We start from the raw sequence: 57671 nt of genomic DNA, 5'->3' as shown, positions 1-57671 counted from the left end.
CTGTATTTCTTCGAGCATGGTGACGGCAAGCACACGCTTGTCCTGGCCGATGCGATGAGCAAGCTGAAGCCCGCGCCGGGCTGCGAGAAAGTGCTCTATAACTTTGAAGGTCAGGGTTCGCGGCGCGATGTCGAATACATCACTGAATGGATACCGGGCAGTTCGGTGCGCCCAGGCGCCTATGCCCACACTGACTATGATTTCACGAAGCCGGGCGCCGATCTCATGGCCAAGTCGGCCCAGCCGTTCAGCCACAAGGAGGCAGCGGGTGAGAACTACCGCCAGCCCGGCGCGCATCTCGAAACGGGCCGGGGAGACAGCCTGGCCGCGATCCGGCGCGAGGAAATCCAGGCCGTCCACCAGCGCATCGCCGCCGTCGGGACCGTGCGCGGCCTCTATTCGGGCTGCACGTTCAAGCTGGATAGCTTTCCGCGTGAGGACCAGAACCAGGAGTATCTGGTGGTCAGCGCCGAATACAGACTGTTTGATCCAGGTTACAGAGCCCATGCTGACGTCAACAGCGAGAATTTCAAGGTGATCCTCGGCTTGGCGCCGACCGCCTTGCCCTATCGTCCGCCACGGATCACGCCCCGGCCGATCATGCGCGGCCCCCAGACGGCGACGGTGGTCGGTCCGTCGGGCGAGGAAATATTCACCGACAAATATGCGCGGGTGAAGGTGCAATTTCATTGGGACCGCTTGGGCAAGAAGGACCAGAACAGCTCCTGCTTTGTGCGGGTGTCGCAGACCTGGGCCGGCAGCGGCTGGGGTTTTATCCAGATCCCGCGCATCGGCCAGGAGGTGATCGTCGACTTCATCGAAGGCGACCCGGACCTGCCGATCATCACCGGCAGGGTCTACAACGCCTCGCAGATGCCGCCCTACGGGCTGCCGGGCAGCGCCACGCAATCGGGCTGGAAGTCCGACTCCTCCAAAGGCGGTGGCGGCTACAACGAGCTGATGTTCGAGGACAAGGCCGGCTCCGAACTGGTCAATTTCCAGGCGCAGAAGGACCATAACCTTCTGGTCAAGCACGACCGCACCAAGCTGGTGCAGCACGACCAGTCCGACCGCATCGACCACGACGCCAAGCACTCCGTCGGCCACAACCTCGACGAGGACGTCGGAAACAACAAGACCGTCAAGGTCGGCGTGGGCCAGACCACCAACATCGGCTCGAACGACACCGAGACAGTGGGCGCCAACCGTTCGCTGACGGTCATGGCCAACGAGACCATCCATGTCGTGTCGAACTCGACGGAGAACATCGACGCCAATCACACGCAGACGGTGGGGATTGTGCAGACGGTGAGCGTTGGCGCTGCGCGTGTCGATACGGTCGGAGCATCGGAGACCCGCAGCGTTGCCGGGGTTCAGAAAAACACGATCGGGGCGACCCGCTCCGTCAGCGTGGCGCTGGGACAGAGCCATGACATCGGAGCTTCCGACAGTTGGACCATAAAATCCAATCAGACGGTGAAAGTTAATGGAAATCAGACATTCAATGTAGACGGCGATCTTACTTCGACGATCGGCAAGGGTCGGGCTGCCAAGATCACGGCGGATGACGGCACTCAAATCGATGGAGCGCATTCGCTCAAGGTCGGCAAGGGCAGCGCCATCGACGTCGCTGAAGACATGTCTATCGCTTCGGGAAAGAATATAATGATCAACGGGAAGGATTCGATTACCTTTGAATGCGGAAATGCATCGATTACTATGAAGAAGGATGGAACGATTTTGATCCAAGGCAAGGATATCGCGATAAAAGGCAGCGGTAAGATTGATGTCAGTGCTTCCAGTAACGTGAGTATTAAGGGCAGCAACGTTCACAATAATTGAGGACTGGCAATGAATGTAGTCAACCGGATTGACGGAGTGGCGATAGGGCTCCTGATCGGCTTTGACGGCGGAATGCCGTTGGTGGTCTTTGTCGGCAATCCCCGCGAGACCGCGATCCCGGCGCGTAGCTTGGCTGAGCTAGATTCCACCGCGATAGGTTCGGAAGTGGCCTTACTGTTTGAAGGCGGCGATCCAACGAGGCCTCTTGTGGTGGGACGCATCGTCGAGCCGCTACGCAAAAACAGGGATCTGCAGATCATCCGCGACGGTGAACGGGTGTCCATAGCCGCAGACCAGCGCATCGAGCTGCGCTGCGGCCAGGCGTCGATCATCCTGGAGAAGGATGGGCGGATCACAATTCGCGGCAGCCAGCTGACGAGCCACGCCAGCGGCACCAACCGCATCCGTGGCGGGGCCATCCATCTCAACTGAGGCGTTCACGATGCAGCGCATCGCGTCCATCGCTGACATCGTGGACCAGCACGCTAGCGACGCGGCCTTCCTTTGGTTCCGTCGCCGCCATGAAATCGATCGCCCCATCCTGGGTGAAACCGATATCGGCCGCATCGACCAGCGCCTGAATGCAAATCTCGACGGGCTGATGGCATCCGGAAAAGCCGGTTGGGAGGCAGCCCAGGCGCATTTCGCCGACTATTCCGAGCCCGGCGAGCTTTTCGTGCTCGGCGTGCTGGCGTTGCGCTGGGGCGATGCCGAAGCCGTTGCCTTGGCGATCGACGCCGCGGCGACGCTAGGCGAGGTTGGCGTGTCGGCTCTGTCCGGCGCGATCGCGCGCACGCCGCGCGAAAACCTGCGTCCGTTCGTGGCCGAATGGCTGGACGCGCGCGATGCGCGGCTGCGTGGCCTCGGCCTCGCGGCACTCTGGCATCACCGCGTCGATCCCGGTGCTCGCCTCGGCGATTTGCTGAGCAATCCGCATCCGGATGTTCGCAGGCGTGCGTTTCGGCTTGCTGGTGGGCTCAAACGGCGAGACCTCCTTCCGGCGGTGCTGGCCGGACTTGACGGACTTGACGGCGACACGCCGAAGGAACGCCTGACGGCCGCCCTTGCGGCTTGCCTTCTTGGCGAAGCGCGCTCGGCTCACCCGGTGCTCGACCGGATCGTGCTAGCAGAGCCGGGCCTCGCGGCCGCGGCGATTGAGATGCGCCTTCTGACGACGCCCCTGAAGACCGGCCGAAGCTGGTTGCAGGATGGTCTGAGGCAGCCTGCCTTGCGCGCCACCGCGACAGCGGCGATCGGCCTCGTCGGCGACCGGTCGGTCATGCCCTGGCTGATCGCGAGGATGCGTGAGCCGGAGCTTGTCTTCGCTGCCGGGCTGGCGCTGCGCGATCTTCTCGATGTGGATTTCAATGATACCGACCTCTTCACGATAGACCCGGTTGTGCTCGGCAAGGAATTTGAACCCGTGACGGCCAGCCCGCTTCCGGTAGCCGACCGCGTGACGGCGTGGTGGGACGAGGGGCGCGGCGGGGGCAATCACGAGCCCTTCCATTCTATGCGCAGGCTTCGGCTGGACGCAATGCGCGCCGCGCTCGCCAAACCGGATGCGCCGCTGACCGATTGGCGCAGGACGCGCCGGTTCCCGGCTTGGATGTAAGTTAAGCTCAAAGCTTAAGGGCGGGTCATGCCGGCCATCACCGCGGCCGCGCGCAGGCCGCCTTCGGAAGCCACCTCGCACATGGCGGTCGGCCCCGGCGCATAGTCGTTCATAAAACTGTCAGCGGCCAGCATCAGGGCCATCGCCCCCCCGGCAGCGCCGATATCGCCGATCGTCATCGCCGGATAGGCGGTGGGCAGGACTTCCCGGCGGGTACGGTAAAAGCGCTGTCGCACCATGAGTTGCTCCCAGCCGCTGTAACGCTCGCCATTGCCGTTGCTGACGACGAAATTGATGTCTGGTTCGGCGGGACCCGATCCGCTGATAGCATCGCGCAGGGCACCGAGCATTGCCCGGCCCTGACTGAACCGCTCCGACAACACGCCATCGCTCTCCTGCGCCGTGCCGACCCCGTGGATCGCCACATGGACAGGACCCACCGTCTTAGGCTCGCGGGTGAGACATACGAAGACGGCGGCTTCGCCTGGTACCAGACCCTGCGCGTTGTCATCCCCAACAAGGCGTCCGGCGCGAGCGAGCCGGGCTAGATCGGTGTCGTTGACAAGGCTGTCGACGCCGCCGAGCAGCACCTGCTCGGCGCCCTCAGTTTCCAGGATATAGATGGCGCGTTCAAGTAGGCCAAGACTGGCCGCCGCGCCGCCGTCCACAGCGCGTGACGCGGGGTGGAAATGCTGCCCGGTCGCCGCGATGATCGCACCAAGGAAGGCTGGCGGGCGGATGTCCCCGTAGGCGGAATGCTCGCGAAAGCTCTCTGGTGGAGTCATAAGAATCGCCGTCGCCTCGGTGCGCACCTGGCCGGTGCGCATCGCTTCGTTGATCGCGCGGGCGGCCATGTTGGCGAGCCACTCGCCTTCGTTTTGGCGTAGCCGGGACCGCGCCGGCACGCGGGCAACTGTGATTGTTTCGCCATCCTTGGTCATCCAAGCATCGACGGCTGATAGACCGGCACGTATGGCGGCGAGCGTCTGCGCAGCGTTAAGGCCAGCAGCTGTGACAGCGCCTGCGCCCGTGATATAAAGCGGTCGCCTCATGGCCGCCACACAGGCTGGTTGAGTAGCGTTCCGTCGCCTCCGATTCCTGTGTATTCCTTGCCCTTGCGGGCGGCGGTAAGGAACATCGGCGTCACGTGGCCGAAGACGATCTCCCGCAGCGCGGGCGCGTTGCGTCGCGTCAATACAGCAAGACGGGCCTTGAGCGTAACGCGCCTGAGATCGGGCTCGATTACTACCGTGTCGGCCCGGAACGCGGCGTCCTCGATGCGATCATCGAAGATCAGCCGCACCGGCGCGGTGACGGATGGGAGGCGGAATTCCCAGCGGCTTTCGGGCGTTAGGCCGATTAGCGTCACATCCTCCCCACCTAGTATCTGCGGCAGATGCTGGTCCGGCGGCGTGCAAAGATAATGCTGGGGATTGAAATCCTTAGGTGGAAGAGGCCACTGGGTGTCAGTCCAGGCTTGATCGTAGGTCCCAGCATAGCGGATTCGAGGCTGCCACCCCCGCCCGATTGCACCGAATCCCGCAGGCTTCGGCCGGTCGGAAGGGCTGAGATAGGGCTCCCCCGGATAGGTTATATTTGGAGCATGAGTCTTCACCGCAGGGTCGGCCGAGCGAGCATGGTGGAAGCCAACACCAACCGGGTTGCGAATTTCGACGCGTCCGTCCTCGGTCGTGCCGCCATATGCGCGCTCATAGACCAGCGACATGGTGCGGAAGGGGTGCGGCGTCGAATAGCTGCCTGCGTCGTAGATACGGTCGCCAGCAACCTGAAGCGTCTTGCGCATTACGCCAATTCTCAAGCCAACTTGCATCTCGCGAACCGGCTTGCTGTTCGGCGCGTATGCGGTGCCATTGACGATGACCTCGGCGACTGGCTTTACTGGCGCGATATCCGCCTCATAGCGTATCGAGGACGCTGCGGGGTCGCCGAACGGCTCGTCGCTCAATGCCACGGGAAGTTGTTCGGCGGCCGGCCAAAATGGGGCGCCCGCGTCGGCCGCCTCGAAACTCGCCGAGAACATGGCCACCATGATCTCCTGACCCTCGGCGTCGACCTGTACCATGGTGGCGACGGCAAACGGCGTTCGGTTCTCTATCCAGACGTTGAAGGCAGCCATGTCAGCACCAACGCCTCTCTTTGGACAGGCCGACAGGCCAGTAAGGTTGGCTGGCCAGCACTTCGACGCAAATGTTCTCGCCAGCTTCGATCACCCATGCGAGTAGGAATTTTGGCGGGTCGACGGATTCGGTTGCACCCAACCCGTGGTTGAGCGCGTCGCAGGCCAGCCAGAACTTGCGCACCACCGCGATGAAATGCATGTCGGCGGCAGGACCAGCCGGATATTCCTGGATCAGGAAGTCCCGCGCGGCCTCGGGGCTGCCGAGCCTGCCAGTCTGATAGGTCATCGCCTCCTGCCAATCAGAGGCGACGCGCTCCACGTGCGGCCGCAGTTCATCGAGATACGTCGTGAACAGTTCGCGATAACGCGGCGCTCCCGGCTGTGGCACGGCCGATCCGGCGAGCGGTGCGCCGGAGAGCATGAGGTCGTCCGGCGCTTCCAGAAGGCGACGAATGTTCTGCTCGCGTCGATGCGGAGTAAGGATCGGGGACATGGCTCGGCTCCTCTCAGACGACGTGGTCGCTGGCGTCGAGACCGACCGGCTGGTAGACCAGCCAGACAACGGCGTCGACGAGGTCCTCGTCTTCGCCATGCAGGGCGTCCACGAGCAGCAGCCAGGGAGCGATTGGAACACCGTCTTCAAATCGCCGATTGTCTTCATCTTCGTCGTCGATACCCCAGTCGTCCTCCGACGGCGGAATCCGTTCAACAGAACCATGTGCGTGGCCGTGGGTCTCGATTTCCTCGTTGATCGCCACCACGCTGAGGTAATATTTGCGGAAGACCGCCAGCACGAATGGATGCGAGGACGGACCGAACGGCCAACGGGTCTCGATCATCCGAGCCGCCTCCTCTTTTGAAGAGGTTTCTCCGGCAATCTTCACCTGAAGCTTTGCCCACCACTCGTTGGCCGCGCCCAAGGCTTCACGCAGGTCAAAAACGTAATTGCCATACAGGCGATCGAAGGCATTCATGCGCGTGTATCCTTATGCCAGATAGGTCTTGATGCGCTGCTGAACCTGGGCAATGGTCGGATTACCACGCGTAAAATGGGCCATACCTTTCTGCACATTGTTAAGACTGTGGTTGGCGCATTGTGGCTGAACCGCAGCGTTGGATACTGCCCATCTCTTAAACGCCGCTCCGTTCCGGCAGCCACCCTTGTACCATGCGATGACGATCGGGGGCTGGTGGTCGGCCGTCTTGCCCGGTTTTCCGCAACGTGCTCCTGTTGGCCCGATCACCCAGCACGGCTTGCCCTGGATATGGGCAGTCTGCGTGGTAGTAGGACCATATCCCTTGCCTGCGCGCTCGTAATGGCGGGAGCACTTCTTCTTTCCTGAGAAAGCCTTTCGTCGCTTGAACCGGACAAGGGCGGACATGTCGCATGCACCCGCGGGCGCGGATGCTGCCGCCTGGCCCATCGGATCGCCGTGGCGGCCAACCCCCTTGCCCTCAACTTTCACCAAGAAGGACCAGAGCATGAAGAAGCCCTTGCCCTTGATCTTGTGCGTAACGACGTTGCCGCCCTGAACGCCGCCTTCGTCGCCGGAACTCATCATGATCTCGGACGCGTTCTCGAGCGCGGTCGGCTCGCCATCGATTTTAACGCTCTTGCTTCCCTTGATAAGGTCACTGGCCTGCAGCATGTTTACATAGGGCACAGGCACAGGCCCGGCCGGCGGCGGAGGAGGGCTGAGACAGACATCGCCCGGCGCAATGCCCTTGCCACCACTGCCCTTGTGAAAAAAGCCCATGCTCTCGGCGAAGACAGTAAGGCCCATCGTCAGATATCCTCGATTGCGGGCTTGGTGGCGCGCAGCTTCGGCAAGGCGTTGTCGGCGAGATCATGGATATCAGCGAAGTTAAACTCGGTGACGTCGAAGTCATCGCACCAGAAGGTTATGGCAGACGCGTCGCCCGTGCTCGTTTCTCTGAGCAAGGACAGCGTCTCTGCCAGCTTGGCGGTTGACCAGTTACCTTCTACAGCGCCATTGAGGCAGGCGGCGATTTCGTCAAACCATCCGGCGGTTGGCTCCGGCGGCGGTCCAAGCCTTACGATGGCAAAGGGGTATCGTCGCCCGACGCGGTCTTCGCTCATCCGCCAGACGCCAGCACATGGCTGGTCGCAGAAAATCGCGGCGGGTACGGTAAAGCGCCAGACACGCGAGTCCAGTTCACCCTCGTCCGGCCTCGCCAGCAGTTCCATCGACATCCAGCGGTCCCAGCGGTCGATGAAAGTCCGCGGCAGGTTCGCGGAGACGAAGTCTCCAGTCGCCGGAATCTTACCGAAGAAGCCGATGATCATATCTGCGGTGGACATGTGAACTTCTTGAACATTTCCAGATTGTAGGGGTTTTCGACGCTGGCGGCCTTGAGTTCGAAATCGGCATACATGCCCTTCGTGCCCAGGCGCAGGCTGTAGACATCGGTCAGCGAAGTGCTGGCGAAGCGGCCACTGCGGAGCATCCTCAGCCACGCCCAGCTGCCGGTTTCGTTGAGCATTATTTCAGGCGATCCGTCGATCGGCTGGAAGGCGAGCGAGATGACGCCCGTGCCGTCCTTGCCGGGCCATGTCATGGGTTGCGGCCGCGTTGCGTTGTTGTAGTAGACGAGGCTCTGGCCATCGAGATTGAGCGTGACGCGCGTGACGTTGGGAGACAGGTCCTTCGGTTCAAGCGTGAAGCTCATCACGGGTCCGCTGCCGCCCGCAAACAGATCGTCGCGGATGTGCCTGGCCTGCTCGAATGCCGCCAGGGCCGAAGCATCAAGGCCGAAATCGGCGCGCCACTTCCACGGCTGGCTGGTCATGTCGACATAGTTGATCAGGTGGTCGTTGATGAAACCGTCGATCAGCCCGGCCGGTCCGAACAGCCTTGCGAAATCCCGCACGTTGACGTCCACCGCGCTCTCGGCGCTGAACGGATAGCGGTCGTTCAGCGCCGCCTGGCAGAAAGGCAGGATATCGGCCCGCCAGATGGCGTTGAGCTCCGAAGTGACCGCCTTCTGAGTCAAATTGCTGGTGTCGCCGGCAATCCCGCCCAGCCAGGCGTTGATAGGGTCGGGCAGGATCTGTGCCTGCCGGGCGACCGCTCCCGTCAGCTCGGCAAGGCCGCCCTGCTTCTTGATGGCATCCTGCGGATTGGGGTTCGCGGTGACCGTCTGCAGCACGTTGGAAAGTGCGGTCAGCGCGACGACCGCAGCATCCAGTGCCGGCGGCTGGCCATCGACCTCGGCAATGGTGCTCTTGAGTGGTTTGAAATGCTCGGCCACAAGATTGCCGGTCAGGTCCACCTCGCTGGCCGAACCCGCCCGTGGCAACAGTTTTGCCCCTGTTTTCACTATCTTGCCAAGCTTGCCCAGTTTGCCGAGCAGTTTCGAGCCGCCTTTGGCTGCCGCCTTGTCATCTCCGGCGGGCGCGTCATCCGAACGGGTGAGCTCCATCTCTTGCACCACTGCCGTCAGCAGGCGCTTCAGCGCGGAATCGGCGCTCGAAAGATCCTTGAGGTTCTCACTGGCGACGATGAGATCGGTCAATGGCGCGAGCCTCATGTCGCGCAGGAAGCTGTCCCATTGCGCGATATAGTCGTCATAGTAGAGCTTCAGAATATCCTCGGACAGCGCCGAAACCGAGGTTTCGGAGTTCTCCGAGCAGCCGCCAGCGAAAACGGCACGATCGAGCGCCGCCTGTGCGGCGACATCGTCGATGCGATCGAGAATGACGTCGTGGAATCCGGCATAGGTGAAGGCGCCGGAAATGCCGACGCGAAGCGTCTTGGCTGAACGGCGCGCAAACACCTTGCCGCCGTTTGGGCCGGCGAAATTCGCCGGGACCCACTCCTTGAGCCCGGCCACTGCCGGATCGGCCAGCAACTGTTTGTAGGCGCGCGCCGGCAACGAAATGGTGCACACCGTTTTCAGCGCTTCGGCAACCAGGGCCTGGTCGGGCGCGACATAGCTCTCGTCGACCGTCATCCGGCGGATGGCGGCAAGCTGATGCTCTTCGGCATCGGCGGTCGGAAATGGTGCCGCGGCCGCGAATTCGGGCAAGCTGTTCGCCCACCAGTCTTGGGCGTAATCGGGATCCATCTGAGACAGGCCCGTCATCATGCGATAGGTTTTCAGCGCTCCGAGCATGAAATCCGGGTCGCGGATCTGCCGCCACATCGTCGCCTCGAGCAAGGCGATCATGCGTGGCTCAAGAATATTGCGCAGAGCATGATCGTACGTGTCGGTCTGCGCCCGCACCATTTCCGCGGAGGCCGATGGTCCCAGCAGATCCTGTGCGGCGCCAGGCGGTGCTGTCCGGGCGGTTGCGACCGCGTCCATCGCACCGAGCGCGCCGTCCATGGCGGGCTGCTCCACCGATGCCGGCGTTGCAGCGATGGAGGTCAGCGGCGTCTGCAGCGCTTCGAACTGGCCTGCCTGGGCCGTTATCGCGTTGCGGTTGTCAAAATAGGACCAGGTGAACAACCCGCCGGCCAACAATGCCGCCGCCGCGCAAGCGGCTGCCGCACCCCGCCAGATCCAGGCGCGGCGCCGTTGCGCCAGCGGATCGAACGTGCCGAGGCCCGCTTCCTTGAAGATGACTTCGGTCAGCAGGTTCTTCAGGAAGAAGCTGCGTTTTTCGACCCTTGGTGCGGGCAGCGCCCGTCGCAGCGGCAGGCCGAAGGACGAAGACAGCGCCGCGGTCAGCCGGTCGATGGGCGCTCCTTCCTGCGTCGCCGATGTCAGATAGAGCCCGCGCAGCCAGGCGACCTCTTCATACCGGCTTTCGCCGAACATTGCCTCGACCAGCACCTGTATCGGTTCGGACAGGCTTGCCAGTTGGGCGGGAAAGCGGAAAATCTCGGCACGGGCGGCGAGTTTGTCCTCATCTTCCAGCCGCGGCACCAGCCTCCGCTCGAGTTCCGTCGCCAGCGCGGAAATTTCCCGTTCAATGGTCTTGGCATCGACACGCGCTTCCAGCGCGAAGGTGGTCCCCCACACCTGCTCGCGCGAAGCCGTGGACAAGCCGCCGAAGAAAGCCTCGAAGCCCTTGATCAGATCGGCCTTGGTCAGCATCAGATAGACCGGAAGGCGGATTTCGAGCCGGTCGTTGAGTTCGGCCAACCGGCGGCGGATCTTGCGGCCGTGCGCCTTGATGGCTTCATCGCCCTCCCAAAGCACGTCGATCGAAAGCGCGACGATTACGCCATTCAGCGCGCGGCGTCCGCGGTGCTTTTTCAACAGGTCGAGGAAGCCCAGCCATTCAACCGCGTCCACATCGGGCTGGCTCTCCTGCTGGACATAACGGCCGGCCGTGTCGATCAGAACCGCATGTTCTGAAAAGAACCAGTCGCAGTTGCGCGTGCCGCCGACCCCCTGCAGGTCGTCGGTGAGGTCGATCGGAAAATTCAGCCCGGACTGCCGCAAGGCCGTGGTCTTGCCGGTGGCCGGCGGCCCGACGATCACATACCATGGCATTTCGCGCAGAAACTTTCGTCCGCCCAGCTTGCGGCGCTTCAGTTCGGCCATCACCTCGGCGAACTTGGCACCGACGGCCGCGACATTCTCTTCGCCGGGTCTGAGCGGCTTTTCCACCACCGGCGCGGCGATCTCGGCGACGAACATGCGGTTGGCGCGGATCGCCCGGCGCTGGGCGACGATCAGCCAGATCAGCCAGAAGATGACCAGCAGCGCAATGATGACGATGCGCACGTTATCAGAGGCGAACGGTTCATAGGGACCGACCCTGACGATCGGACCGAACACCCAGATGACCAGGGAAAGCAGCGTGAGGCCGATCAGCGTCCATAGCCAGCGTGATGTCAGGACAGCCCAAAGGAAGCGCAGGATGAACATCTCACAGCCTCTTTTCGACAAGCACCTCGACGCGGCGGTTCAAGGCCCGCCCCTCGCGCGTGCTGTCGGTGGCGACTGGATCGGTGGCCGCGCGGCCCTCGGAATGGACGCGATCCCGCGGCACTCCGTTCTGGACCAGCATGTCGGCAATCGTCTGGGCGCGAGCCTCCGACAGTCGCTGGTTGGTCGACAGCGGATTGGTCTTTTGCAGGGGAACGCTGTCGGTATGACCGACGACGGTGATGTTTCCGATCAGCTCCTGGTTGGCGAGGATCACCTTGGCGAGCGACCCGATCAGGGGCTCGAAGCCTTCGGTCAGTTGTGGCCGTGACGACTGGAACAGTTCGGGATTGGAGGCCTGGATCGTCAGCTTGGCCAGCGAAACGCTTTCGGTGCCGCTGAGGGCGGATTTGAGGTCGGCGGGCGCCCCGGCCTGAAATTCCGGCAACAGCGCAAAATCCACCTTCTCCGGCGGCGGGGCATCGACTTTGGGCGAGGTGCGGGTGATGTCGCCGCGCGCGGGCGGCGGCAGCGCGCGAACAAGTGCGGAGAGCTCGACCGCCTGGCTGCTCAGTGCCATCGAGAGCCCGACATGGATTGTCATGGCTGCAACCGCCGCACCGAGCGCCATGACCCAGATCGGAACGATGAAGCGCTGCGGCTCGTCAGATGCGATCACGCCTTTCCAGTTTGGCGACAGTGGCGCGCCTTCGGCGTCGGCATCGCGTAGGAAGCGTGCCGCCGCCACGCGAACGGCATTGAGCGAGCGGTCGCCGGATCGGGCCGACACGCGATATTTGCCACGAAAGCCAAGCGCCATGCATTGATACTGCAGTTCCAGCAATTCGCGATCACGGTTGGGATGGCGCTCGAGTTCGTCGAGACGGGTGAAGAACTGCGTGCCGGCATCGACATCGCCGCGCAGCATGACCACAAGCGGCTGCCGCGGCCAGGCGCTGGCACCGCCCCATGGCGTGTTCAGGGCCAGATCGTCGAGCAACGCCGCCACCACCCAGGCCGCCTGGTCGGCGCGCTCCATTGAGGATCCGACCGACATAGCCGTGTCGCGTGCCCGGACCAGTTCTTCGAGCAATCGGGTACGCAATGCTTCCGGATTGTCCGGCGGCAGCGCACTTTCAAGCTCGGGAGCGAATTCGAGCAAGGGCGCAAATGCGTTGACGAGTGCGTTCGGATGGGTGCGGGAGCGCTTTACCGACGCGCTCGGCAAAGGTGGCGCCATCGGCCGCGGCATCGGCGCGCCGGTCAATCGAATGCGGGTGCGTTCGCGATCCTCCGACAGTCCGAACGGATCATCGCGGCTCATGATCTCACCTGTTCACCGAATAGCAGTCCACCTGCGGCTCGCTTGGCAACACGCCCGAAACGCCGATGACGAAGCCGGGAGCGTCGAGCAGCGACGCCCAGTGCTCACTTTTCTGGTCCAGTTCCAGACATAACCGATCGCCATCGTAAGGAATCTCGCGCGGCTGAGAATGAAGCGGTTTCAGCGGAATGCCGGGCAAGCGCGATTTCCACAGGCCCTCGAACTGGTCGGCCGAGCCGACGGTTGCCTGATTGACGAATATCTTGCGCAGCGCGTCTTCCGACAACTCCGAACCGACCCGGATGACGATCCGGCTGGCCACCAGCAGCTTCGGATTGTCGATACGGATCTTCCAGACATTGGTCGAATGCCGCATGACAGGCAGCGCACGCGATTTGGGCTCGATGTAACGCAGGCTGAGGATGAGCGAGCGCAGCGCATCCGCCAGCGCCGAATAGGCGGGGCCAGGCGCCATGTGATCGTAGGCGGGCAACTCGCCCAGCCGCCGCGCGCTCGATCCGTAGGTCGCCATCGAACCGGCGAGACCGGCAAGTTCCAGGTAAAGCTCGGCTGGATGGAACACATCCTGAGCCAGCATGTGGGCCAGCCGCGGACGTGCCGCATTGGCGAGATTGAGCATCAGCAAATCTTCGACGCTGCGCCCAGGTCCGCCCATGACCATCTTGCCATGCGCCTCGGCGATCTGGTCGAGGCCGGTGACAACTTCCAGCAGCAATTGCCGGTACCAGGCCACGGCGCCCGTAACCAAGGTCGGTGGCAGGAAGGTCTCGTCCAGGGAGACGCCGCCATCGGCTCGAATCCCCTTGAGGTCGGCTATCGGCAAGGCCGTGTAGCCACCGACCGACTTGCCGGGTGCGAGCAGCAGCGCCTGCGGCCGGGCAATTTCGATTTCTTCAGGGTCTGAACCGCCCTGGACGGCGTCACGCACCGAAACGATCCGCCCATGATATCGCGCACCCGAGGCGGCAGCGTGTGCCGGATCGAAGCCGACACCGCCCGGAGGCTCCAGCGGCAAGGCGATCAGGACCGGTCCGGCGCCCGTGTCAGGGGTGACCGGCAGCGGTCGCGGCGCGTCCATCATGTCCGGGATGGAAAAAGGTGTCCCATCCGGAAAGATGCCCCGCGCGGACAGGATCGAGATCTGGCCGGCTTCCAGCAACGCCTGGTCCAGTGTCAGCTGTTGGAAACCGAACGTATGCAATTGCCCGGCCTGCAACGCGCCGCGCACCGTCGCCTCGAAAAAGCGATCCTGCTGCTGGAAATGCTGGGTCCGCAGGAAAAGCCCTTCGGACCATAGCACCCTGTTTGCATTGCTCATGCCGCTACTCTCTGCATCGAGCTCCCCTTGCCCTTTGCCGCTAGGCGGAAATGCCGCCGCTGCCAAGCGTGACGTTGATCGTGAATTTCGATCCCGACGACACCGACTTGGTTGTCCGCCAGTTCCGGCCGCCGGGCTCGCGGATCAGAGCAACAAAGCCCAGCGCCGTCGCGTCCGGCTCGACCGTGATGGTTTTGGATGCGGATTTTCCCGGCCCGACGGAAATCTGGTCGGATCCGATGAGATCGCCCGCCAGCGCCGTGCCGGCATCCCCCTGCAGCGCGAAATAGTCGGCGGAATTGAATTTGCCGGTGCTTTTCAGCCGCATCACCAGGATCGTTACCGGCCGGTCCCCGCCGCCTGGTCCCGGGTTCATGCCAGCACCGCCGTTTACGTTGACGGTGATCACCGATGGTTTCGGCGGACCACTCTGGCAAGCCGCAAGCAACCCTGTCGCGCCCAAGGCAACAACAAATTCACGTCGATCAATCATCTCTCACTCCTCCTCATATGCATCTCGAAAATCAGCGCCGATTTCGCCAAGGAAGCTCTTTTCAGCACTCTCGGCGATTTCACGATGGCGCTTCTGGTAAAGTTCCCACAGCTTGGCGCCCCGCCCCCCAGAGAGAAGGGTTCCGATCGCGGAATTCGATTTCAGCTCTTCCTCGATCACTACCGGGTCAAAACGGTCGATCATCCGCCGCATGGCGGTCTGTATGCCTCGCCAGGCGCGTACGTGATGTTGCGCGAGATCGCGCACCGCATCGGTGATTGCCGCTTCACCGCCGAGAAATCCTGGGCTGCGCTCAGCGATAAGCGTTATGATGGCGTCGTCGACGGTCGGCAGGAACTTGAGCGGATTGACTTCGGAGGCCCCGACCATGGTCTGCGCGACGCGCGCGTTTCCCTTTTCCTCGGCCCGCTTGCGCAGAAGCTGCATCAGGCCTTCCATCATCATCCGGTATTCGCGACCGAACTTCTCCATTTCCGCGATGCTGTCGCGTCCGGGGAAATCGGCTTCCTCGACACCCATGCCATGCAGGAATGCGGCGCGAAGCGCCATCTCCTCCGGCCGCGCCGCACCCAGCGCCGGGGCGGCTTTGGGAGCAGCACCCACACGTGGTGAAGCAGGGGTAGCTGCGGGCTGCACCGGCAAATCCCAGGGATTGGCTGATTGGGATCGCTGGGCGATGCGCTCGCGCTGTTCGATCGAACTGGCGCCGTTCGCCGAACTGAGCGTGGCGGCTGGTCCGAAAGCAAAGTCATCATGGGTTCCGGACGGCTTGTCACGGGCGGCTTGGGCTGCGCGGTCGGGGGACGGTACCGCGTCGAGGCTGAACGGGTCCGCTTGGCTCGCCGCGCCGCCCGGTTCGCGATAAGGGGCGGGATTTTTCGACACCGGCGTCGAAACCGGATCGAGGCTGAACGGGTCATCGAAAGCGGCCGAGTGGCGCTGGTCGGAGTTGGCACGTTCGAATGCACCCGCAACCGGCTGCTCGAAAGGGTTCGGCAGATCGGCCGGACGTGGCCGTCGCGGCTCTTCTTCGACCTTGGCGGAAAAGAAGTCATCGCGACCGATGCTCACCGGGGCCCGGGATGCTGGCGGCGCGCGTTCCGAAACCGGCTGGCCGGCCGCTGGTGCTTGAGTGGCTGGCGTTTGCAGGTCGACATGGACGACGTAGTCGCCCAATCTCAGCCGCATGCCACTTTGAAGGCGCGTCGACTTGCCGGCACCGAGCGGGCTGTCGGAGTCGTTTATGAACAATCCGCTGCTCGACGTGTCGGTGACGAAATATCCATCTCGCCCGCCAGAGATCTTGCAATGTGCCCTTGAAACGAACATGTCGGGATCGTTGATCTGCCAACCCGCGTCCGCGCTGCGGCCGATCACCAGCTCACCCTCGTCAAGCCGGGCTTGCCGCACCGCCTGGGTGCGTGGCCCTTGCTCCAGTGTCAGCAGCAGGCTCATGCCGCGACCCCCGTCATTTCCGGCCGCCATCCGACGATTGTCCGCAGCCGCATGTCGTCAGCATCGCCCCTTTCGATGGGTCGCGCAAGCCAGGCGGTCCGCCCGAGCCGAACCGCTCCGATTTGGGGCGGCGGTACGGCTTCACGCGCAAGCACGATGCGCAGATCGACGTCGAGCGACTCCCCGACCATGTCGCGAACGGCCTGCTTGAACAGCTTGAGCCGCTCGCCGCCAGGCAGGAACGCCTTGAACTCCTCATACCCCAGCGGGCCGACACGCAGTTCGATCCTGCTTTGGCGGCTGAAAACGCGTGGGCCGATCGTCGCGCCCTTGCCGAGCCCTGCAAAGGCCTTTGCAAGACGGGTCTGGAGACCGGTTGGTACTGTTATCCAGGCGGAGATGAACTCCTTGATCTGTACCGGCGCCTTGAACGCTTCCGCCAGGAACAGCGTCAGCCGTTCCGGGCCGTCGACCTGATTGGCCAGCGAAGCCGCCTGGCGAAGCTTCACCGTATCGAGATTGGGGTCCTGCGTGCCGGGAAGTCCGATCCCGGCCATGGCTTCAAGCATGGCGCGAACGCGCCCGCCGACCGCGCGTTCGGCCTGCACGGCCGGGTGCGCATCCGCCCACGCCCGATAGTAGAGGGCGATCATACGGTGCTGCAGAATGTTGACGAAGTCGACGAACGTCGTGTCGCTGGTCAGTTGTGCCTCGGCGCCGGCGAACCAGCGTTGCGAGAGCCGGTCGAGCACCCAGCGCGTCAGATGCAGCGGCATTGGACCCTCGGGTCCCAGCAGACCAAAATTTGCCACCGTGACCCGGGCCGGTGCCGCATCGCGGGCTTCGCGGAACACAACCAGGTCCCGTGCGGAAAAGGCGAGGCGTACATGCTGGCCGAGCCGTGCCGGCTCACGGTCGGGACGGCCGGAATGGCCGAACAGACCGTTCCGTTGTTCGAGGCGGCGCAGCAGTTCGAAAAAGTCGAACGTCTCGGACAGACCTTCGGCCCTGTTCGGGCCGGGCGTGTCTAGATCAGGTAGCGATTGCCGGGCGTCATCGGCCATGGCACATCCTCCTGCTTCTGCAGCAGCCGCGTGCGAGTTCGCACGAAGCCGTTTATCCCGGCGTGACGAGCAAACAACCGCGCCAGCAAGGCCGAAAGCAGCAAGGTACTTTGGCCGGCCAGGACCGATTGATCAACATGCAACGTGACTTCGGTACCGCGTCCAAAGCACATCGGTCCATCGATTTGCAGACGTTCGATGACCGGCTGCGAGTCGATACGCACGATCGAATGCACATTTCGGGCAAGGCTTGGATCGCCGCGATCGGCATAAAGGTCGAGTAGCGCATGCAGGGGATCGATGCCGCGGCCTTCTTTGGCAAGACTGAGAAAGTTGAGCGCGAGCTGCGCCACCAGCCGCCAGGCGAGATCATCGGCCCGCGATTCCCCGTCGGCCCCAGCAGGCAGTGCCGCAGGAATAGCTGGCTGCGGCGCACGCAAGGCGCCAAGAAGCCTCACGGTTTCGACCGGGTCGCCGGCCTCTAACGTCAACGTCGGATTGTCATCGAGGATCGGCAGATCACGATTGGTGCAAAGCGCCATCACGTCGAGCCGCTTCAGCGGCCGGGTCGCCGGCCTTACGAGCGGCCGGGACACGGCCAGGAAAACGTCATCCCCGGTATAGGACGTTCGCGTCAGGCCTTCGCGGCGCTCCTCCTCCATCGCGCGGCGAGGGCGCCTTTCGGTCGAATAGACCCAACCACTACCGCCGTTCTGACCCAGGCTGAAGAGCTCGGGGATTTCAGCGTCGTTACCTTCCGTGTCGGCGTCCTCGACGCGGATGACCCGGTAGATTTCGAAGTCACGCGCCCGCGTCCGGTCCGCATGCAACACCTGGCGCGTCTTGCGTTCATCGACTTCGACGACGTTGCACTCGCGTTCGAACAGATTGATGATCGGTGTCGCGAAAAGTTCGAAGTCGGCCGGCGTCAGATCGGCCAGCTCGGGAACCGTGCGTTTGAACAGGAAAATGATCTCGAGTCCGGCCGCGCATTGGCGCACGACAGGCTGCAATCCCAAAACCCGTGCATAGTGAAAACGCTCGGGCATCATGAAGTATTCGCGCAGCAACCGGTATCCTTCGAATGTCGGGCGGGTGCGCGGCATCAAGGCCTCGTCGTCGCTGATGCCGATCATCTCGGGTGCCGGCAACGGCGACAGCGGGTTGGTCTTGCCTTCCGGTCGCGCTGCTGTGGCCGCGCAGGCGCCGAAAATCGCATCGAACAGTAGCGGCGCCTTGGTGCGTCCGGCAAAATAGAGGTCAAGCCGGTCGAGAGCCAGTTCGTCGAGCTTGCCTTTTCCGGTCCTGGCCAGCGTGAGGCGGAGCGCCGACTCGCCGCTGACACCGCCGATCGGTCCTATGCCAGCCATCGCCATCGCACTGCGGTCCTGAAAAAAGCTGACCGAAGTGACCGCGATCGGCCATAGAGTCATTTCCTGGGCGGTTGAGAAAATGCAGCGCGTTGACAGGCCTGGCTGCAGGCTGGAAACCAGCCGTGTGTTGCGCTTGACGACGTGGCCGGCCAGCATGGTCTGGACCTGCTGGCCGGGTTTCAGCACCGCCATCGCCGTTGCCGGCGCCGGCGTGACCAGATCGGGATAGAGAACGTCGAGCACACTGCGGGAAAATCGCGAGCGCTCGGCATCGACCTTTAGCCGGGTGCGCGCGGCCAGGAAGGCTACGCCATCGAGCAGGCGCTCGACATATGGGTCCGGACACGGCACCGTATCGAGGGAAAGGTTGCGCGCCACCGCCGGATGCATGTCTGCGAATTCCGATGCAAGAGCGCGGATATGGCTCAGTTCCTCCTCGTAATATTCGACGAAGACCCGATCCATCTCAGGCCTCCCCAATTTCGGTCCGCGCCAAACCGTTGTCGAGATTGATCGTGGTGCGCAGGCGCATGCGTTCGGGAGTCGGGGTCATGATCAGAACGGCGTCTATCTCGATCTTCAGGCCGACGGTGTTGTCGCCAAGCGTGACCGTTACCTTTGTTGCGCTTTCCTTCAGGCGGGGCTCGAAGGTCGCGAGCACCATGCGGATCTCACGTGCCAACACCTCGCGATCGAAGTCGCGCGACGAGCGGCCCGAGAAGGAGGGCACGCCGTAATTGACCACGCTGCGGCGGACCTCCGGGAAATCGGCAAGCGAAGGGGGATTGTCCGCAACCTGTTCATTTTCCAGGTCGGAAAGAAGCGGCGTCGCCTCGAAGCGCTCTGTGTTGAAGAGCGCCTCGATGTCACGCCGTACCGCTTCCCTGAGCACGCGCGCCGATACCACCACGCCACGGCTTTCGATTTCGACGCGGTGCTGGGTCTGAACGGCCAACCGATGCAGACGGCGTTTCTGATCCGGTGTCAGTACCACATCGGCGTCGATGGCACGCGTGCTGCCGGCAACGAGTGTGTCGAGACGGTCCGCGCCAAGCTCGTCGAGCAGGACATGGCGCAGCCCGTCTATTTCCGAGGTCAGGCCCGGCAGATCATTGACGAGACGATCCCAAAGCGACGGCTGGACGGCTTCGCTTTTCGCCCGCAAGCTGCCAGTGGTCTGCTGCATGCCCGCGCCGGGTCGCCGAACCTCACTTGCCGACATAGACATCCATTTCGGCTTCATCATTGCCGTCATAGACGAATTTGATCTTCTTGTAGGCGAAGCTGACCTCTTCCTGGATCAGGTCTTCCTCATCCTCGGCCTGCGACATGTCGTATTCCATGATCGAGGCGTCGGTGAGGGTAACGACCAGGTAATCCTTGGTCTCGCCATCGATGGTCCGGCGGGCCGAGAACACCACCTCATCAAGGGCCTTGTTTTCGAACAAAGCCTTTTTCAGATAGGGCGATGATTTGTCGTAGTGCTTGGTGAATTTGATCATCCCCATGGAGACGCGGCCACGGCGTGACAGCGAATTGGGATCATAAGGTGCGACCATCTTGTAGTCGACGCCATGGATTTCAATCTCGTCATCGTGGCCGTCGCGGGTGCTGGGGCCTTTGATATCGGGAACCTTCAGGAAGCCATCAATCTTCGTAGTCGGCATTGTGTTTCTCCACCGCTTTCAAAAAACCAGGTTGTCGTTGCTGCGATCAAGTCTTAACGGACGGTAGTTCCGAGACCAGTCGGAGCGACGCATTGATGCCCTCCAGCTGGTAATGCGGGCGCAGATAGAAGCGGGCATTATAATAGCCCGGCCGCCCCTCCACGCTGTCCACCTGGACCTCGGCGGCGGCAAGCGGGCGCTTGGCGCGCGCCTTGTCGTCGGCAAAGGCCGGGTTGGCCAGCACGTATCGATTGATCCACTCGGTCAACCAGATCTGCATGTCGGCGCGCTCCTTGAACGAGCCGACCTTGTCGCGCGCGATCGCCTTGAGGTAGTGCGCAAAGCGCGAGACCGGGAACAGGTAGGGCAGGTTGGCGCTCAGCCGCTCGTTCGACTGTGCATCGGGGTCGACCAGCCGCCCCGCCCGCGTTTCGTCGTCCTGCAGCGAGTGTGCTCCGATGAAGGCCGCGAGATCGGTATTCTTCCGGTGCAGGATGGGCATCAAGCCAAGCTTGGCCAGTTCCGCCTCGCGCCGGTCGTCGATGGCGACTTCCGTGGGACATTTCATCGCGATCGAGCCATCATCGGTCGGGAAGCTATGCACCGGCAGGTTGAGCACCGTGCCACCATTCTCGACGCCGCGGATCTGCGTGCCCCAGCCGAAAAGCTTGTGACTGCGGTTGATGTTGACGCCCATCGGGAAGGCGGCGTTCATCCAGACATATTTGTTGTGATCGCCCTCCACCTCTTCCTCGAAGGTGAAACCCTTCACCGGAACGGTATCGGTGCCGTAGGGCAGCCGCGCCAGGACGCGGGGCATGGTCAGGCCGATGTAGCGAGCGTCCTCACTCTCGCGCAACGACTGCCACGAGGCATAGGCGGGGTTGGAGACGATCTGCTGCAGGTCTTGCGGGTTCGGCAGTTCCTGCCAGCTGTCCATGCGAAATAGGCGCGGCGAAGCGGCCGCGATAAACGGCGTATGCGCGGAAGCGCAGATGCCGGAGATGTTGCGCAGCAGGCCGACGTCACGTGGGTGATTGGAGAACTCGTAGGCGCCGATCACGCAGCCGATTGGTTCGCCGCCAAGCATCGAATACTCGTCTGTGTAGACTTTCTTGAAGATCGGGCTCTGGTCCCACATCTGACCTTCATAGTCTTCAAGCGTATCGGCCAGCTGCTCTTTGGAGATGTTCATCACCCGGATCTTCAGCTTCTGATCCGTCTCGGTGTTGTTGACGAGATACCACAGCCCTCGCCATGTGCCTTCCATCTCACGCACTTCCGGCGCGTGCAGGATTTCGTTGACCTGTGTCGTCAGCATCTTGTCAATGCCGGCGATCAGCGACTTGATCGATTTGATGGCATTGGAAGAGATGGTCGTGGTGTCGGAACGGGACTGCGCCGCGAGCGCGAGATTGCGCACGAGCTGTTGCAGCTTCTCGCTGTCGTCCTTCTTGACCTTGAAATCTTTTTCGAGGAGTCCGCTGAATTCATCGAGGTTTATGGCTTCGGCCTCCGCGGCGACTGAGGCGGTCTTTTGCTGTTCGGCCATGATCATTCCCCAACCTTGTCGTCGTCGGCCAGCGCCTGGCTGGCAATCTTGCCAAGAAGCGGTTCGTTGTTCAGAAGCTGCGCGATGCGCTTTTCAGCATCGACACGGCCATCCATGAAGCCGAGCAATTCCTCGAGTTGTCGACGCATCTTGAGGATCTCGGCCAGTTGCGGAACTTGCTCGGCAATCTTGTCGGGGGCGAAATCACCCATCTTGGAAAATGTAAGATCGAGCGCCAGTTCCTCGTCACGCTCCTGGCCCTCGGCCTGCGGCAGCGTGTTCTTCACCCGCGCTTTGACGCGGGGGCCGAGCGCCTCCATGAATTTTGGGAAGCGGTTCGCGTCGGTCTCGACAAAGGAGCGGTCCAGCACCGACTTTGACGCTTCCTTGGTTTGCGAAGCACCGGCAAGGTCGGCCATCACGCCCATGACAAACGGCAGTTCGATCGTCGTCGGGCTGCCGTAGGTTTCCACATCGTAGGCGATCTGCACCCGCGGCGCGCGATTTCGTTCGATGACCTTGGCTTTGCTTTCGGCTGGCATGTGTTGTTACCTTTCATCCTTCTGAGCCGTCTTCTTGGCATCGGGAACGCCGGCCAGCAGCCTGAACTCCTTCAGCCCCGAAGGGGCGAGATCTTCCATCAGTTCAACGAAATCCATGTGCACCATCCGACGGACCCGCCGAGCCAGGTGCGGAATTGGGCTCGACGGTTCGGTACGGTCATAGAAGGCGACGACCAGGTCGAGGCATTTCACCACGTCGTCGCGCGAGGAGATCCGGTCGGGGAGTCCCGTGCTCGAGTCCGCATAGCTTGCCATACTTGCCATAGCATCGGCTCCATGACCGTTTCGAGCAGGCGTTGCCAGTTCCGTCGGCACCGCCTGCGTGGCTGCGCCATTCGTCACCGCGCCGGCCGCTGAATTCCGTTCAAGTGTCGTCAGCAAACGCTGCAGGAACCGTTTTAAGTCCGGAACGGGAGTGCCGCTGCCCTCGAGACGAGCGTTGAGCGCAGTCTCGAGCGCATCCAGTGCCGTGATCGTCGCCCGGGCGTCGGCGATGAGCTGGACCATCTCCGCATTGGCCTGATCGATCTGTGCCGCACATGCGGCACGCACCCGATTCAAGAGTTGTCCGTGCGCACTGACCAGCTGCGCTTTTTCCGCCGCATTCAGCCCCGAGGCGGCTTCCTGGAGCATGACGCGATCGTCGAGCGCACCCTTCTCCAGGTCCTTGCCCTGAACCGGGCCGATTGCGCGCGGCGCGAAGAACGTCATTTGCCGCAGATTCGCCAACAACCCGTCCTGACCATTCTGCAGGTCGATCAGCGCGTTGATACGGCGCAAGGCGGCATCGCGCGGCGAAGCGTTGGGCCGCATAGCCGGATGCATGGTGTCCCAATGCTGATCGAAGGTCTGCGCGATCAGCGTCAGACCTTGCGCCAATCCGGCCAGCCCGTCTTCATTGGCCAGCGCGCGCGTGACGATGACAAGCAGGCGCAAGTCCCTGCCATGCGCGCGCAATTCCTCCGCCTTTGCGAGCACAGCGGGCCAGTCGACTGGAATCGTGCTTTGCGAGCCGGCCTTATTGTTGCCGTCGTGGACGACCTTGAGTTGGGCTTCGGTCAGGCGCTCCAACTCATGGAAAGCCGGGTCGTTGCGCAAATCTTCCCCGGACGGATTCTCACCGTCTAGCGAAGAAAGCCAGAGTGCGAGATCAATCACACCAACCCCCAGCGAAGGCCCTCAAACCTTATGTGACCTTACGTTATCACACCGGTGCACTTTACCACAATTCAACGAGTGCTCCAAAATTAACAGAAGCTGAACACCGCCATGAGTACCGAACTCCGTGGCGCAATTGTCAATCCGTATGAGAAATGCATCGCGCAGGGCGCGCAATTCCGCTGTTGTTTGCAGCCGGTGGTGCAAGACTTCCACAATACGAGGAAGCTGGCTGAACCAGGCATTGAGGCCTCGTCCACAACGCACTTTGTCAAGTGGCGGCATCTGTGGCAGTTTATCGGCTGGCAGATTGCAGGAGCACGTTCGATGGAACAGCGCCGGTCGTCGCAGAGCTTCAAGCGTAAGGAACTGGTCGGCAAGCTTGATCCTGTCGGGGTGCGCGCCTTCAAGGCCGCGGCCGATAGCGCCAAGCTGCGCGGCAATCCTTACGTCGAACTCGTTCACTTCATCGAGCAGCTGGTGCTTTCCGACCGCTCCGATGTGCAAATGATAATCGCCGATGCGGGACTGGATGCCAGCCGGCTCACGGCAGATATGACCCGTGCCGTCGACAAGTTGCCCTATGGCGCAACCTCGATCGAGGAATTCTCCGATCATATCTTCCATGCAATCCAGGAAGCCTGGAACCTCGCGACGCTGGAGTTCGGCGTCGAGGAAGTCCGCAGCGCCCATATTCTGCTTTCCTGCCTGAAAACCCCGGTTCTGGAAGGCCTGCTGTCGAAGATCAGCGGCGAGTTCGACAAGATCGACGCCGATGTGGTTGTCGCGCGGTTCGCCGATGTCGTGGAAGGTTCGCTCGAAGGCGGCGCAGCCATCGCGGTTCCCGCGGCTGAAACGCCGAAGCGGACCATGGGCGGAGATTCGGCCTTGGCGAAATTCGCCACCGATCTGACCCAACGCGCCCGCGAGGGCAAGATCGATCCGGTCGTCGGCCGCGATCCGGAGATCCGGCAGATAGTCGACATCCTGATGCGGCGTCGGCAAAACAACCCGATCCTGACCGGCGAGGCCGGGGTCGGCAAGACGGCGGTCGTTGAGGGCTTTGCCTTGCGTATCGCTCAGGGCGATGTGCCGCCCACGCTGCAAGGCGTCAGCGTGCGCATGCTCGATGTCGGATTGATGCAGGCGGGCGCCAGCGTGAAGGGCGAATTCGAAAAACGGCTGAAGGCTGTGATCGACGAGGTTCAATCGTCCGAAACGCCGGTCATCCTGTTCATCGACGAGGCCCACACCTTGATTGGCGCCGGCGGTGCTGCCGGAACCGGTGATGCCGCCAATCTCTTGAAGCCGGCGCTGGCACGGGGCGAACTTCGCACCATCGCCGCAACGACCTGGGCCGAATATAAGCAGCACATCGAGAAAGACCCGGCGCTGACCCGCCGTTTCCAGGTGGTCAAGATCGACGAGCCGTCGGAGGCGGTGGCCGTTCTGATGTTGCGCGGGGTGGCAGGGGTTCTGGAGCAACACCACAAGGTGCAGATACTCGACGAGGCGATCGAGGCAGCAGTCGGCCTGTCGCATCGCTACATCCCGGCACGGCAACTGCCTGACAAGGCGGTGAGCCTCCTCGACACCGCCTGCGCCCGTGTCGCCATATCGCAGCATGCTACGCCAGCCGAGGTCGAGGACATCATGCGCCGCCGCCAGGCTCTGGAGGTCGAGCGCGGCATCATCGGGCGCGAGGCCGCGATCGGCATCGAGGTGGCTGAACGGCAGGCGCGCGTCGACACCGGGCTTGCCGAAAGCGAGATCACCCTGGCTGCGGCGCAGCAGCGTTGGGATCGTGAAAAGGTGCTCGTCGCCGAGATACTCGAACTGCGCGCCAGGCTGCGCGGCGAGGGTGTGGCGCTCGATGCGGCCACCGTTGGGGCCGATGCCGAACCGGCAGCGGCGAACGCAGAAAAGACCAAGGTAGCGGAGTCGTCAGAGACTGAGCCGCCCAAGGCCGCCCAGACGGACGCGGAGACACAGGCCGCTGCCGATCCTGCCGCCGATCTCGCCCGATTGCGCGCACTGATGGCCGAATTGGCAGCGGCACAAGGCGAGACACCGCTGATTCTGCCCTCGGTTGACCGCAATGCAGTGGCCGCCGTGGTCCAGGACTGGACCGGGATCCCGACCGGACGGATGCTGTCCAGCCAGACCGAAAAGGCGCTCAAGCTCGCCGCCACGCTTTCGGAACGGGTCGTCGGCCAGGATCACGCCATGGAGATGATCGCCAAACGCGTGCAGACCAGCCGCGCCGGGCTTGGCGCGCCTGAAAAGCCGGTCGGGGTCTTCCTGCTTTGCGGCCCCTCGGGCGTCGGCAAGACCGAAACGGCATTGGCGCTGGCCGAAACGCTTTACGGTGGCGAGCAGAACCTGATCTCCATCAACATGTCCGAGTTCCAGGAGGCGCACACCGTCTCGACACTGAAGGGCGCACCGCCCGGCTATGTCGGCTACGGCAAGGGCGGCATCCTGACCGAAGCGGTGCGCAGAAAACCCTATTCGGTGATCCTGCTCGACGAGGTCGAGAAGGCGCATCCCGACGTCCACGAAATCTTCTTCCAGGTCTTCGACAAGGGCATGATGGACGACAGCGAGGGCCGCCGGATCGATTTCAAGAACACCCTGATCCTGCTCACCTCGAATGTCGGCTCCGAAGTTATCATGGACCGCACAAGGAATGGCACGCTGCGGACCGGGCTCGACGATCTGGATACCGCCTTGCGCAGCCCATTGCTGAAGGTCTTCCCGGCTGCCTTCCTTGGCCGGGTGGTGACCATTCCTTACTATCCGCTCTCTGATTCGATGATCGAAGCGATCACTGGCCACCAGTTCGCCAAGATCGCTCGCCGGTTGCGGGCAACCAACGATGCGGAACTGGTGATCGGCGACGGTGTCATGGATCTGGTCAAGGCCCGCTGCACCGAGATCGAATCCGGCGGGCGGATGATCGATGCCATCCTGACCAACACGCTGCTGCCGGAACTGAGCCGCGGCGTGCTTAACCGGTCGCTCGAGGGCGAAAAGATGACCAAAGTCACCGTCGGCGCCTCCAAGGAAGGTTTCACTTATTCCTTCGAGTAGGTTCTGATCGTGTAGAACCTCGTCGCCCTCGGCTGCCGGCCCGCTATTCGCGATCCCCCGTGGCGCCGCAATTCGAGAGGTGGCGGTCTTGCCCGTGCGCGAGAACGACGTGCGCAGCCGGTAGCGGATCGTCCCCGACAGCACCGGCCCGCCGGTAGCATCGCGCCTGGGCTTGAAAGAAGCTCACTGGCTTATCCGATGTCGCCTAGACGCAAATTCCGCAGGCAATCCCGAAGGAGATCAACAGGGCGGGCGAGATGGGTAAGCGGTGCAGGGATTGGCTGGGCCTCTTTGTTGCAGACCCGCCCAAAACCTCCTGCAACCGGATCGGTTCGACATAAAATATTTACCGTGTTGGCATGGTTTACGAATGGTTTCGCGGGCCATCCACCTCATGGCCGCTTTGGCTTTGGCCGGACCGGTTAAGGTTGAGCCGGATGATTTGACCGGCTGCGAAACTCCTCGCAAATTCCTCGTTGTCGAAAAGCTGTTGGGTGGTCACGCCATCCTCGATGATCTGCACCGCCCATTGGCCGTCTATGTGTTCTACCCGAACACCGTCCTTCTGATCGTCGCCCACGCCCGCACTCCCACACAACGATGTGGGAAAAAAACCATGTGATCGGCAATCCAGCAAGTCACAAAACCGTACGAATCCGGCCGCTGGTTAACTTTGTAAAAGCGTCGAAATTTTCGCAAATGCCCGCACCCGCAGGAAACCAATTTTGGAAGGCCCGTAGCTCACACGGCCGCAGCCCGATCATCATCGATCCAGAGAAGCTGTGGACGGCATGTTGCGAGTACTTCGAATGGGTCGACGCGCACCCGCTCTATGAGGCCAAGCCCTTTGCGTATCAGGGCGAGGTGAAGATAGAGAACGTGGCGAAGATGCGCGCCATGACGATTTCACCAGCCAGGTCGAGGAAATCATCCGCACCCAGAAGTTCGAATCGGAACTCACCGGCAAAGACGGCGAACCGTTGCCGCTGGTTCCCGTGGTCAATGTCACAGTCCGCAGTTCTTGACCTGGAGCTGCATCCCAAGCAGGGGATAGCATTCAACACCGAAGCGACCGAAACGCTGTATGGTGGCGCGGCCGGCGGCGGCGGCTCCTCATCATGGCGCCGATTGCTCGGTCGGCCGCGCTCCTTCGACACCAGCCCGCCGGCGCCGTCCTGGTCATAGGCTTGCAACAGCCGGTGAACCTGACTGCGGCTGAGATGAAGAAGCTCCGCCGCCTGGACGCTCAGCCGCCGGTCGCGGATCTTCTGGATGGCTTCAAGACGATGCAGCTCTTTTTTGCGACAAGGTGATCAAAGGCATGCCGGCTCCGCAATACGCCCGGTCTCACGCCAGGCAGTGTGAAGTCGTCAGCCTTCCTTTCCAGCTTCGAGTTGGCCAGAGCATGAGCTGTGAAAGTCGGGGACTGTCGCATCTCTAAATTGCTCAAGTGTCGCATCTCTATATAACTGCTACATCCAGAAGTCGCATAACATACATTATGGAACATGAAATTATGATTTGAAATCAATGTGTTGGTAAAATTTATCGGCTGTTAGCCACCCGCTCCATCATGCTTTCGCCGCACAAGAAAAGCAAAATGCGTTTCATCGTTGGGCCACCGGGCCCCTTTTGTTGCGAATAGCTGCTTTGTGCCGCGAGGACCTTGGGAAGCTATTTCCTTTCGAAAAAACAGATTTTTCCTTTCGGGTAGAGGTTGGGATATGATTGCGCGACAGGAGTGCGATCTATGCAGAGTTTCACCGTCGAGCTGATACGCGACGGCAAAGCTGTGGAACGTGCCGAGGTTCAGGCCGAAAATGTTGTTGAAGCTGCGAAGACGTGGGGACCAGTAACCATCCCGTACGCCGAAGAGCCTGACATCGGCGAATGGATCAGGGTAACGCACCCTTGCGGCAGCACGACAAGTTGGTTCGAGCCGGATCGTTAAGCGCGGCCAATTTAGAGCTCACTGGCCAGGATGCGTCAGGGCTGTGGGTAAGAGCCGTGACGAACGTCACGGCGTCGGGATCATAGCAGAAGATGGACGGATGACCCGGTGCGAACCAGCGATGACAGCATGTAGTAGGCTAATCCATCTTCCTGATGTCGATCTCGCCCCTCCCCTCTCCCAGGCTGTCCGTCTCGCTTTCCCTACCCTTCTTCCGCCCGAGCAGGACGACCCTGCTGTTCGGCGCAGCAGGACTGGCCGGCACAGGCCCAACGGTACTACGCGCAGCGCCCAAGCGCAGCCTTTCGAAACTTGGTGGCACAGACCAGAAGCTTTTATGCAGATTGGAAGTCCAAATTTAAACAGTTCATCCTACGTTGGCCGATGGGCTTTTTGTCAAGGAAACGCAATTGAGCCGGTCGGGCAGAACGGATTTTGACTTTGATGGTGCAAGAAAGGCGGTTTTTTCGACCGCCAACTTGCCGGCGGCAATTGCGTTGGCCGTGCTTGTGATCTGCGCGGTCCTTGCGGACTTGCAGAACACGAAAGTGTCCGATCAACTCGCGCGCGCCGAAGTCCAGGCCAAGGTCAACATCATAAGGGCCAAGCTCGAAGGCAATGTAAACGGTAATCTCCAGCTTGTTCAGGGCCTCGTCTCGGCCATAGTTACAGAGCCGTACATGGGACAGCAGAGATTTGCGTCCCTGGCAAGCAACCTGTTCCGACAGAGATCGCAACTGCGCAACATCGCCGGTGCGCCCGATCTCGTCATCTCGCTGATGTACCCGATGGAAGGCAACCAGAAGGCGATCGGGCTCGATTACCGCAAGAGCGAGGCGCAACGGACGGCGGCGCTTCGCGCGCGAGACCTCGGCGTTCTTGTGTTGGCAGGCCCCGTCGACCTGGCCCAGGGAGGGCGGGGCTTTGTCGGGCGCATTCCCGTCTTTGTGCCGACGGCGGGCGGCGGCAGCCGATTCTGGGGCATCCTCTCCGCTGTCATCGATGTCGATCAGCTTTACGCGGCGAGCGGCTTGAATGACCCCGGGATTGATATTGATGTCGCCCTGACGGGGACCGACGCGCTTGGCGGTGGCGGCAAAAAATTCTTCGGGGGAGACAATGTCCTCGCCGGCAAGCCGGTGTCGGCCGATGTGCAACTGCCTTCGGGCTCCTGGCTGATTTCGGCTATACCGAAGGGAGGCTGGCCGGCCATTCCGAACAATGCGTGGATGTTGCGGGGGCTCATAGCCTTTGCCGGCGCGCTGGTGGTGCTGCCGATCCTGGTGGCCGGGCGACTGTTCGGCGAACGACAGAAAAACTATGCCGAGCTCAGACGTCTGTCTGGCCGCCTTGAGTTGGCCCTGGAAGCTTCTGGAATTGGCGTGTGGGAGCACGACCTGGCCACAAAAGAACTGCTATGGGACGACCGCGTCAACCAGATCTACGGCAAGCCAGCCGATGGCAAACCGCGCGGTTATGAAGACTGGGCGATGGCCATTCATCCCGAAGATTTTGACAGGGCGCGCCAGGAGTTCGACGCGGCCGCCGAGAGGGAGGGACCGTATTCTTCGCAATATCGAGTCCTGCTAGCGGACGGTACCACGCGCCACGTGCGCACGCGCGCAGCCTTCTTCCAGGACATCGGCGGCACGCCGAAGATGATCGGCGCCGAGTGGGACGTCACCAGCGACGTGCTGCTCAATGAGACGCTCATTCGAGAGCGCCAGCTGTCGGAATCGAAAAATGCCGAACTCAAGGTCGCAAAGGCGCATGTAGAGCATGTTGCGCTGCACGACCCGCTGACCGGCCTGCCCAACCGCCGCTATCTCGATGAGTTGCTTGCCGAAAAAAGCGTAACGGGGACCCGCACAGCGCTGCTGCATCTGGACCTCGACCGCTTCAAGCAGATCAACGATACACTCGGCCACGCAGCCGGTGACGCCATGCTGGTGCACGCCTCCAAGGTCATCAAGGTCAACACGGGTCCCGGTGATTTTGTTGCACGCATCGGCGGTGACGAGTTCGTCGTGGTGAGCCATGGACGTGATGACAAGCAACTTTCCGCGCTCGGCGACCGCATCATCACGCAGATGCGCCGACCGGTCGATTTTCAGGGCAACCCGTGCCGGTTCGGGGTGAGCATCGGAATTGCCGCCGGAACCGACGCCAAGCAACTGCTCGTCAACGCCGACCTCGCTCTTTACCGGGCGAAAGGAAGCGGTCGCAACCGACACGAATTCTTTGACGAAGAGCTGCAAAGCGAGATCGTGCGGACCAAGCAAATTGCCGACGAAATCCTGGGCGGGTTGGAGCGCGCCGAATTCACAACATACTATCAGCCGCAGTTCGACGCCAGGACACTTGAGATCGTCGGGGTCGAGGCGTTGTCGCGTTGGAAGCATCCCGAACGCGGCATCCTGGCCCCACAAAGCTATCTCAAAGTGGCCGAAGAACTCAACGTCGTGGCAATCATCGATCGCGCTGTCCTGGAACAGGCGCTTGAGAATTTCGACCAATGGTCGAACAGCGGTCTCAAGATCCCGCACGTCTCGGTCAATGTCTCCGCCAAGCGGTTGGAGGACAAGGATCTGATCGATGGCTTGCGCAAGCTTGCCATCAGGAAGGGCACGGTGTCGTTTGAGCTGGTTGAGTCCATCTTCCTCGATGAGAATGACGACCTGGTCACCTGGAACCTGGAGCACATTAAGGAACTCGGCATCGACATCGAAATCGATGACTTCGGCACCGGCCATGCCTCGATCGTGTCCCTGCTCAAGCTGCAGCCGCGCCGGCTCAAGATCGACCGCCAACTGATCACGCCCGTCACCCAGTCGATCCCGCAGCGTCAGCTGGTCTCGTCGATCATTGAGATCGGCAAATCGCTCGGCATCGAAGTCATTGCCGAGGGTGTCGAGACGAATGATCACGCGCGCATCCTGAAGGAGCTTGGTTGCGATATTCTGCAGGGCTATGTTTTTGGCCGCCCAATGGACGCCAAGGCCTTCACGGCGTTTGCCCAATCGCGCAAATGGTTGGCCGTGGGGTAAGGTCATGCCTCGCGCGGTAAGGCAGGCAGGCCGAGCGGTTCAACCGGCGCCCAGTCGCGAATTGGCTCGAGCACACTGCACTTGCATCGGCAAACCCACCGCCACCCTTGTCCCCAAAGTGCCCGACCGGCTCTGCGTGCCGGTGAAGTGACCGAAAGCAAATTTCTCGTCAGGTCTCTCAGATCTCATAATCCGACGGTCCGGTGGCGCGGCATGGGCTGTTAGCTCCAGACAGCTGAAGATAGCCAAAAGCGTCCGGCGTTATGGGCGAAGGAGCGCGGCACCAAATTGCGCCCACAATCGATCGCAGTCATTTGCCCTGAGGCTTGGCGTTCCCGGTTCGCCGTAGAAGACCATCGCCGAACGGACATCGTAACCGAGCACCGAGGCATTGGCCACGAACTGAATTGCCATTCCCAAATTCATCGCGTTGATCCTTACCTCGGCTTTAGTGCTGAGATCGACCACGCCGAAAATTTCCGCACCCCCACTTCTGCCGGCCATAACCGTCGTCGAGAGCGCGTTCCCCAAAGCGAGTAGCATTCGTGTTCAGTCCCCGCAAAGGCCGCTCTCGAACGCGCGCGCGGCGAATTTGTTCCTTGGCAGTTCAACGCCGGGCTATCGAACTGGCCTTTTCAAACTTGCAGCTTGCCTGATGCCGCGCCTTTAACGGTCCAGCAGTTTTCTTAGCGTAAAGCAGCCTCATGACGCTGCTCCGGCATTTCGGCGAACCAACACGTCGCCTTTTTTTCAAGCGAACGGCTTTGCCCATCATTGTCGTGACGCTGCTTGTTGCGACCCTCACCACAGGCCTTTTGCTGTGGTCGGCGACCCAGTCCGATGGTGTTGCCGTGTCGCGGCAGAAAAGCTTGGTCGCCTTGATCATATCCAAGCTGGAGAGCGGAATAGCCCACGATCAGGAGAGCGTCACCGTCTGGGACGACGCGGTCAGCGCCCTGCGGAGCCAGGATGCCAAATGGGTCGACACCAATCTCGGCACCTGGATGCACACGTATTTCGGCCACGATGAGGTCTACATTCTCGATCCGAAGGACGCGCCAGTCTACGCATTCGCCGATGGATCGGCGGTGGATCCGGCGAGCTATCAATCCATACGCCCGACCACTGCGCCTCTCGTGGAGAACCTCAGGGCGAGGCTGAAACAGGGGGACACCGACGGCGTCACCGAGCAGGTGCTCACGATAGGTGCTTCCGACATGGTCGTCATCTCCGGCCATCCTGCCATTGTCAGCATCAAGCCAGTCGTTTCCGACAGCGGCCACATTGCACAAGTACCAGGTCAGGAATTCCTACACGTTGCCGTTCGCTATCTGGACGGCAGTCTGCTTGCCTCCTTGCGCCAAGACTATCTGCTCGACGACGCACACTTCTCCTGGTCAAACATGCTTAGCTCTGAAGAGGCGTCCTATCCCCTCGTCGGTCGCTCTGGTTCGACTGTCGGCTTCTTTGTGTGGCAGCCATATCGGCCCGGGGCGTTTGTCCTTTTTCAACTGGTGCCAACACTCGTGGCGGTGTTCGGACTGGTACTTGGCGGAATTATTGTAGCTCTGGCCGCTTTGCGCCGGCGGACTTTGAGGCTGATTGAGACCGAGAATCACATCTATCACCTGGCCCACTACGACCTGCTTACAGGGCTGCACAGTCGCGGCCATTTCAACAGTCGTTTGGCTGATGCGCTGACACTGCTGCCCGCGACGGGCGAGCAGCTCGCGATCCTCTATCTTGACCTCGACCGGTTCAAGCAGGTCAATGACAGCTTTGGCCACCCTGCCGGTGACGAGTTGCTCAGGGAGTTCGCAGACCGGCTGAGGCGGCTGACCCTGGAGGTGGACACGGTGGCGCGCCTGGGCGGTGACGAATTCATTATCATCCAGCGCGCGGTCGCAGGCGAGAATGAGGTCAAAACATTGTGCGAGCACTTGATCGAGTCCGCGCGCCGGCCGTTCGAGGTCGCCGGAGTTCAGGTTTTTGTCGGGGTGAGCGTCGGCGTAGCTCTTGCTCCCAGGGACGGGGTGGACCAGGTCGAGTTGGTGCGGAAAGCCGACCTCGCCCTGTATCACGCCAAAGCCGGCGGTCGCAGCGGCTATGCTCTGTTTGAACCCGAGATGGACCAGACGCTGGCAAAGCGTAAGGGTCTCGAACAGGACCTGCGCAAGGCGCTGCAAACGCCCGGCCACATCCGGGTGCATTATCAGCCGCTTTACACCGCCGACACCAACAGGATGACGGGCGTCGAAGCCCTCGCGCGCTGGTCGCACGCAGAGCGTGGTTGGGTCGCCCCTGACTTGTTCGTACCATTGGCAGAGGAAACGGGGCTCATTGAAGTTCTAGGCGAGCTGGTTCTGCGCCAGGCCTGCCTTGACGCGGTGCATTGGCCGATCGAGACCCTGGCAGTGAACGTATCGGGGTTGCAGCTGAACAATCCGAGCTTTGCCATGAAAGTGACGAGCATCTTGTTGGAAACGCAAATGGATCCACGGCGGCTCGAGCTGGAGGTTACGGAAAGCACGCTCTCCCAGCGCCCCACCGAATGCCAGCAGAACATGGCAGCGTTGCGCAGTGTCGGGGTGCGCTTTGCGCTTGACGATTTCGGTACGGGATTTTCCTCATTGGGCCGACTGCAGAGCCTGGAAGTGGACAGGATCAAGATCGATCGAAGCTTCGTGCAGGGCTTTGGCGGCTCGAACGGTGACGAGGCCATCGTTCAGGCGATTATCGACCTGGCTCGCGCGACTGGCCTCAGCACCACAGCGGAAGGGGTCGAGACCGAGAGCCAGTGCAATTATCTGCGCAAGCTCGGCTGTGACCAGCTACAAGGCTTTTTGCTTTCAAGACCGGTGCCAAAAGAGGACCTTCAGGAACTCCTCGACGGCGGATCAAGGCGGGCGACCGCATGAGAATGCGTCTATGTGATTCCCGACGGTCGACGATGCCGCACGCGGATGCAAGCAGCGAATCTTGGCGGCCTGGGACAAGGTGCGTCGACACTCCCCTGGCCAGTGACGCCTGACGATCTGTGTCACCCGCTTCGGGCCAGAGCGATTGATGCGGCTGCGCATGACGTTGGGCTCAACTCTCAACCTCAGCGCACATCGGGCTCTAGGTCGAAAATGGTAGGTCGAGATCAACTCGCGCGACGGCGTAAGCGTCAAGCGAGATGAATTGGTCATCCAGCGGTCTTGCGGTACTTTCCATGAAGTTGGGATCGGTTGCCGCCCGTTCGAACTGCTCGGCGCCAAGAAGAGCTATACGGGCACTGCTCGGCGCATCCGGAAGTTTCACAGATTGCGCCTTGGAGGTGAGGTTGGCGACCCACAGTGTCACGCGCCAATCTTTTTCAGCTGCGATCGTCGCAATGGCGTCAGCGCCGGAAGTTCCTACGGACAGCAGGGTGGCTCCGCCGAGCCTTGAGAGACCCGCCATGACATGGAAAGCGGGATAGACCGTTCGGCCGTCCTGCTGGTCATACCATGGCTGGACGAAATCAGCCTTCCTGTGGATATGGCCAAAGGGGCCGGTGAAGTCCCCTACCGCGACGGCCTCGACCCCTCCGCGAGCGCAGGCCGCGAAATAGCCGAGCGTCCATGCCGCATTGAACAGCCCGCGCTGCCGCGGATCGATGCGGCTCAGACATATGCGGGCGTTCGCTTTGTTCGGCGCGGTGCCCTTTCCGTAGGGGTTCTCGCGGCAGCCGAGCTGACTGGGACCGATGCGCAGCGGCACGCGGTCGCCCGTGAAAGCATGTGCCGAGCGTATCTGATGAGGGATAGCCTGAAGCGTTTCCATCACCGAAATATCATCCGCCGCGTGCACGCTTGGACAGGTGGTGAAGGTCACGTAGTCGAGCGCTTCGGCTGGCGGACGCTTGCGATTGAGTTCGGTGAAGTAAGCGGCCATGCCTCCGCCCAGCCCGATCCCCGGGAAAGCCCGGCGAGCGGCGGAGTAGCATTCGTGGAAGCTGGGCATGACCGGCCGCGGTGCTCCCGGCTGAACGGATTTCATGTCCTGCGCCGGAAAGACGGAGACAGCTTCCAGTTTGAGGCCGATTGTATGGACCGCATCAGCGACGGGCGCCAATTCGCCGAATGGGTCGAGCGTGCCCTTGGTGATGATCTCGAGGACCACGCCTGCGCCGGTCAGCCGTGCAAGCGCGGCGTAGCTTTCGAGTTCATCATGGCCGTGTCCGAATCGGAGATCGACTTGGCAGACCATCCACTGCGGAGCCATTCGTCGTAGAAGCTCGGGGGATTCAAGCGCGTGCCTTGCCTCGTCGCCAGCGACGCCGACGCCAACGCGAGGCACTTGGCCGACGGGTCTGCCGATCGTCAGGTCGATGAGTGGATTGCGGTTTTCAGACGCCCCGGCACGAAGCGTTCCTGACACGTGTAGCCGGACGACCTGGGTGAATTTCTGGCCCTTGGGCAGTCGGTAAGGCCACGGGCGACGCAGAGGGCGGACATAGGTTTTATAGGAAGCGTCAGACCAATTGCGTTGATCCTCCATCTCGAAGGCATCACCGTCCATGGTGCATGTGGCCCAGATCCCAGGCGCGATCTCATGCGACAACGCCCGGATATCGGTGAACGGACATTTAGGGTCGATGTGGTCCGGAAAGAGCGATAGCTCATCATGACCATCCTCATGCAGCACCTTTACCGGCTTGCCCGCCAAGGCTTCGATCGGATGAAGGACGATGAAGCCGGTCCGATTCGTCAAAAGGTCAGTCTCGGGCTCTGCCTCGGCCGCAAAAGCCAGCGCACCATCACTACTGCCCGAGATCCGTACCTGATAAACCAGGCGACCGGATGTTGCGGAACATGTTGCACGGTATGCGACGCTGAACACATCCAGCCTTTCATCGATGTGGAGATCATCGAGAACGGCTGTAGCGGTTCCCCAATTTTCGTCCCGCACAAGGAACGAGATTCCGCGCAGAATCTCAATTCCGTCAAGGCGGATGTAGCGTAACGCCCCATTGTCGAAGTCGACCGACAACGGTCCCGCGCGAAGTGTGCGCAAGGGTGGCTCGACCTGTTCGGTTCCACACAAGCGGATGGCTCGAGATGCTGCCAAGGTCAAATTGCTTGCTCCGTCGCAGCGTCAAAAATCGACGCCCGGTTCATGTTGATGTCGATCGGCAGTCTCTCGCCGGGACGGCTGACGTCGTGCGCCTGAAGCTCCGCCACCACTGGCGCGCCGGCAAGGCGGAAGGTCGCATAGCTGCGCGAGCCAGTCGGCTGCAGCAGGTCGATGGTTGCATCATAGCGCAGCGTGCCCGGCTCGGGGGTAGCAGCGTGTGCGCGTGTCAGATGTTCCGGGCGCAGCCCGAGCAGCACCGACTGCCCATCTATAGCGCCATTTAGAGTCCGCCCGGGGGCGATCGGCAGCAGACCATCGGCCAGCCGGATGGCGGCGGCGCTCCCGTCCAAAGCCAGCGTGCCCGGCAGGAAGCTCATGCGTGGGGAACCGAGAAAGCCCGCGACGAAGATCGAGGCGGGGCGCTCGAACAGTTCGAGTGGCGCGCCCTGCTGCTCGATCAACCCGTCGCGCATCAGCACGATGCGGTCAGCCAGTGTCATCGCCTCGATCTGGTCATGGGTGACGTAGATCATCGTCGTGGCGATGTCCTGGTGAAGGCGCTTGATCTCGCCGCGCATTTCGTCGCGAAGCTGGGCATCCAGATTGGACAGCGGCTCGTCGAACAGAAAGATGCGGGGGTTGCGGACTATGGCGCGGCCGATGGCGACGCGCTGACGCTGCCCACCGGATAACTGGCGTGGAAATCGCCCGAGCAAGGGGATGATGCCGAGCATACGCGCTGCCTCGGCAACGCGCGCCTCTACCTCGGGCTTCGGCATCTTGCGCGCCTTGAGACCGAAGCCGATGTTCTTCGCCACGCTCATATGTGGATAGAGCGCATAGTCTTGAAACACCATCGCCACGTCACGATCGCGCGGCCGCAAGTCATTGACCACCTCGCCGCCAATCTCGATCGTGCCTTGCGAACTCTCCTCCAGTCCTGCAATCGTCCTCAAAAGGGTACTCTTGCCGCATCCGGAGGGGCCGACCAGAACGGTGAACTCACCGTCGCGAATGTGGAGGTCAATGCCGCGCACCGCATGGAAGGCGCCGTAGCGCTTGTGCAAGCCGGTGATCCTGACTTCAGCCATGCCTGCCTCTTTCTATCCGCGAACGGCGCCGAGCGTCAGCCCGCGCACGAGATGTCGTTGAGCAAGGACTCCCAGAGCGATGGATGGCACGAGGGAAACAATGGCCAGGGCCGCCGCTTCACCATATTGCGCGCCCTGGAAGCCGATGAAGGAGCGGAATACGGTTGGCAGCGTGAACGCAGTTCGACTGGTCAAAATGAGCGCGAAGAAGAACTCCGTCCAGCAAGCGATGAAAGCGAAGACGGCCGCCGCGACGATGCCCGGGGCGGCAAGCGGCACGGCAACACGCCAGAACGCCTCCCAACGCGTGCAGCCATCGACCAGGGCCGCCTCCTCCATCGACTTCGGCATGCCGCGGAAATACGCGAACATCATCCACACCGACACCGGCAGCGTGAAGACCGTATAGGCGATGATCAGACCAATATGGGTGTCGTACAGCCCGACGCCACGATAGATAAGGAATACCGGCAGGACGATGCCGATCGGTGGCAGGAAGCGCTGTGACAGCACCCAGAAAGACAGGTGCTGGCCGCCCGTGTTGTAGCGCGCCAGACTATAAGCCATCAGCGTGCCCAACAACGCTGAAAGCACGGTGGCCGACAGCGAAATGATCAGACTGTTGATGAGCCCGTCGAGGCCGCGATAAGCGAACAGCGCAGCTTTGTAGTGTACAAGGGTCGGCTCGGCAGGGAACCAGACGGGCGGCACGGTGAGGTAGTCGTCGCTCGGCTTGATCGAGGTGTTGAACATCCAGTAGAGGGGCCACAGCACGAACACGAGGAAGAAGCCGAGCAGCAGCATGCGACCGATCGGCACCGACCGGCGTTTCCTGCGGCGGGCGGGCGCGACGGCGGCCATCAGACCGGCTCCACCTTCAAGAGCCGCCGCACCAGCAGCGTCACTACCAGCGCGGTGAAAATCAGGAATAGCCAGCTTCCGGCCGTCGCCTGCGACAGATGAAACTGGGTGAAGCCGACCGTGTAGAGATAGTAGGAAGCCGTGTAGGTTTGCGTACCCGGGCCGCCGCCGGTCATGATAAAAATGGTATCGAACATTCGGATGGCGTCAAGCAGGCGGAAGGTCAACGCCAGCAGCATCATAGACCCGAGATGCGGCAGCGTGATCGCCCAGAAGGCCTGCCAGGCATTGACGCCGTCGAGTTCCGCCGCCTCGTAGAGGTTCGGAGGGATTGCGGTAAGCCCGGCGAGCAGGACGACAAACATGAACGGAGTCCACTGCCAGACATCAGCGATGATCAGCGAGACATAAAGCCATGGGCGCTCGGTCATCCAGCCGATCGTCACCTCCTGCCCCAACAGTTGCGTCAGGATGTAGTTGGTTGGCCCGAAAGGCCGCTGAAGCAGCAGCGTCCACGCTTGGCCGACTATCACCGGGCTGATGAAAAGCGGCACGATCAGGATCGACATGACGACACCGCGCCCCGGAAAGCTGCGCACCATGGTGAGCGCCACCAGAAGGCCCAGCACGAATTCGATGGCGACGCTGATGCTCGACAGGCAGGCCGTCAGCAAGAGCGACCACCGTGCCACGGGATCGAACACCACCCGCTCGAAGTTTTTCAAGCCGACAAAGGCGTGGCCCGGCACCTGGAAGTCGTAGTTGATGAAGGACACGACCAGTGAGAACAGCAGCGGATAGATCGACAGCGCCAGTATCAACAGCACCGCGGGCGCGACCAGAAGCCATTTGAAGTGGCGGTCCGCCCACTGTGCGAGGGTCGAAAGCCGAGGCGGGGCGCCGGTGGTCGTCATGCGACTGATCGTGGTGGTGTGCGGCATCGATTTATTCCAAAGATCGCCACGCGGTTGAGCCAGGGTGTTGCGAGCAAAGCGCCCGCAACACCGGTCTGGTGCTAGAAACCCGGCTCCCCTCCAGGCGAGTCTCAGAGGGTGACTGCCATGCCAAGCTTCTCCACTGTGTTGTCAGCGGTGGCGCCGGGCAGTTTCAGGAACTCGGTGTAGAATGCCTTTTGCGACTCCATCCCGAGCCGATCGGTCGTCTCGTTCCACTCGGCGGCCGCCGTTTCCAGCGATGCTTTCGGATCCGCACCAGCCCACACTGCGGTGCACATGCGGTCGATGCTCAAGAAATAGTCCTGCGCACCTGGCATGATCGGGTCGAGCAGGCCGACATTCGCCGAGTTGTTGAGGTTGGCCAGGTACTCCTTGGCGCTCGGGAACAGTGCTCCATAGAGCTCCGACTTGAAATGCGAAATGCGGTATGGGTCGCGCAGCGCATAGGGCAACATGCAGCGCGCCAGTGAGACGGGAGGCGAGCAGGCCCACTGCATGAACAGATACGCCGCCTCCGGATTGGGCGAATCCGCCGACAGCGCCTTGTTGTAGCCGGTGGCATGTTCCGGATTGCCCGGCACGACGGCATAGCCAACCTTGCCAGCGATCTGCGACTGGGGAATGAAGTTGATCGCCGTGGCGGATTGCGAATAGTTCGCCGCCATCCGGCCGCTTGGAGGCCAGGAATAGATCATCGCAACCTTCCCCGTCAGGAATGCCGCCCAAAGGGAGACGGCGTCGAGCTCGTTGTTACCGGGGATCGAGGCCTTGTTGGCCGCGAGCATGTTCGTCAGCGTCTTGACGCCCGCATCCGACACCAAGCCGGCCTTCATGTCGTCGCCGAACAGTTTCCCGCCGTTGGCACGGTACTGCTGCAGAAAGTCGAACTGATTGCCCGGGCTGCCCGCCTTGCGGAAGTGGCCTGCACCATAAACCTTCGGTGCCATCTGGTCGGTGATGAATTGGGCGATCTGAGCATATTCCTCCCAGGTCTTCGGTGGTCCGAGCTTCGCGTTGAACTTGGTCTGGTAGGCCTCCATCATCTTCGGATCCTCGAAGATGTCCTTGCGGTAGTAGAGAGCGAACATGTCGCCGTCGTCGAAGAAGCCCCAGATCTTTCCCTTGTAGGTCGGCAGCGCCTTGTAGAGAGGATGATAGTCCTCGAGGTCTGCAGGGTTCATATATTTGGCGATATAGTCGTCGAGAGGTGCGATGACGCCGCCATCGGCGAGCGACGGTGTCCAGGCTGGCGAGATGTCGAGCACGTCATAGGCGCCTGAGCCGGCAATGTGCTCGGCGACCGCCTTGGAGTATTGATCGGGATTCGACAGTTCGACCACATTCGACTTCATGCCCGTAAGCTGCTCCCACATCGGCCCACTGAAATTGCGTGGATCGAGCGCCTGCAGGCCTGCCTCGTAGGTCATGTTGATCGTGACGCCCGCATGCGCCTTGGCCGCCTCGACCGCGCGGAAGGCGGAGCCCTCCGCCGGTCCTTCCTTAGATGCTTTCAGCGCAGCGGCCTGCGCCTGTCCCAGCGGCGACGTGGCGTCGGCCAGTTCGAGCTTCTGCTGCGCCAGCGCCCAATCGGTCATCATACCCAAAATGGGTGCAGACGCTGCCAACATACCGGTCATCTGGCCGAAGCGGGTTATGAAATTCCGGCGGGTCGTTTCGCCACGCATGAAGGCGTCGACCTCTGCTTCGAGACCGGCCTGAAAGTCACGTTTTTCACGATCGTTCATAGTGCTTGGTCCTCCCGTTTCTCATTTGCTCACTCGTCCGCAGGCGCGGCGGTCGAGCATTCCTCCCGTAAGGCCCCCGCAATGGCCGCGGCGGCGCGCCAAATTCTCGCACTCCTAGCTTCCGAAGCGGCCCGCGAAAACGGCCAGCCTATCCTTCCACCGCTCGCTCGAAAGCACCTCGCGATTGACCACACCGCGCGGCTCGCGACCATGTTGAACCTCGATTACCGCTTTGACGTCTGCAGCGCCGTTGCCGGCAAAGCACTGGTCGGTCCAGCACAATGCGTGCGGCGCAAGGATGACGTTGTCGAGTTTGAGGATTGCATCGTCAGCATCCGGCGGCTCCTGCTCCAGCACGTCGAGACCGGCGCCGGCGATACGACGCTCCCGCAGGGCTTGTGCCAATGCCTTCTGGTCGACGATCGGGCCGCGCGCTGTATTGATCAGGTATGCAGTAGGCTTCATCAGGGCGAGCCGCTCGGCATTGACGAGATGGCGCGTGTCAGGCGTCAGCGGGCAACTTACCGACAGCACGTCGGCGCGACGAAACAGATCTTCCAGTCCGACCAGCTCCACGCCTAGTTCGGCAGCGACCTTCTTGTCTGCAAATGGGTCATGGGCGATGAACCTCATATCGAAGGGCTTTGCCAGGCGAAAAACTTCGGCGCCTATGTTGCCGATGCCGAGCGACCCCAGCGTACGCCCCACGAGCCCGACACCCATATGTTGGGAGCGCTCCTGGAAGCCATGAGGTCCCTTACGGGTGAGGGCGTCCTTCGTGAACAGCTTGCCGGTGAGTGCCAACATAAAGGTGATGACGGATACGGCGACCGGCCGTCTTACCCCATCGGGCGTGATGACCAGAGCGATGCCGGCGGCAGTGCAGGCCTCGACGTCGACAGTATCGTAGCCGACGCCGAAGCGGGCAACGACGGCCAGCCGACCGCTCTTGGGGACACTCGTGGAAACGAAGCGATGAGTGAGAAGGATCAGCGCATCGAAGTCCTCAAGCTGGTCGGCGCGAAGCGGGTTATTCGATTCCAGGAATGTCATCTCGAGGCCTGGCGCCTTGCGCAGAGGCTCCAGGTCAAAGTCGGGATAGGTCAGCGAGCCGTCCGGCATGCGGAAATCACCGGAAAGCGCCACCTTGAACTTTAGGTCGCCCATTCTCTCCTCCGTTCTTACTGGCACCCGGCCCGGATTTTGGAGACCGCGTCGGCGATCGCGTCGTGCAGTATCCAGACGTCGCCCGAATAACAAATGAAGTCGAAGCCTTGTGCGTAGAACTCGTGGCCCTGCTGGACGTTGGGCACCAGGCGCCCGAGCGACTTGTTGTGCCTTTTGGCGGCGGAAACGATTTTGGCCATCGCGGCGATGAAGGTCGGGTGCGCGAAGTCGCCGGGAATGCCGAGCGAGACCGACAGATCAAAGTGACCGACCCACAGACAATCGACGCCGTCCAATCCCGCAATGCCGTCGATGTTCTTGACGCCGTCGGCGGTCTCGATCAGGCAGATGAACACCGAGCGCTGGTTGGCCGCCTCGAACTTATCTGCAACCGAGCCCGGACGGTAACGGTCATGCGCGATCTGCAGCGCCACGCCGCGAGCGCCAGCCGGATGGTATTTCATGGAATTGATGATGTGCTGCGCCTGCTCGACGGTACTCACCATCGGCGCGATTAATCCTTCGGCCCCCATATCCATGGCGCGGGCGAGGAAATGGTAGTCCTGCGATGGCACACGCACCATAACCGGCAGGTCGGCCGCCTCGAAATAGCGGATCGCGCTCTTGACCGTTTCCAGGCTGAAGCCCGAATGCTCCATATCGAAAAAGGCGAAGTCACAGCCAGCGGACTTCAGGATGTGGCCTATCCCCGGCGTCGCGAACTCGGCGACAAGGGTCCCGAGCTTGACGCGTCTGTGAGACGCTAGCGCCTTGAGACTTGGCTCCGACATGAACTTCCCTCCCGTTCGCCCACAAGGGGCGCATTGCGCCTACGCGTTCTTCAAGACGAAGCTTCGACAACAAGGTCGCAGATCGTCACCAGCTTGGTGTCGACGAGCGGCGCGCTCTGCGAATTGAATTCCTCGAAATGGGCTGTCCGGCAGTGGAGCATGAATGCCGCCTCGCTGTCGTAAATCTCGTAGAGCAGGACCCGGTCGGGCTCGCCGCGCGCCTGCGTCACATCAAAGCGGCGGCAGCCGGCTTCGCTGCGAACCGACGCGGTCGCGTTGGCGTCCACGAGCTCTCGGAATCTGCCCCGGGCACCCGGCTTGAGGCGGAAATCGACCCAGACTACGAAGCCGCTCATCCCTTGCCACCCGCAATTTCAAGATAGCGTCTGGAGACATATTCCAGATGCCTGCGCATAGCCGCTTCGGAGGCGTCTGGATCGCGCGCGGCGACGGCATCAAAGATTTCGCGATGAGCCTCGTAGGCCTTTCGGTCTTCACCTTTGGCCAAAGTTGTGCGCCGCTGTTCCAGCAGCCATTCGGCCAACGCCGCGTGAATGGCTGTGAAGATACGATTGCGGGTGATCACCGCCAGCACGTAGTGGAAGTCCACATCGGTGCGCTCGAAGCGCGTCAGGTCCCCGATCGACTGCCGGTTGATTTCGAGCGCCTCCTTGAGGCCCTCAATATCCTCTGACGTGGCATTGATGGCGGCGTTGCGGGCAAGCCCGACTTCGAAAAACAAACGCGCGCTCTGGAAGTCATGAACCCCGCCAGGAGCCGAAATCATGTGGCGCGCCGGCCCCGAGAGGGCGTCGATCACGAATTGGGGGGTTGGCCGAGTGACGCGGGCGCGCTCACCGGATTTCACCTCGACAAGCCCCATCTTGCTCAGATGCAGCAGGGCCTCGCGGATTGAAGGGCGCCCGACCCCGAACTGCCGCATGAGTTCCCGCTCGGATGGGAGCCGGTCGGCTTCGGCCAGCTCTCCCTTGCGGATCATCCGCTCGAGGTGCGCTGCAACCTCCTCCGAAAGCTTCCGCGGTTTGATCAGAACGCCGATCATGTGGCATACCTGTTATACCAGTCAGGTACGCTAGGCTCCCAGAGCGCCTCTGTCAACGATCAATTGGGCTGGATAGAGACTGAACAGAGATGCCCAGGCTCGCGCGGCCCGCCTCTTGGATGGCAAGGACGACGATGGGCTGCTCGTAGCAGATCAGCGGCGCAACCTTCACGCCCTCGACCTCGACCACAGGAGTGGCACAGACATGTGCCCTCGCCCCGCTGCGCTGCCCGACCCAGGCAAGCCAGGGCTGCCAAAGGGCGAGCGGATTTCCGCTCCAGCCGATCGCGCCAGCGGCCACACCGCCGGTGATGAAACCAAGCGAATGCAGCGCTTCAGGCATGAAAGTGAGCAAGGCCGAGAATGCCGTCGACCTGAACCCGTCCAGCGTGAGTCATATGAACCTGGGAATCTGGAGTGAAGGAAGCCATCGCCCGGAGGAACCACACCGCCGACAAGGCTGTGATGATCCTACCCTCCGTAGATTGTGCGAAGTTCGGAATTCCCAAAGCGGACCGGTTCCGCGGGCGCACAGACCTCGCGGGAGATAGCCGCGCACAACCGCAAGGTCAGAGGCCTGCGACCGGGGCGGACAGATATGGCGATGTCACCGACTCTGGGCTCGTGCTGAATTGCTTCGATTCGCCGAAGGCCAAGCGGATAGCTCGGTGTCATGTTCAGCCGACACCCACTCCATGCGACGTGGTCGAACCACTGCTGCGCGGCGTGACGCAATGGGTTCCGGAACCAAAACTGCGACCCGATTGCAGGATTGCGACTCGTCGCAAAGCGCATTTGTCCGCGAAAACGTCGCCCGCTTCATCAACATGACACCGGAGACATTCTCGGGCATCTATGGGGCCGCATCCAGGGAAACGCACTGGCTGTCCTACGAGAGCTACGCCGCGCTCGTCTCGGGCAGAAGTTTGCGACCGACGAGGTTGCAGCGGGCAAAATCGACATCTTCATCAACGTCGACTCAACACACTCGAGAACCATCCGGACCTCGCCCGGGTCATCATTGGCTCACTGATGAATGCCATCTACAATCGCAATGAAGCAGGCCAGTTCGGATCTTGTCGATGAGCTGATTTCCATGAAATTCGTTCAGGAGATGAAATCCACCCAACAGCGCGTTGGCAAGCCTCCGACCCCGCTTGAAGATGGGCCCCCCTCCCCTTCCCGAGATCAGCTGTTCAACGGTGTCCGCGGCAGCCTACGGCGACAGCGACCTCAAGGGCCAAGAGTGACACCATAGAGCCGGGAATGATGGTCTTGGCATCGTTGTTCCCGAGCCGACAAATTCGGTTTCTACCTCAGGCCGGATTTCATCACCAAGCGTCTGCTATCAACGCTCGGGTGGCACCCTCGTCGGTTGCGAACGCTCCCTTGGCGAGCAGATAAAGGAAGTTTCGGGCGCTCGCCCGCACCGCTCAAAACGATGGTGCGCGAACTGCGGTCTCCAGCGATCGGCTTTCAGTCGGGTAACGGTTGACCTCCGCATGCAAACGCACCTGCAGGAGGCACGCTGACCTACCCTATGTCAGCGAATATCGTTTGAGGCCGCTAGAGACGAATTGGGGTCGGTCCGAGCTTTGGACGTTTGCGTCTCGTCATGATGGAGGAGGTCGGCCATTGCTTTTGATGCCTTCGACCAAGCCTCAGCCGGCAAAGCGAGCCCGCCTACCGCCTTGAGCGGGTGGAAGCGCCCTCCCCTCCCCTAAGCCGCTCCGCTGATGGGGCGGTTTTTACTGCCGTAAAGACTGCTCTTTGTGTCAGAAAAACCAGGCGTTTAGCCAGATGAGCGGGAGAGTTCCAGTCGAACGACAACCCGCCATTATCCGACGACAGCAGGAATCGGCCGCAAGGAAGCCCGCTAGTGCTGTTCACCTTCTGTTAACCTAAAACTTCTTGCCGGGCTTTCCGAATCGGAGCTTAATGGCGCTTGTTGAATAATTTCATCGCAAAAAGCGCCAATTCAGGTTTTCGACGAGAATGAATATCGCCATGCGGCTACCGAGCTTCGAGTTCGATGAGAAAATCCTCGAGCAGGGTGCTGAGATATCACGGCGCCTTAACCAGCTTCGGATGGAGAAATTTCCCCCCGATGCGGCGAAGACGCTGCGTTCGTTTTCGATGGCAGAAGTCGCTCACTATCTTGGTGTCTCGCAGAACAATCTGAAGCGCCTTCATCTGGAGGGCAAGGGCCCCCTGCCCGAGCAGATCCCATCGGGACGCCGGTCCTACACTGCCCAGCAGATGCTTGAGCTGCGCCATTTCCTGGACCAGCATGGCAGGACCGAAGTCAAGAAGTATGTCCCGCACCGCAAGTCCGGCGACAAGCTCCAGGTCGTTGCTGTCGTCAACTTCAAGGGGGGCAGTGGCAAGACAACGACTGCCGCCCACCTCGCCCAGCATCTGGCCTTGACCGGCCACCGTGTTCTTGCAATCGATCTCGATCCTCAAGCCTCACTGTCGGCCCTGCATGGCTTTCAGCCGGAACTTGATAACAACCTCTCGCTCTATGAGGCGATTCGTTACGATGACGAACGCCGCTCGATTGCGGACGTAATCCTTCCGACGAATTTTCCAGGTCTCGATATCATCCCCGCCAATCTCGAATTGCAGGAATACGAATACGACACGCCCCTCGCCATGCAGGATAAGACGTCAAATGCCGGGCGCCAGTTCTTCACGCGCATGGCGAAGGCGTTAACGGAGGTCGACGATCGCTATGACGTTGTCGTGGTTGATTGCCCGCCCCAGCTTGGCTACCTGACGTTGACGGCCATGTCGGCGGCGACGTCGGTTCTCATTACAGTTCATCCGCAGATGCTCGACCTGATGTCTATGAGCCAGTTCCTGCTCATGCTCGGCGGCATATTGAAAACCATCAAGGCCGCCGGTGCGGCAATCGAGCTCGATTGGTTTAGATATCTGATCACACGCTACGAGCCGACGGATATCCCGCAGGCGCAGATGGTAGGCTTCATGCAGTCCATGCTTGCCGGCCAGATCCTGGAGAACCCGATGTTGAAGTCGACGGCGATTTCGGACGCGGGTCTCACCAAGCAGACGCTCTACGAGGTGGAGAAGTCGGCCTTTACCCGTTCCACCTACGACCGTGCACTGGAATCCCTCGATGCGGTCAATGCTGAAATCGCGACGCTGATCCATCGTGCGTGGGGACGGTCATGACGGCGAAGTTTACGGCAGTAAAAACTGGAAATTTTGTCTTTGAAATCAAATCGCTAACCGCGATTGGAGGCGGTTAAATGGCACGCAGGGACATTTTCGGCAGTGTGTTGGGCCCTGCGACGGCAGTGGCTGATGCGAAGGACGTATCCGGGTATGCCGTTCGCGGGGCGTCGCGCTCCATCATGCAATCCTTCGAGGAGCTCTCCAAGAGCTCGGTCGTGGATCTCGATCCGGCATTTGTGGATACCTCCTTCGTTTCGGATCGCCTGGACGAAGACGATGAGGCATATCAGGAGTTGCTTGCGGCCATTCGGGAAAGAGGACAAGATTCTCCGATCCTGGTCAGGCCTCATCCTGAGCTCTCCGGTCGCTTTCAGACCGTCTTCGGGCATCGGCGCGTCAAGGTTGCCCGCCAGCTGGGACGGCCAGTACGCGCGGTCGTCAAGAAGATGGGCGATGAGGATCATGTTATTGCCCAGGGCCAAGAGAACGCCGCAAGGGCCAATTTGTCCTTCATCGAAAGGACCCTGTTTGCCGATCGCATTCTCAAGCGCGGCCACACGCCCGACACGGTGAAGTCGGCTTTGGCGCTCGATGACACGACCTTCTCGAAGATGCGTTCTGTTACCAGCAACATTCCAGAGCCAGTCATTGTGGCCATTGGCGCCGCCAAGACTGTTGGTCGGGACAGATGGTGGCAGCTCGCCAAGCTCATGGAGCATCCGGATAGCGCGGGCAGGGCGGCCGACTATGTGGCAAGTCCAGAGTTCGCCACGTCAGGCAGTGACGCACGATTTGCGCGTCTGTTCGACTTCATGAGCGCGCCGGCAAAACGCGCGCCAGCAGCATCGAAGACACAGGAAAAGGCTTGGGCACCGCACGACAGATCCGTGCGAGCCAAGATCACCGACACAGGAAAAGTGTTTACGCTTGCCCTGAAGGCCAAGGAAGCCTCGCCGTTCGGAGCGTTCATAACCGATCGGCTGGACGAGCTTTTCGAGGCTTTTCGGCAATCGGAAACAGCCAAGAAAACAGGAGACTGAAACCGCAAAAGAAAAAGGCCCCCGAACGTCGCCGTCGCGGAAGCCCTTCTCGTCTGTAGCAAGCTGAGAATCGCACTTCCCCGAATCACTGTCAAGAGTCGTGGCGCCATTTCGGCGAGCAGATTTCTTTTGCCTGATTGAAAGGTGAGGCAAATGGAGAGTGGGTTTGCGACGACGCCCTTCGGGCGGCGGCCGATGACGCTTGCGTTGGTGAAAGCCAACACGGCGTCAAGGCAGATACCTCAGGGGTCTGTCGTCGAGAAATGGCAGGTTTATCGGTGGCTGTGCGAGGGCAAGTCGATTGTCGGCGTCGGCGATCGCGCCCTGGCGGTGCTCAGCGGGCTTTTGACGTTTTATCCAGACGACCAGATCAGCGAGGAAAACGGGTTGATGGTCTTTCCGTCCAACGCTCAGCTATCGCTGCGGGCGCACGGCATGGCCGATTCCACGCTGCGCAGGAACCTGGCGGAACTGGTAAGTTGCGGCCTCATCATCCGCAGGGACAGCGCCAACGGCAAAAGATTTGCCCGCAAAGGGCCGGGCGGGGCTGTGGTGGAGGCCTTCGGCTTCTCCCTGGCCCCGTTGATCACCAGGGCAGCGGAGTTTCAGCAGGCGGCCGACCAGGTTCGAGCCGACGGTCGGGCGCTCAGACTGATGCGGGAGCGCATCACGCTGCACCGCCGCGACATCCATAAGCTGATCGAGGCCGCTGTCGAGGAGGATGTGCCCGGGGACTGGGGAACGCTGTGGAAGCGGTTCCGGGCCATTGTGGACGCAATTCCACGCCGGGCAGGCCTGTCGGAGCTGGAAGGGGTCGTCGCCGAGCTGGTAGAGCTGCACGAAGCGGTCAACAAGATGCTGGAAAGCTTCACAAATGCCAAGAATCCTAGCGGCAATGAGTCCCATAATGAGCGGCAGCAATCTGATTCAAACACAGACTCCGCTTTTGTATTTGAACCGGCTTTCGAAAAAAGCAGGGCGGAGGCCGAGCCAACATCCCACCCCCCCGAGAAGCCGAAAGGCTACCCGATTGGACTGGTGCTGCGGGCCTGTCCCGATATTGCCGACTATGCCGTCAACGGGATCGGAAGCTGGCGCGACTTGATGATGACCGCCGCCCAGGTGCGAGGATACCTTGGCGTGTCGCCTTCAGCCTATGAGGAGGCTTGCCATGTGATGGGCCAGGAAGTTGCCGCGATCGTGATCGCCTGCATTCTGCAAAGAGCGCAGCATATCAACTCGGCTGGCGGTTATCTGCGCGTGCTGACCGAAAAGGCAAAAGCGGGTGAGTTTTCTGTTGGACCTATGCTCATGGCGGCGCTGAAAGCCAATGGCGCGTCAGCACGGATGACCGGATGAGCGGCAAGATATCGCGGGGCAGCGGCGTAAGGATGTGACCGGTGCTGTTGAGGTGGCCTGGCACATTCCCACCTGTCGGCGGGGTTTGCGGCGCGGCCACTGAACGGGTTCGTTCTTGAAAACAGTCTACAAGTGCCATATCTTCTGCACACGAAATATGACTCCCGATATGGTAGGATGAACACCATGGGCCAGGCACTCAAGATAGCCGAGCAGAATGGACCTCTCATCTTGTCCTACATGGACCGGAATGGGAAGATTGCGATTGGGCAGGTCGCGGACGGTTTTGGCATGTCCAAAGGCCAGTTGGCCCAGACTGCAGGTCTTGCACGCGAGACGCTTTATCGGTCAGAGCGTAGCGCCACGGTAAAGACCCAGGGGCGTCTGCGAGAAATGCTCGAGATCATCAGCCGAGTGACGGAATGGGCGGGTGGCAAGGAGCAGGCGATGGCCTGGTATCGGGCTCAGCCGCTTCCGGCATTTGGGGGACGCACCGCTGAGGCGCTGGTGAAGGACGGCAAGGCAGCAGCGGTCCGTGATTATCTCGATCACATGGCCGTTGGCGGGTTTGCGTGAGGTTCGTCGGAACCTGCTACCGCGCACATGATCCACGTTGGGCATTCAAGCCGACTTCCGGCGAAGGAGCGGCGATCCGAGGGGCTCGATTCAATCCCAAAGGCGTGCCGGCGCTCTATCTGGCGCTGACCATCATGACAGCGATCAAGGAAGCCAACCAGGGCTTCGCACAGCGGATCGATCCCTGCGTGCTTTGCTCCTATGAGATCGATTGTGACGACATCGCGGATCTGACAACGGAAGAGCGGAGAGGAGAGTTTTCTGTGACGCTCGAAGAGATGGCCTGTGCCTGGGCGACGGCTCTCAGCAACGGAGAACGTCCAGCGTCCTGGTCCATCTATGAGCGGTTGCAACCCCGAAATGTTGCCGGCATCGTGGTTCCGAGCTTCGCGCCGGGGGCCGAGATGGAGGATCGCAATCTGGTCCTTTGGAACTGGGGCCCCGATCTCCCGCACAAGGTGGCCGTATTCGACCCCAGTGGTCGGCTGCCGAGGGATCAGCTATCCTGGCAATAACGCACTTCTCGGCATCCGAAGGGCAGGGGAGAGGCGTGCCCGGCCTATAGTCCGCTCGCCTTGGTGAGATTGATACGGAAGCGATCGCGTCTGCGCTGATAGCGGCGAGTCATTTCCGCAGAGGCGTGACCAAGGTGCTTTTGCACGTAGCGCTCATCGACCTCTGCCGACGAGGCGAGGCCGGCGCGTAGCGAATGTCCGGCAAAGAGCTTTGCTCGTTCGCCTTCCGACAGATCGCCTCGCACGCCGGCCGCCAGCGCAGTGCGCTTGACCAGGCGCGCGACCTCCTGGTCGTGAAGCCGATCGGCGCCGACCGCCTTGCCCTGGCCGGTGACGCGCCTGAAGAGGGGACCGTGCGCGATACGGGCGAGCTTGAGCCAGGTCTGCACCGCGACAACCGGGCAGGTGGCATCGGACGAGCCGCGCCCGACTTCGACCTCCCGCCAGCCGGTCTTGCCGCGAAGAGAAACGAGCATGCCCTTGTCGAGGATCTCTATCCAGCCGCGGCCGTCCTCGGTCTGGTCGCGGCCGACATCCAAAGCCACGATCTCGGAGCGCCGCAGGCCGCCGGCGAAACCCAAGAGCAGCATGGCGCGGTCGCGCAGGCCGCGTAGCGTGCCGCGGTCGAGCGTCTCCAGCATGGCGATCAGATCTTCCGGCAACACCGCCTCCTTCTGCCGGGGTGGGGAGGCGTGCTTGTTGCGAATGCCGGCCATGACGGTCGCGATATGGCGGTCCTTCCTGTCGAGCGGCTGGCCGCGCTGCGCATAGTTCCACGTCAGTGAGGACAGGCGGCGCTCAATCGTCGCCACCGATTTTTTGTCCCCCGCGGCCGTGCCTGCCGCACCGCCAGATGCCAGCGCGGTAATGTAGAGCCCGACCACTTGGGGATTGGGCGGCAGCGTCGAAAAACCCTGCCGACGGCACCAACTCGCAAATTGCTTCCAGTCCGAAGCGTAGGCGCGACGGGTGTTGGCTGAACTCGCCGCCTCGACATAGTCGCGGGCGCGATCGGCCAGCGCGTCGAGATGCGCCGGCAGGCGGGGATTGGCGACGGCCGGAACAGGGGAGGGGGCTTCGGCCGGCGGTTCCTCCGGGATACAACCCATCTCCATGACGACGTCGACGATGTCGGGCAGGTCGTCGGCGATCGGCGTGTCGTGCCCGGCCGAGGCCACCGGCGCGATTTGGTCGACACCTGACGCCGTTTGCTGTGGTCGAGCGGGACCTTGCCGAGCACGTTTTCCGGGGTTCTGATCGACGAGAGAGGCCATTTCCATACTAGGCGCCAAAATGCACGATAATGCAACATTATCATTCATTATATCTGCACGACAGGCTGTGCGTTTTGGGTCGAAATTGATGGCGCAAAGCGCACGGGCGCTTTACGCTCCAATCATGATTCGCCTCGATCCCGCGACCGCCAGCCTCGCCGCGCCGCCGACCGTACCGGCCTGGGCGCTCGCGTCCGGTCGTGACGCCAGCGAGATCGACGCCGCCTTCCAGGCCGGCGCCGCCCTGGGTGCCCTCGACACGCTTGCCCGCGCGCAAGCCAGTTGGGCCGGGACCTGGCGGCAGCGGCTGGCGCTTCGCTGTGCCGCCGCCAGCATGCGGTTGGCTGGGCGCGCCGAAGACGAGGCCGCCCTGCGCGACGCCTGGCACCTGCGCCCGGCCGGCGCCGATCCCGGCCCCGCCGGCGCCATCCTTGGCGCCTGGCGGCAGTTGGCCGGGCAGCCGCCCGGTGCCAGCGCCGATCGACTCGAAAACATCGTCGGCCAGCTCGGCCTCCATTGGGAAGGCGCCGCGCTTGCCGACCTGGGCACGGAGATCGAACAAGTGGTGAGGGCGCAGCGGCCGGCGCCGTTCGCCGCGGCGGCGATCGCCGCTCACGTCGTCGCCGTACGCCCCGACTGCGAGCTTTTGGCTTGGTGGCTGGCCGACCTGGTGCTGGCGCACGGCCTGCGCTGGCCGCGGCCGGTGCCGCTGCTGATGGCGCAAGCCTTTGGGCCGACTTTTCGCGGCGAGGCCGGCGGCAAGCGCATCCGACCCGCGGACAAGAATTTTGAGCGCGCGGTCTGCGTCGCGCTGGTTCACGCGGCGGCGGACGCGTGCCGGCTGGCGGCCGAGCTGTCGCGTCGCGCGGAGCGGCTCATCGCCGTCGCACCGAAGCTCAGGGCGAAGGGGGCGGGCGATGTGATCCAAAGACTGCTCGACGACGACGCCGTCTCCGGATCGCTGACGACCAAAAGCCTGTCGCGCTTTGCGGCGCGACGCCTGTTCGAGCGGCTGCAACAGCTCGATGCCGTGCGCGAGCTTTCCGGCCGCACTACTTTTCGGCTGTTTGGGCTGTAGCGATGAGCGAAGCGTCCGCCCGCCGCAAGCCGAACGAACAGCCTGTGCTGCTCGACACCGAACTCGCCCACCTGCCGCCGGAGCTGCGCTGGCGCGAATGGATGGGCCGCGTCGAAGCGGTCATTTTTGCGGCCAGCGAACCGGTGACACGCGGTGTCCTCGCGCGGGTGGTGGGAAAAAACTGCAATCTCGAGCTGATCATCGACGACATTCGCGCCGAGCTCGCCGGCCGCCCCTACGAGCTGGTCGCGGTCGCCGGCGGCTGGCAGCACCGGACCAGACAGATCTTTGGCGACGCCATCCGCGCCGCATTCGGCACGGCAGCGGGCGAGCGGGCAAAAGAACTGTCGCAGGCGGAGGCGCTGGTTTTGATGTGCATCGCCTATTTCCAGCCGATCACGCGTGGCGAGCTGTCTTCCTTCTTCGGCAAGGAGGTGTCGCGCGACCTGATCGGTGTGCTGCGGGGGCAGGATCTCATCGCCTCGGGGCCGCGCAGTCCGCAGCCGGGCGCGCCCTATACCTATGTGACGACCAAAAATTTTCTGTCGCAATTCGGGCTCGACACGCTGCGCCAGCTGCCGGATTTCGAGGCGCTCGAGGACGCCGGGCTGCTGTCGAAGGAGAAGCTGCTGGCCGGGGATATACCGACCGGTCTTGTCCGGGGGGAGGGCGACTTCGAAGAGGGCGACCCAACGACTGGCGTCGTTGAGGATGAGGCGCTCTGAACTGATCGGAAATCGGGTTGCTTACGACAGCTAGCAACTCAGGGCCATGATGACTGATCGGTCGGTAGCCGGTGATCGGGATCGTGAACCGCGACCTTATCACCGTCGACAAGATTGGCCGGAAAGATCACCAGATTGGTGCCGCCGGCGTGACGCAGCGACGGAAACAGAATACCGCGAAGCCCGGTCGTAACGACCAGGTCCGCAAGCTTCCAGGATGACGGTATCTTGCTGTCGATGCGAGCGATCTGGCGCCAGGCACAATCCCATTCCTTCCAGGCACTATCCCAAACATTCGGGTCGAACCCCTGAGAAAGATCGGCGATCTCGGAAAGCGTGATCTTGTAGGCGGCAAGGGTGGCGGGCGGGGTGATGCTGGCACCCTGCTTGTATTCCTCCAACGCTGTCTGAGGCGCGCGGGACAGGTAAACGGCTTCGACGCCGGGCCGATTGAAGCGCCCGCCATCGATCGCCGCGCCCCCACCACTGGTGGGCAGGAAGGCCCATTTGGGTGTCAGATAGCGATGGAAGATCTCGTCCGGCCCGACGCGGGTGACCTTCACCCGCGCGCCCCGTTCTCGAGATCCCGGATGAAGGCCAGCACTGCTTCGACCTGGCCGCCCGCGACGAGTTCGGCCGCCGTGCGATGGCCATAGTCGGCGATCGGCTCATTGCGATACCAGTAGATCGCCTTGTCGACGTCGCCGGTGAGTTCCGTTGCGGCCGAAATCACCTTCACCATCTCGCGCATCCGACCCTGCAGTCGCTCCGACGACGGGTTACGGAGCGTGTTGCGGTGGACGCCGGTCAACTGCGCCAAGTTGGCCACCTTCACGCCCAGCGCCTGCGACAGGCGCTTCGGCGAGATATAAGGCGTGCGCGGCTCCTGCAGGCTGTCGACAAAACCTGAGACCACTTTCGATTGTGCGAGCTGTGCGTGGGTCATGACAAATCTCCGACCTCTCTCTTACGCACAATATATGCACATTCCTAGGCATAGCAAGTGAACAGAGCCCGACGCCATTTCCAGCGCACTGCTTGTGCTTCCCCATCCTCGTAGCGGATGATAGCTAGCTGTGAGCTAGCGGCAGCAATGCGCCTCATTACCGCCGTACAAGCCAACATCGATATAGACCGAAAGCGGACGTGGGAAATCAGCAGCTCTCAAGGCGCACCGGCGCGCTGCTTGATGGTCGATTCGAGCCCGGCGTCATCCTTTTGAAAGCGGCAAGGTTGGAAGCCCAAGCTCGCGCAAGAATGTGTTGTGCTTCGCTGTCGCTGCGCGAAACTGCTTCTGACCAAGTCTTCATTGGCGGCTATTAGATCGATTTCGAGCTCATCCTCAGCCGTTCTGATGTAGCGGGAAATATTGAGGTTGTGACCCTCGTCGGCGATACGATCGATGCTGACGCGCTTGGAATAGGTCCTCCTCCTTACGGAACTTGTAGGTTTCGATGATCTTGCCGATATGGTCCGTTGTCCCGTTCTTGCCATCCCCTAATTTGTTCTGACGCTTGTCCTTCAAAAAGTGCTCGGCTGCGTTGATGAAGAGAACATCGTCGGGCTTCTTACACTTCTTCAGAACAAGGATGCAGACCGGGATACCCGTCGAATAGAACAGGTTGGCGGGCAGTCCGATGACGGCGTCGATGTGACCGTCCTTCAGCAGCTTGGTTCGAATGCGCTCTTCCGCCTCACCTCTGAACAGCACCCCGTGGGGGAGGTTGATGGCCATTACGCCTTCATCCTTCAGGTAGTGGAAACCGTGCAACAGGAAGGCAAAGTCCGCGGCCGACTTGGGCGCCAGCCCATAGTTCTTGAACCGCACATCGTCGCCCATCGCCTCAGTCGGATCCCAGCGCAAACTGAAGGGCGGGTTGGCCACAAATGGCATCGAAGGAAGGCTTCTTTGCAGGATTCAATTCGCGCAGGATGTCCCAGTCATTGGAAAGCGTATCGCCGTGGTAGATCTCGAATTCAGTGTCCTTCACGCCATGCAGCAGCATGTTCATGCGCGCGAGGTTGTAGGTGGTGATGTTCTTTTCCTGCCCGTAGATTCTGCCGATGCCGTGCGGCCCCATGCGCTTGCGCACGTTCAGCAGCAGCGAGCCGGAGCCGCACGCGAAGTCGAGGCGCAGATCACCCGGTCTCTCTGGAGCGAATATTCGCCAAACCGGAAGCCGCCGGCAGAGCCGGCTCGTGGCGTTGTTGAAAGGGGCGTAGGCATTGTGCGGACAGAGCTCTGACGGGTGGCGTCAGCTCTGCCTGCCACTATTTTCACCTTGGTCGATAATTAGCACAACAGAATATGTGGCCAGCCGGCAACAAGCCGGCCAGCAATCTATTGCTTACCCACAAACCGACGAACAGTCGTCATATGACGACTGTTCGGTCCACGGCCTTGGCCGCAGTCTCCGCCGCATTCGAGAATTCGACGGGAACTGAGCGTGATGGCAAGAATGATCGGGCACAGGCAGGCTGTTCTTTCGCCTTCGATTCCGGGAAAGGCTTCCACGAATTCGGCTTTGCGGTGGAAGCTGCGTTCTCAAGTGAGCCGGCTTGCACTGCGATCCGCTGTTGGCGTTGCCGCAGCTGCGGGCGCGACCCTGCTGGCACCGGGACAGGCCTGGTCGGCTTGCTTCGTTGTTGGCGCCACGATCCAATGCGACAATACCACCACCATCGACACGACGTATCCTGATAACCCGCCCAATGACCGAGCTTACTCTGGTGCCATCGCAACACCGATCATCCTCAACATCGATGCAGGAACGACGGTAAGCGGCAATGGCCTCGCAGTTTCCAACACTGGCGCCGGTGGTCTCAACGTCACCAACAATGGCACGATCAGCATTGATGCCGGCAACATGCCAACAGCTGGCGGCACCGCGGCGCTCTCGCTCTCGGCAGCCGGCGGCGTGATCACCTACACGGGTGGGAGCATCATCAACAACGGCACCGGCAATGCCTTCGATGCGGCGCAGACGGGAGGTGCCGGTTCGGTCGACATCAACATCGCCGCAAGTGTCTCTGCGGCAACAGGCGAAGGCATCACCGTCCGCGACGTAGCGACCAGCACCGGCGTTTCGGTCAAGACCAACAATGTCAGCGCGCTGGCGTTTGGCAAGGACGCGATCGATGCGCAGAGCCAGTCGCTGACCGGCAACATCGCGGTGACCGCCAATGGAGACCTTCAGGCGGGTAACGCCGGTTTGGTGGCGGTGATCGTTCCAGGTGCGGCAACCGGCAATATCGAGGTGACCACCAANGGGTCGATTGACGCCCGGTTCGGCATCGACGCCGAGAATCTCGGCACGGGCAGGACGACGGTGGTCGCAGGGGGTCCAATTGCCGCGACCGCCGGCAACGGCATCTTTGCCGCATCGGTCGGCAGCCATGTAATAGTGGCAGCGCGCGATGTCACCGCCACCGGCAACACGGCGATCGTAGCCTGGCACGCCGGAGCTGGCGCGGGCGCGGTTGACATGAGCGCGAACAATGTCTCCGGCACGACGGGCATCGTGGCCACCAACAATGGCACGGGCACGGTTGGCGTCACTGCCACCGGCACGATCACCGGCACCCTCG

At 61.6% G+C, this 57671-nt stretch carries 51 protein-coding genes and 2 pseudogenes (1 of these 53 running past the window's edge); 18 read left to right on the top strand and 35 right to left on the bottom strand.

Going from position 1 to position 57671, the window contains the following annotated elements:
* The 3 genes in view from tssI to M729_RS0124815 are tightly spaced (at most 10 nt apart) and all read left to right on the top strand, a layout consistent with a single transcriptional unit that may run on beyond the window.
* On the top strand, positions 1-1842 hold the 3' portion of the coding sequence (gene tssI, locus M729_RS0124825; RefSeq protein ID WP_027163194.1) for a type VI secretion system tip protein VgrG. The gene continues 486 nt to the left of window position 1, outside the view; the window shows 1842 of its 2328 coding nt (coding positions 487-2328); its start codon lies off the left edge, out of view; the stop codon is at positions 1840-1842.
* A gap of 9 nt (positions 1843-1851) precedes the next feature.
* A complete protein-coding gene (locus M729_RS0124820) occupies positions 1852-2274 on the top strand; it encodes a DUF6484 domain-containing protein (RefSeq protein ID WP_027163193.1) in 423 nt (140 codons plus the stop codon).
* A gap of 10 nt (positions 2275-2284) precedes the next feature.
* The gene (locus M729_RS0124815) at positions 2285-3457 is read left to right on the top strand and encodes a hypothetical protein (RefSeq protein WP_027163192.1); all 1173 of its coding nucleotides are present in this window, start codon (positions 2285-2287) and stop codon (positions 3455-3457) included.
* A 14-nt stretch (positions 3458-3471) separates the two neighbouring features.
* Here the strand turns inward: M729_RS0124815 and M729_RS0124810 are convergent, their stop codons facing one another.
* From M729_RS0124810 to tssA, 18 genes are all read right to left on the bottom strand, one after another.
* The gene (locus M729_RS0124810; RefSeq protein ID WP_156949330.1) at positions 3472-4398 is read right to left on the bottom strand and encodes a beta-ketoacyl synthase N-terminal-like domain-containing protein; all 927 of its coding nucleotides are present in this window, start codon (positions 4396-4398) and stop codon (positions 3472-3474) included.
* A gap of 107 nt (positions 4399-4505) precedes the next feature.
* Positions 4506-5594: a DUF2169 domain-containing protein gene (locus M729_RS01000000135735; RefSeq protein WP_050596340.1), complete on the bottom strand. Its 1089-nt coding sequence runs from the start codon at positions 5592-5594 to the stop codon at positions 4506-4508.
* Position 5595: 1 nt separating this feature from the next.
* Positions 5596-6090 carry a hypothetical protein gene (locus M729_RS0124800; RefSeq protein WP_027163190.1) on the bottom strand — a complete coding sequence of 165 codons (495 nt, stop codon included), beginning with the start codon at positions 6088-6090 and terminating at the stop codon, positions 5596-5598.
* Between the two features lie 13 nt (positions 6091-6103).
* Positions 6104-6571, bottom strand: coding sequence for a hypothetical protein (locus tag M729_RS0124795; protein ID WP_027163189.1), 468 nt, complete (start codon positions 6569-6571; stop codon positions 6104-6106).
* A gap of 12 nt (positions 6572-6583) precedes the next feature.
* On the bottom strand, positions 6584-7381 hold the full coding sequence (locus M729_RS1000000136620; RefSeq protein ID WP_050596339.1) for a PAAR-like domain-containing protein: 798 nt from the start codon (positions 7379-7381) through the stop codon (positions 6584-6586).
* Positions 7382-7383: 2 nt separating this feature from the next.
* On the bottom strand, positions 7384-7920 hold the full coding sequence (gene tagF, locus M729_RS1000000136615; protein WP_084652707.1) for a type VI secretion system-associated protein TagF: 537 nt from the start codon (positions 7918-7920) through the stop codon (positions 7384-7386).
* Positions 7902-11441, bottom strand: coding sequence for a type VI secretion system membrane subunit TssM (gene tssM, locus M729_RS0124780; RefSeq protein WP_027163188.1), 3540 nt, complete (start codon positions 11439-11441; stop codon positions 7902-7904). Before tssM ends, tagF begins: the two co-directional genes overlap by 19 nt.
* Before the next feature lies 1 nt (position 11442).
* Positions 11443-12765 carry a type IVB secretion system protein IcmH/DotU gene (gene icmH / locus M729_RS0124775; protein WP_027163187.1) on the bottom strand — a complete coding sequence of 441 codons (1323 nt, stop codon included), beginning with the start codon at positions 12763-12765 and terminating at the stop codon, positions 11443-11445.
* A 4-nt stretch (positions 12766-12769) separates the two neighbouring features.
* A complete protein-coding gene (gene tssK, locus M729_RS0124770) occupies positions 12770-14104 on the bottom strand; it encodes a type VI secretion system baseplate subunit TssK (protein WP_013525301.1) in 1335 nt (444 codons plus the stop codon).
* A gap of 40 nt (positions 14105-14144) precedes the next feature.
* Entirely contained in the window at positions 14145-14597 is a 453-nt protein-coding gene (gene tssJ / locus M729_RS0124765) for a type VI secretion system lipoprotein TssJ (RefSeq protein WP_024504481.1), read from the bottom strand.
* Positions 14598-14600: 3 nt separating this feature from the next.
* Positions 14601-16073, bottom strand: a complete 1473-nt coding sequence (gene tagH, locus M729_RS0124760) for a type VI secretion system-associated FHA domain protein TagH (RefSeq protein WP_027163186.1) — start codon at positions 16071-16073, stop codon at positions 14601-14603.
* A complete protein-coding gene (tssG, locus tag M729_RS0124755; protein ID WP_024504479.1) occupies positions 16070-17137 on the bottom strand; it encodes a type VI secretion system baseplate subunit TssG in 1068 nt (355 codons plus the stop codon). The genes tagH and tssG overlap by 4 nt, the downstream gene beginning before the upstream one ends.
* Positions 17101-18975, bottom strand: a complete 1875-nt coding sequence (gene tssF, locus M729_RS0124750) for a type VI secretion system baseplate subunit TssF (protein WP_024504478.1) — start codon at positions 18973-18975, stop codon at positions 17101-17103. The genes tssG and tssF overlap by 37 nt, the downstream gene beginning before the upstream one ends.
* Before the next feature lies 1 nt (position 18976).
* Entirely contained in the window at positions 18977-19732 is a 756-nt protein-coding gene (gene tssE, locus M729_RS0124745; protein WP_013525306.1) for a type VI secretion system baseplate subunit TssE, read from the bottom strand.
* Positions 19719-20177: an Hcp family type VI secretion system effector gene (locus M729_RS0124740; RefSeq protein WP_013525307.1), complete on the bottom strand. Its 459-nt coding sequence runs from the start codon at positions 20175-20177 to the stop codon at positions 19719-19721. The genes tssE and M729_RS0124740 overlap by 14 nt, the downstream gene beginning before the upstream one ends.
* A 46-nt stretch (positions 20178-20223) precedes the next feature.
* Entirely contained in the window at positions 20224-21729 is a 1506-nt protein-coding gene (tssC, locus tag M729_RS0124735) for a type VI secretion system contractile sheath large subunit (RefSeq protein WP_024504477.1), read from the bottom strand.
* 2 nt (positions 21730-21731) lie between these two features.
* Complete coding sequence (gene tssB, locus M729_RS0124730) at positions 21732-22271, bottom strand: type VI secretion system contractile sheath small subunit (protein WP_013525309.1); 540 nt, start codon at positions 22269-22271, stop codon at positions 21732-21734.
* Positions 22272-22277: 6 nt separating this feature from the next.
* Positions 22278-23450: a type VI secretion system protein TssA gene (gene tssA, locus M729_RS0124725; protein ID WP_013525310.1), complete on the bottom strand. Its 1173-nt coding sequence runs from the start codon at positions 23448-23450 to the stop codon at positions 22278-22280.
* 327 nt (positions 23451-23777) lie between these two features.
* Between tssA and tssH the strand changes: the two genes are divergently transcribed.
* The 3 genes from tssH (at position 23778) to M729_RS1000000137630 (ending at position 27728) form a co-directional block, all read left to right on the top strand.
* On the top strand, positions 23778-26543 hold the full coding sequence (gene tssH / locus M729_RS0124720) for a type VI secretion system ATPase TssH (protein WP_027163185.1): 2766 nt from the start codon (positions 23778-23780) through the stop codon (positions 26541-26543).
* A gap of 370 nt (positions 26544-26913) precedes the next feature.
* A complete protein-coding gene (locus tag M729_RS1000000138950) occupies positions 26914-27165 on the top strand; it encodes a hypothetical protein (protein ID WP_164753874.1) in 252 nt (83 codons plus the stop codon).
* On the top strand, positions 27162-27728 hold the full coding sequence (locus M729_RS1000000137630; RefSeq protein WP_348626678.1) for a hypothetical protein: 567 nt from the start codon (positions 27162-27164) through the stop codon (positions 27726-27728). The genes M729_RS1000000138950 and M729_RS1000000137630 overlap by 4 nt, the downstream gene beginning before the upstream one ends.
* Here the strand turns inward: M729_RS1000000137630 and M729_RS1000000137625 are convergent.
* Positions 27653-27835, bottom strand: a pseudogene (locus tag M729_RS1000000137625) (helix-turn-helix domain-containing protein); the annotation flags it as partial. The gene M729_RS1000000137630 and the pseudogene M729_RS1000000137625 overlap by 76 nt on opposite strands.
* Before the next feature lie 458 nt (positions 27836-28293).
* On the opposite strand from M729_RS1000000137625, the gene M729_RS0124700 reads away from it, so the two are divergent.
* Both M729_RS0124700 and M729_RS0124690 read left to right on the top strand, forming a co-directional pair.
* Complete coding sequence (locus tag M729_RS0124700; protein WP_013525315.1) at positions 28294-28494, top strand: hypothetical protein; 201 nt, start codon at positions 28294-28296, stop codon at positions 28492-28494.
* A 410-nt stretch (positions 28495-28904) separates the two neighbouring features.
* Positions 28905-31541, top strand: a complete 2637-nt coding sequence (locus M729_RS0124690; RefSeq protein ID WP_027163183.1) for an EAL domain-containing protein — start codon at positions 28905-28907, stop codon at positions 31539-31541.
* A gap of 261 nt (positions 31542-31802) precedes the next feature.
* Here M729_RS0124690 and M729_RS0124685 read toward each other — a convergent pair whose 3' ends face one another.
* Complete coding sequence (locus M729_RS0124685; RefSeq protein ID WP_245265372.1) at positions 31803-32009, bottom strand: hypothetical protein; 207 nt, start codon at positions 32007-32009, stop codon at positions 31803-31805.
* Between the two features lie 236 nt (positions 32010-32245).
* On the opposite strand from M729_RS0124685, the gene M729_RS0124680 reads away from it, so the two are divergent.
* The gene (locus M729_RS0124680; RefSeq protein WP_050596337.1) at positions 32246-34459 is read left to right on the top strand and encodes an EAL domain-containing protein; all 2214 of its coding nucleotides are present in this window, start codon (positions 32246-32248) and stop codon (positions 34457-34459) included.
* A gap of 202 nt (positions 34460-34661) precedes the next feature.
* Here the strand turns inward: M729_RS0124680 and M729_RS01000000135720 are convergent, their stop codons facing one another.
* The 10 genes from M729_RS01000000135720 to M729_RS0124630 form a co-directional block, all read right to left on the bottom strand.
* Entirely contained in the window at positions 34662-36581 is a 1920-nt protein-coding gene (locus M729_RS01000000135720; RefSeq protein ID WP_245267627.1) for a hypothetical protein, read from the bottom strand.
* A 56-nt stretch (positions 36582-36637) separates the two neighbouring features.
* Complete coding sequence (gene ugpC, locus M729_RS0124670; protein ID WP_013525320.1) at positions 36638-37732, bottom strand: sn-glycerol-3-phosphate ABC transporter ATP-binding protein UgpC; 1095 nt, start codon at positions 37730-37732, stop codon at positions 36638-36640.
* A gap of 12 nt (positions 37733-37744) precedes the next feature.
* Complete coding sequence (locus M729_RS0124665) at positions 37745-38593, bottom strand: carbohydrate ABC transporter permease (RefSeq protein ID WP_013525321.1); 849 nt, start codon at positions 38591-38593, stop codon at positions 37745-37747.
* Positions 38593-39534, bottom strand: coding sequence for a sugar ABC transporter permease (locus M729_RS0124660; RefSeq protein ID WP_013525322.1), 942 nt, complete (start codon positions 39532-39534; stop codon positions 38593-38595). The genes M729_RS0124665 and M729_RS0124660 overlap by 1 nt, the downstream gene beginning before the upstream one ends.
* Positions 39535-39638: 104 nt before the next feature.
* Positions 39639-41294: an extracellular solute-binding protein gene (locus tag M729_RS0124655; RefSeq protein ID WP_024504468.1), complete on the bottom strand. Its 1656-nt coding sequence runs from the start codon at positions 41292-41294 to the stop codon at positions 39639-39641.
* Positions 41295-41408: 114 nt separating this feature from the next.
* Complete coding sequence (locus M729_RS0124650) at positions 41409-42440, bottom strand: NAD(P)-dependent oxidoreductase (RefSeq protein ID WP_245267626.1); 1032 nt, start codon at positions 42438-42440, stop codon at positions 41409-41411.
* A gap of 35 nt (positions 42441-42475) precedes the next feature.
* Positions 42476-43252 carry an aldolase/citrate lyase family protein gene (locus M729_RS01000000135715; RefSeq protein WP_050596335.1) on the bottom strand — a complete coding sequence of 259 codons (777 nt, stop codon included), beginning with the start codon at positions 43250-43252 and terminating at the stop codon, positions 42476-42478.
* Between the two features lie 50 nt (positions 43253-43302).
* Positions 43303-43608, bottom strand: a complete 306-nt coding sequence (locus M729_RS01000000135710) for a putative quinol monooxygenase (protein ID WP_050596334.1) — start codon at positions 43606-43608, stop codon at positions 43303-43305.
* Positions 43605-44315, bottom strand: coding sequence for a transcriptional regulator NanR (gene nanR, locus M729_RS0124635; RefSeq protein ID WP_027163180.1), 711 nt, complete (start codon positions 44313-44315; stop codon positions 43605-43607). Before nanR ends, M729_RS01000000135710 begins: the two co-directional genes overlap by 4 nt.
* A 52-nt stretch (positions 44316-44367) precedes the next feature.
* Positions 44368-44658: a hypothetical protein gene (locus tag M729_RS0124630; RefSeq protein WP_027163179.1), complete on the bottom strand. Its 291-nt coding sequence runs from the start codon at positions 44656-44658 to the stop codon at positions 44368-44370.
* 352 nt (positions 44659-45010) lie between these two features.
* Here M729_RS0124630 and M729_RS1000000137620 point away from each other — a divergent pair, with 352 nt between their 5' ends.
* From M729_RS1000000137620 to M729_RS0124605, 6 genes are all read left to right on the top strand, one after another.
* Positions 45011-45373, top strand: a complete 363-nt coding sequence (locus M729_RS1000000137620) for a type IV secretory system conjugative DNA transfer family protein (protein ID WP_346016459.1) — start codon at positions 45011-45013, stop codon at positions 45371-45373.
* 937 nt (positions 45374-46310) lie between these two features.
* Positions 46311-47513 (top strand): plasmid partitioning protein RepA, encoded by a 1203-nt coding sequence (gene repA / locus M729_RS0124625; protein ID WP_013525328.1) that lies wholly within the window; start codon positions 46311-46313, stop codon positions 47511-47513.
* A gap of 77 nt (positions 47514-47590) precedes the next feature.
* Positions 47591-48556, top strand: coding sequence for a plasmid partitioning protein RepB (gene repB, locus M729_RS0124620; protein WP_013525329.1), 966 nt, complete (start codon positions 47591-47593; stop codon positions 48554-48556).
* A 153-nt stretch (positions 48557-48709) separates the two neighbouring features.
* Complete coding sequence (gene repC, locus M729_RS0124615) at positions 48710-49915, top strand: plasmid replication protein RepC (RefSeq protein WP_013525330.1); 1206 nt, start codon at positions 48710-48712, stop codon at positions 49913-49915.
* Between the two features lie 186 nt (positions 49916-50101).
* On the top strand, positions 50102-50491 hold the full coding sequence (locus tag M729_RS0124610; RefSeq protein WP_013525331.1) for an MbcA/ParS/Xre antitoxin family protein: 390 nt from the start codon (positions 50102-50104) through the stop codon (positions 50489-50491).
* Positions 50488-51006 carry an RES family NAD+ phosphorylase gene (locus M729_RS0124605; protein ID WP_027163178.1) on the top strand — a complete coding sequence of 173 codons (519 nt, stop codon included), beginning with the start codon at positions 50488-50490 and terminating at the stop codon, positions 51004-51006. Before M729_RS0124610 ends, M729_RS0124605 begins: the two co-directional genes overlap by 4 nt.
* A gap of 44 nt (positions 51007-51050) precedes the next feature.
* On the opposite strand, the gene M729_RS0124600 is transcribed toward M729_RS0124605, so the two are convergent.
* On the bottom strand, positions 51051-52280 hold the full coding sequence (locus M729_RS0124600; protein WP_027163177.1) for a site-specific integrase: 1230 nt from the start codon (positions 52278-52280) through the stop codon (positions 51051-51053).
* 124 nt (positions 52281-52404) lie between these two features.
* On the opposite strand from M729_RS0124600, the gene M729_RS0124595 reads away from it, so the two are divergent.
* Both M729_RS0124595 and M729_RS0124590 read left to right on the top strand, forming a co-directional pair.
* Positions 52405-53358 (top strand): DUF1403 family protein, encoded by a 954-nt coding sequence (locus M729_RS0124595; RefSeq protein ID WP_027163176.1) that lies wholly within the window; start codon positions 52405-52407, stop codon positions 53356-53358.
* 2 nt (positions 53359-53360) lie between these two features.
* Entirely contained in the window at positions 53361-54083 is a 723-nt protein-coding gene (locus M729_RS0124590) for an SMC-Scp complex subunit ScpB (RefSeq protein ID WP_013525335.1), read from the top strand.
* A 38-nt stretch (positions 54084-54121) separates the two neighbouring features.
* Here the strand turns inward: M729_RS0124590 and M729_RS0124585 are convergent, their stop codons facing one another.
* The 4 genes from M729_RS0124585 to M729_RS1000000139745 all read right to left on the bottom strand — a co-directional run bounded on the left by M729_RS0124585 (position 54122) and on the right by M729_RS1000000139745 (position 56176).
* Positions 54122-54646, bottom strand: a complete 525-nt coding sequence (locus M729_RS0124585; protein WP_027163175.1) for an RES domain-containing protein — start codon at positions 54644-54646, stop codon at positions 54122-54124.
* Positions 54643-55029 (bottom strand): hypothetical protein, encoded by a 387-nt coding sequence (locus tag M729_RS0124580; protein WP_013525337.1) that lies wholly within the window; start codon positions 55027-55029, stop codon positions 54643-54645. The genes M729_RS0124585 and M729_RS0124580 overlap by 4 nt, the downstream gene beginning before the upstream one ends.
* Before the next feature lie 396 nt (positions 55030-55425).
* The gene (locus M729_RS1000000138945) at positions 55426-55923 is read right to left on the bottom strand and encodes an N-6 DNA methylase (RefSeq protein ID WP_027163174.1); all 498 of its coding nucleotides are present in this window, start codon (positions 55921-55923) and stop codon (positions 55426-55428) included.
* Between the two features lie 4 nt (positions 55924-55927).
* Positions 55928-56176, bottom strand: a complete 249-nt coding sequence (locus M729_RS1000000139745) for an N-6 DNA methylase (RefSeq protein WP_198032133.1) — start codon at positions 56174-56176, stop codon at positions 55928-55930.
* Positions 56177-56632: 456 nt separating this feature from the next.
* On the opposite strand from M729_RS1000000139745, the pseudogene M729_RS1000000139360 reads away from it, so the two are divergent.
* Positions 56633-57671, top strand: a pseudogene (locus M729_RS1000000139360) (autotransporter outer membrane beta-barrel domain-containing protein); the annotation flags it as partial.

The organism is Mesorhizobium sp. WSM1293, from assembly GCF_000513875.1.
Classification (GTDB): Bacteria; Pseudomonadota; Alphaproteobacteria; order Rhizobiales; family Rhizobiaceae; genus Mesorhizobium; species Mesorhizobium ciceri.
This window is presented reverse-complemented; position numbering and strand designations above follow the sequence as displayed.

Excerpts from the sequence above, each read along its gene's own strand:
- icmH (WP_027163187.1), bottom strand. The coding sequence starts at position 12,765 with ATGAGCCGCGATGATCCGTTCGGACTGTCGGAGGATCGCGAACGCACC.
- M729_RS0124630 (WP_027163179.1), bottom strand. The coding sequence starts at position 44,658 with ATGCCTGAAGCGCTGCATTCGCTTGGTTTCATCACCGGCGGTGTGGCC.
- M729_RS0124680 (WP_050596337.1), top strand. The coding sequence starts at position 32,246 with ATGACGCTGCTCCGGCATTTCGGCGAACCAACACGTCGCCTTTTTTTC.
- tagF (WP_084652707.1), bottom strand. The coding sequence starts at position 7,920 with ATGTCCACCGCAGATATGATCATCGGCTTCTTCGGTAAGATTCCGGCG.
- repA (WP_013525328.1), top strand. The coding sequence starts at position 46,311 with ATGAATATCGCCATGCGGCTACCGAGCTTCGAGTTCGATGAGAAAATC.
- M729_RS0124815 (WP_027163192.1), top strand. The coding sequence starts at position 2,285 with ATGCAGCGCATCGCGTCCATCGCTGACATCGTGGACCAGCACGCTAGC.
- M729_RS1000000138945 (WP_027163174.1), bottom strand. The coding sequence starts at position 55,923 with ATGGGCGACGATGTGCGGTTCAAGAACTATGGGCTGGCGCCCAAGTCG.
- M729_RS0124665 (WP_013525321.1), bottom strand. The coding sequence starts at position 38,593 with ATGGCCGCCGTCGCGCCCGCCCGCCGCAGGAAACGCCGGTCGGTGCCG.
- tssE (WP_013525306.1), bottom strand. The coding sequence starts at position 19,732 with ATGTCGGCAAGTGAGGTTCGGCGACCCGGCGCGGGCATGCAGCAGACC.
- tssC (WP_024504477.1), bottom strand. The coding sequence starts at position 21,729 with ATGGCCGAACAGCAAAAGACCGCCTCAGTCGCCGCGGAGGCCGAAGCC.
- M729_RS0124800 (WP_027163190.1), bottom strand. The coding sequence starts at position 6,090 with ATGTCCCCGATCCTTACTCCGCATCGACGCGAGCAGAACATTCGTCGC.
- tssH (WP_027163185.1), top strand. The coding sequence starts at position 23,778 with ATGGAACAGCGCCGGTCGTCGCAGAGCTTCAAGCGTAAGGAACTGGTC.
- M729_RS0124590 (WP_013525335.1), top strand. The coding sequence starts at position 53,361 with ATGAGCGAAGCGTCCGCCCGCCGCAAGCCGAACGAACAGCCTGTGCTG.
- M729_RS0124610 (WP_013525331.1), top strand. The coding sequence starts at position 50,102 with ATGGGCCAGGCACTCAAGATAGCCGAGCAGAATGGACCTCTCATCTTG.
- tssB (WP_013525309.1), bottom strand. The coding sequence starts at position 22,271 with ATGCCAGCCGAAAGCAAAGCCAAGGTCATCGAACGAAATCGCGCGCCG.
- M729_RS0124655 (WP_024504468.1), bottom strand. The coding sequence starts at position 41,294 with ATGAACGATCGTGAAAAACGTGACTTTCAGGCCGGTCTCGAAGCAGAG.
- M729_RS0124580 (WP_013525337.1), bottom strand. The coding sequence starts at position 55,029 with ATGACCCACGCACAGCTCGCACAATCGAAAGTGGTCTCAGGTTTTGTC.
- M729_RS1000000137620 (WP_346016459.1), top strand. The coding sequence starts at position 45,011 with ATGCGACGTGGTCGAACCACTGCTGCGCGGCGTGACGCAATGGGTTCC.
- M729_RS0124795 (WP_027163189.1), bottom strand. The coding sequence starts at position 6,571 with ATGAATGCCTTCGATCGCCTGTATGGCAATTACGTTTTTGACCTGCGT.
- tssK (WP_013525301.1), bottom strand. The coding sequence starts at position 14,104 with ATGAGCAATGCAAACAGGGTGCTATGGTCCGAAGGGCTTTTCCTGCGG.
- tssG (WP_024504479.1), bottom strand. The coding sequence starts at position 17,137 with ATGGCCGATGACGCCCGGCAATCGCTACCTGATCTAGACACGCCCGGC.
- M729_RS0124740 (WP_013525307.1), bottom strand. The coding sequence starts at position 20,177 with ATGCCGACTACGAAGATTGATGGCTTCCTGAAGGTTCCCGATATCAAA.
- M729_RS0124660 (WP_013525322.1), bottom strand. The coding sequence starts at position 39,534 with ATGCCGCACACCACCACGATCAGTCGCATGACGACCACCGGCGCCCCG.
- M729_RS0124700 (WP_013525315.1), top strand. The coding sequence starts at position 28,294 with ATGCAGAGTTTCACCGTCGAGCTGATACGCGACGGCAAAGCTGTGGAA.
- M729_RS0124820 (WP_027163193.1), top strand. The coding sequence starts at position 1,852 with ATGAATGTAGTCAACCGGATTGACGGAGTGGCGATAGGGCTCCTGATC.
- tssF (WP_024504478.1), bottom strand. The coding sequence starts at position 18,975 with ATGGATCGGGTCTTCGTCGAATATTACGAGGAGGAACTGAGCCATATC.
- M729_RS01000000135710 (WP_050596334.1), bottom strand. The coding sequence starts at position 43,608 with ATGAGCGGCTTCGTAGTCTGGGTCGATTTCCGCCTCAAGCCGGGTGCC.
- tssM (WP_027163188.1), bottom strand. The coding sequence starts at position 11,441 with ATGTTCATCCTGCGCTTCCTTTGGGCTGTCCTGACATCACGCTGGCTA.
- M729_RS0124595 (WP_027163176.1), top strand. The coding sequence starts at position 52,405 with ATGATTCGCCTCGATCCCGCGACCGCCAGCCTCGCCGCGCCGCCGACC.
- tagH (WP_027163186.1), bottom strand. The coding sequence starts at position 16,073 with ATGAGCCTGCTGCTGACACTGGAGCAAGGGCCACGCACCCAGGCGGTG.
- M729_RS0124810 (WP_156949330.1), bottom strand. The coding sequence starts at position 4,398 with ATGACCAAGGATGGCGAAACAATCACAGTTGCCCGCGTGCCGGCGCGG.
- M729_RS01000000135715 (WP_050596335.1), bottom strand. The coding sequence starts at position 43,252 with ATGTCGGAGCCAAGTCTCAAGGCGCTAGCGTCTCACAGACGCGTCAAG.
- ugpC (WP_013525320.1), bottom strand. The coding sequence starts at position 37,732 with ATGGCTGAAGTCAGGATCACCGGCTTGCACAAGCGCTACGGCGCCTTC.
- M729_RS1000000138950 (WP_164753874.1), top strand. The coding sequence starts at position 26,914 with ATGGTTTCGCGGGCCATCCACCTCATGGCCGCTTTGGCTTTGGCCGGA.
- M729_RS01000000135735 (WP_050596340.1), bottom strand. The coding sequence starts at position 5,594 with ATGGCTGCCTTCAACGTCTGGATAGAGAACCGAACGCCGTTTGCCGTC.
- tssJ (WP_024504481.1), bottom strand. The coding sequence starts at position 14,597 with ATGATTGATCGACGTGAATTTGTTGTTGCCTTGGGCGCGACAGGGTTG.
- repC (WP_013525330.1), top strand. The coding sequence starts at position 48,710 with ATGGAGAGTGGGTTTGCGACGACGCCCTTCGGGCGGCGGCCGATGACG.
- M729_RS0124600 (WP_027163177.1), bottom strand. The coding sequence starts at position 52,280 with ATGGCCTCTCTCGTCGATCAGAACCCCGGAAAACGTGCTCGGCAAGGT.
- M729_RS1000000136620 (WP_050596339.1), bottom strand. The coding sequence starts at position 7,381 with ATGGGCCTTACTGTCTTCGCCGAGAGCATGGGCTTTTTTCACAAGGGC.
- repB (WP_013525329.1), top strand. The coding sequence starts at position 47,591 with ATGGCACGCAGGGACATTTTCGGCAGTGTGTTGGGCCCTGCGACGGCA.
- nanR (WP_027163180.1), bottom strand. The coding sequence starts at position 44,315 with ATGATCGGCGTTCTGATCAAACCGCGGAAGCTTTCGGAGGAGGTTGCA.